This window comes from Bacillus timonensis (assembly GCF_004799755.1).
Lineage (GTDB): Bacteria > Bacillota > Bacilli > Bacillales > Bacillaceae_L > Ferdinandcohnia > Ferdinandcohnia timonensis_A.
Genome location: NZ_SLUB01000030.1, coordinates 1 through 51763, shown reverse-complemented (window position 1 = coordinate 51763; position 51763 = coordinate 1). Strand labels below are relative to the sequence as shown.

General features: G+C 37.0%; 35 protein-coding genes, 4 pseudogenes and 1 riboswitch. Of the genes and pseudogenes, 10 read left to right on the top strand and 29 right to left on the bottom strand.

Features of this window, described 5'->3' with window-relative positions; genetic code table 11:
- From E1I69_RS15460 to E1I69_RS15435, 6 genes and pseudogenes are all read right to left on the bottom strand, one after another.
- Positions 1 to 319: pseudogene (locus E1I69_RS15460) on the bottom strand (glycosyl transferase); the annotation flags it as partial.
- 1 nt (position 320) lies between these two features.
- Positions 321 to 1445 (bottom strand): non-hydrolyzing UDP-N-acetylglucosamine 2-epimerase, encoded by a 1125-nt coding sequence (gene wecB / locus E1I69_RS15455; protein ID WP_136380468.1) that lies wholly within the window; start codon positions 1443 to 1445, stop codon positions 321 to 323.
- A 4-nt stretch (positions 1446 to 1449) separates the two neighbouring features.
- The gene (locus E1I69_RS15450; RefSeq protein WP_136380467.1) at positions 1450 to 2559 is read right to left on the bottom strand and encodes a capsular polysaccharide biosynthesis protein CapF; all 1110 of its coding nucleotides are present in this window, start codon (positions 2557 to 2559) and stop codon (positions 1450 to 1452) included.
- The gene (locus E1I69_RS15445; RefSeq protein ID WP_136380466.1) at positions 2556 to 3578 is read right to left on the bottom strand and encodes a polysaccharide biosynthesis protein; all 1023 of its coding nucleotides are present in this window, start codon (positions 3576 to 3578) and stop codon (positions 2556 to 2558) included. Before E1I69_RS15445 ends, E1I69_RS15450 begins: the two co-directional genes overlap by 4 nt.
- Positions 3578 to 4780, bottom strand: coding sequence for a glycosyltransferase family 4 protein (locus tag E1I69_RS15440; RefSeq protein ID WP_136380465.1), 1203 nt, complete (start codon positions 4778 to 4780; stop codon positions 3578 to 3580). Before E1I69_RS15440 ends, E1I69_RS15445 begins: the two co-directional genes overlap by 1 nt.
- A 228-nt stretch (positions 4781 to 5008) precedes the next feature.
- Entirely contained in the window at positions 5009 to 6148 is a 1140-nt protein-coding gene (locus E1I69_RS15435) for a hypothetical protein (protein ID WP_136380464.1), read from the bottom strand.
- A gap of 435 nt (positions 6149 to 6583) precedes the next feature.
- On the opposite strand from E1I69_RS15435, the gene E1I69_RS25280 reads away from it, so the two are divergent.
- Positions 6584 to 10906: a S8 family serine peptidase gene (locus E1I69_RS25280; RefSeq protein WP_136380463.1), complete on the top strand. Its 4323-nt coding sequence runs from the start codon at positions 6584 to 6586 to the stop codon at positions 10904 to 10906.
- 119 nt (positions 10907 to 11025) lie between these two features.
- Here E1I69_RS25280 and E1I69_RS15425 read toward each other — a convergent pair whose 3' ends face one another.
- From E1I69_RS15425 to E1I69_RS15415, 3 genes are all read right to left on the bottom strand, one after another.
- Entirely contained in the window at positions 11026 to 12153 is a 1128-nt protein-coding gene (locus E1I69_RS15425; protein WP_136380462.1) for a L,D-transpeptidase family protein, read from the bottom strand.
- Positions 12154 to 12293: 140 nt separating this feature from the next.
- On the bottom strand, positions 12294 to 14573 hold the full coding sequence (locus E1I69_RS15420; RefSeq protein ID WP_136380461.1) for an N-acetylmuramoyl-L-alanine amidase: 2280 nt from the start codon (positions 14571 to 14573) through the stop codon (positions 12294 to 12296).
- 414 nt (positions 14574 to 14987) lie between these two features.
- Complete coding sequence (locus E1I69_RS15415) at positions 14988 to 15287, bottom strand: DUF1015 family protein (RefSeq protein ID WP_161974914.1); 300 nt, start codon at positions 15285 to 15287, stop codon at positions 14988 to 14990.
- A 3-nt stretch (positions 15288 to 15290) separates the two neighbouring features.
- On the opposite strand from E1I69_RS15415, the pseudogene E1I69_RS15410 reads away from it, so the two are divergent.
- The 4 genes and pseudogenes from E1I69_RS15410 to E1I69_RS15395 form a co-directional block, all read left to right on the top strand.
- A pseudogene (locus E1I69_RS15410) lies at positions 15291 to 15452 on the top strand (transposase); the annotation flags it as partial.
- A 415-nt stretch (positions 15453 to 15867) separates the two neighbouring features.
- Entirely contained in the window at positions 15868 to 16827 is a 960-nt protein-coding gene (locus E1I69_RS15405; RefSeq protein ID WP_136380459.1) for a glycosyltransferase family 2 protein, read from the top strand.
- Positions 16820 to 17215: a GtrA family protein gene (locus E1I69_RS15400; RefSeq protein WP_136380458.1), complete on the top strand. Its 396-nt coding sequence runs from the start codon at positions 16820 to 16822 to the stop codon at positions 17213 to 17215. The genes E1I69_RS15405 and E1I69_RS15400 overlap by 8 nt, the downstream gene beginning before the upstream one ends.
- 18 nt (positions 17216 to 17233) lie before the next feature.
- Positions 17234 to 18685 (top strand): ArnT family glycosyltransferase, encoded by a 1452-nt coding sequence (locus tag E1I69_RS15395; RefSeq protein ID WP_136380457.1) that lies wholly within the window; start codon positions 17234 to 17236, stop codon positions 18683 to 18685.
- A 203-nt stretch (positions 18686 to 18888) separates the two neighbouring features.
- Here E1I69_RS15395 and E1I69_RS15390 read toward each other — a convergent pair whose 3' ends face one another.
- Both E1I69_RS15390 and E1I69_RS15385 read right to left on the bottom strand, forming a co-directional pair.
- Positions 18889 to 20448 (bottom strand): BCCT family transporter, encoded by a 1560-nt coding sequence (locus tag E1I69_RS15390; RefSeq protein ID WP_136380456.1) that lies wholly within the window; start codon positions 20446 to 20448, stop codon positions 18889 to 18891.
- A complete protein-coding gene (locus E1I69_RS15385) occupies positions 20429 to 22222 on the bottom strand; it encodes a phosphotransferase (protein WP_207308558.1) in 1794 nt (597 codons plus the stop codon). The genes E1I69_RS15390 and E1I69_RS15385 overlap by 20 nt, the downstream gene beginning before the upstream one ends.
- Positions 22223 to 22463: 241 nt before the next feature.
- A riboswitch (cyclic di-GMP riboswitch) is annotated at positions 22464 to 22550 on the top strand.
- A 17-nt stretch (positions 22551 to 22567) separates the two neighbouring features.
- On the opposite strand from E1I69_RS15385, the gene E1I69_RS25275 reads away from it, so the two are divergent.
- From E1I69_RS25275 to E1I69_RS25270, 3 genes and pseudogenes are all read left to right on the top strand, one after another.
- On the top strand, positions 22568 to 22699 hold the full coding sequence (locus E1I69_RS25275; protein WP_278186169.1) for a hypothetical protein: 132 nt from the start codon (positions 22568 to 22570) through the stop codon (positions 22697 to 22699).
- Positions 22700 to 22809: 110 nt separating this feature from the next.
- A pseudogene (locus tag E1I69_RS24830) lies at positions 22810 to 23367 on the top strand (peptidoglycan recognition protein family protein); the annotation flags it as partial.
- 9 nt (positions 23368 to 23376) lie between these two features.
- On the top strand, positions 23377 to 24075 hold the full coding sequence (locus E1I69_RS25270) for an N-acetylmuramoyl-L-alanine amidase family protein (RefSeq protein WP_136380471.1): 699 nt from the start codon (positions 23377 to 23379) through the stop codon (positions 24073 to 24075).
- Positions 24076 to 24115: 40 nt separating this feature from the next.
- Here the strand turns inward: E1I69_RS25270 and E1I69_RS15375 are convergent, their stop codons facing one another.
- Positions 24116 to 26131 carry a penicillin-binding transpeptidase domain-containing protein gene (locus E1I69_RS15375; RefSeq protein WP_136380454.1) on the bottom strand — a complete coding sequence of 672 codons (2016 nt, stop codon included), beginning with the start codon at positions 26129 to 26131 and terminating at the stop codon, positions 24116 to 24118.
- Between the two features lie 124 nt (positions 26132 to 26255).
- Between E1I69_RS15375 and E1I69_RS15370 the strand changes: the two genes are divergently transcribed.
- Positions 26256 to 27191 carry a LytR family transcriptional regulator gene (locus E1I69_RS15370; RefSeq protein ID WP_136380453.1) on the top strand — a complete coding sequence of 312 codons (936 nt, stop codon included), beginning with the start codon at positions 26256 to 26258 and terminating at the stop codon, positions 27189 to 27191.
- Between the two features lie 483 nt (positions 27192 to 27674).
- Here the strand turns inward: E1I69_RS15370 and E1I69_RS15365 are convergent, their stop codons facing one another.
- On the bottom strand, positions 27675 to 29246 hold the full coding sequence (locus E1I69_RS15365; protein WP_136380452.1) for a sulfatase-like hydrolase/transferase: 1572 nt from the start codon (positions 29244 to 29246) through the stop codon (positions 27675 to 27677).
- Positions 29227 to 29550, bottom strand: coding sequence for a hypothetical protein (locus E1I69_RS15360; protein WP_136380451.1), 324 nt, complete (start codon positions 29548 to 29550; stop codon positions 29227 to 29229). The genes E1I69_RS15365 and E1I69_RS15360 overlap by 20 nt, the downstream gene beginning before the upstream one ends.
- A 518-nt stretch (positions 29551 to 30068) precedes the next feature.
- On the opposite strand from E1I69_RS15360, the gene E1I69_RS15355 reads away from it, so the two are divergent.
- Entirely contained in the window at positions 30069 to 32723 is a 2655-nt protein-coding gene (locus tag E1I69_RS15355; RefSeq protein WP_136380450.1) for a tetratricopeptide repeat protein, read from the top strand.
- A gap of 74 nt (positions 32724 to 32797) precedes the next feature.
- On the opposite strand, the pseudogene E1I69_RS15350 reads toward E1I69_RS15355, so the two are convergent.
- The 15 genes and pseudogenes from E1I69_RS15350 to E1I69_RS15280 form a co-directional block, all read right to left on the bottom strand.
- Positions 32798 to 33339, bottom strand: a pseudogene (locus tag E1I69_RS15350) (D-lyxose/D-mannose family sugar isomerase).
- 260 nt (positions 33340 to 33599) lie between these two features.
- On the bottom strand, positions 33600 to 34904 hold the full coding sequence (locus tag E1I69_RS15345) for an extracellular solute-binding protein (RefSeq protein ID WP_136380449.1): 1305 nt from the start codon (positions 34902 to 34904) through the stop codon (positions 33600 to 33602).
- A 60-nt stretch (positions 34905 to 34964) separates the two neighbouring features.
- Positions 34965 to 36440 carry a glycoside hydrolase family 5 protein gene (locus tag E1I69_RS15340; protein ID WP_207308557.1) on the bottom strand — a complete coding sequence of 492 codons (1476 nt, stop codon included), beginning with the start codon at positions 36438 to 36440 and terminating at the stop codon, positions 34965 to 34967.
- A gap of 115 nt (positions 36441 to 36555) precedes the next feature.
- Entirely contained in the window at positions 36556 to 37719 is a 1164-nt protein-coding gene (locus E1I69_RS15335) for a glycerate kinase family protein (RefSeq protein ID WP_136380448.1), read from the bottom strand.
- A gap of 140 nt (positions 37720 to 37859) precedes the next feature.
- Entirely contained in the window at positions 37860 to 38939 is a 1080-nt protein-coding gene (locus E1I69_RS15330) for a CdaR family transcriptional regulator (protein WP_161974913.1), read from the bottom strand.
- Between the two features lie 121 nt (positions 38940 to 39060).
- Positions 39061 to 39960, bottom strand: a complete 900-nt coding sequence (locus tag E1I69_RS15325; RefSeq protein ID WP_136380446.1) for an AEC family transporter — start codon at positions 39958 to 39960, stop codon at positions 39061 to 39063.
- A 511-nt stretch (positions 39961 to 40471) separates the two neighbouring features.
- A complete protein-coding gene (locus E1I69_RS15320; RefSeq protein WP_136380445.1) occupies positions 40472 to 41599 on the bottom strand; it encodes a M15 family metallopeptidase in 1128 nt (375 codons plus the stop codon).
- Positions 41600 to 41609: 10 nt separating this feature from the next.
- Complete coding sequence (locus E1I69_RS15315; protein WP_136380444.1) at positions 41610 to 42350, bottom strand: TraX family protein; 741 nt, start codon at positions 42348 to 42350, stop codon at positions 41610 to 41612.
- Between the two features lie 216 nt (positions 42351 to 42566).
- On the bottom strand, positions 42567 to 43730 hold the full coding sequence (mmsB, locus tag E1I69_RS15310) for a multiple monosaccharide ABC transporter permease (RefSeq protein ID WP_136380443.1): 1164 nt from the start codon (positions 43728 to 43730) through the stop codon (positions 42567 to 42569).
- Positions 43714 to 45264, bottom strand: coding sequence for a multiple monosaccharide ABC transporter ATP-binding protein (mmsA, locus tag E1I69_RS15305; protein ID WP_136380442.1), 1551 nt, complete (start codon positions 45262 to 45264; stop codon positions 43714 to 43716). The genes mmsB and mmsA overlap by 17 nt, the downstream gene beginning before the upstream one ends.
- A 78-nt stretch (positions 45265 to 45342) precedes the next feature.
- Complete coding sequence (gene chvE, locus E1I69_RS15300) at positions 45343 to 46434, bottom strand: multiple monosaccharide ABC transporter substrate-binding protein (protein ID WP_136380441.1); 1092 nt, start codon at positions 46432 to 46434, stop codon at positions 45343 to 45345.
- A 150-nt stretch (positions 46435 to 46584) separates the two neighbouring features.
- Positions 46585 to 47799, bottom strand: coding sequence for a response regulator transcription factor (locus tag E1I69_RS15295; RefSeq protein WP_136380440.1), 1215 nt, complete (start codon positions 47797 to 47799; stop codon positions 46585 to 46587).
- Positions 47792 to 49615 carry a cache domain-containing sensor histidine kinase gene (locus E1I69_RS15290; RefSeq protein ID WP_136380439.1) on the bottom strand — a complete coding sequence of 608 codons (1824 nt, stop codon included), beginning with the start codon at positions 49613 to 49615 and terminating at the stop codon, positions 47792 to 47794. Before E1I69_RS15290 ends, E1I69_RS15295 begins: the two co-directional genes overlap by 8 nt.
- Positions 49616 to 49640: 25 nt before the next feature.
- Positions 49641 to 50636 carry a substrate-binding domain-containing protein gene (locus E1I69_RS15285; protein WP_136380438.1) on the bottom strand — a complete coding sequence of 332 codons (996 nt, stop codon included), beginning with the start codon at positions 50634 to 50636 and terminating at the stop codon, positions 49641 to 49643.
- 194 nt (positions 50637 to 50830) lie between these two features.
- Positions 50831 to 51598 (bottom strand): transposase, encoded by a 768-nt coding sequence (locus E1I69_RS15280; protein ID WP_347561830.1) that lies wholly within the window; start codon positions 51596 to 51598, stop codon positions 50831 to 50833.
- Positions 51599 to 51763: the final 165 nt, after the last annotated feature.

Genomic DNA, 51763 nt, shown 5'->3' with positions numbered 1-51763 from the left:
AGATGTGAATAAGAGACAGGCCATGTATATTGTGAAGATGAAAAATATCAGGATCTAAACTTTCCATTTTATTTATAAAAATTTTGGTGGGTTCCTTGGAACCAAATCCGTGTCTATCAAAAGTCCTGGTTTTAGCAACATGTAAATAATTGTCGGTTTTATTACCAATTTTAATAACATTATCACAATTTTTTGCTACTTCTCTACCGTATGCTACATAGCTTTCGTGACCTAATTTGGTAAGGGTATTATGAATATCTGTAGCAATCCTACCCGTACTTCCAATACCACAAACAGAGTTAATCTGGAGCACTTTCATTTTACTTACCCCAGATTACTTTATTTATGATTTTCACGTAGCTTTGGATTATCTTTACAACCTTAACTGAGACATTCTCATCTCGATAATCATTCGCTAAAATTGTTTCTTCACGATTTTCCCACATTGCCCTACTTAATTCCACAGACTGAACAATGTCTTTTTCAGTAATTCCACCAACAATAACTGTTCCTTTGTCCAATACTTCAGGTCTCTCAGTAGATGTTCGGATAAGAACACCAGGGAAACCTAAAATAGCTGATTCCTCAGAAAGAGTACCGCTATCAGATAAAGTACAAAAAGATTTCAATTGTAACTTGTTATAATCGAAGAATCCAAATGGTTTTAACTGTCTTACTAGAGGATGGAATTTAAAACCTCTTTCTTCAATCTTTTTCCAACTTCTTGGATGTGTTGAATAGATAATAGGTAATTGATAAGTCTCAGCAATATTGTTTAAAGCATTCATTAAAGAATTAAAATTATTTTCATGATCAATGTTTTCTTCACGATGTGCTGATACTAAAATATATTTTCCTTCTTCTAACCCTAATTGATTTAAAACATCACTGTTTTCAATTTTTTCGTGATGTTTCGATATTACCTCAGTCATAGGGGAGCCTGTTACAAAAACATGATCCTTTCTAATCCCCTCAGATAAGAGGTATCTTCTACTATGCTCAGTATATGCTAAGTTTATGTCGGAAGTATGATCAACAATCTTTCGGTTAATTTCCTCAGGAACATTTTGATCAAAACATCGATTTCCTGCTTCCATATGGAAAATAGGTATCTTTAATCGTTTCGCAGCGATGGCGCTTAAACAACTATTCGTGTCCCCTAAAATTAATAGTGCATCTGGCTGCTCTTCCCTTAATATCTTGTAGGATGCAGCAATGATATTCCCCATTGTTTCTCCAAGGTCATTGCCTACGACACCAAGAAAATGGTCAGGCTGTCTTAATCCTAACTCTTCAAAAAATATATCATTAAGGGTGTAATCCCAATTTTGACCAGTATGAACTAATGTATGATTAAAATATCGGTCACAAGCTTTAATTACTTCGGATAAACGTATAATTTCGGGTCTTGTACCAACAATGGTCATAACCTTCATTTTTTCCATTTCTTTAAACCTCCAAATAATAGGTATCTGGCTTCTCGGGGTCAAATATTTCACAAGCCCAAAATAGGGTAATTACTTCATCCTGACCAGTATTAGTAATGGAGTGTGTATACCCAACTGGTATATCAACTACCTCTGGTACTTCCCCATTAACTTTGTATTCTAATACTTCATCGGTACCAATTTTGCGGAATTTAATAACAGCCTCCCCTTGGATCACTAGGAATTTTTCAACCTTTGTGTGATGCCAGTGGTTTCCCCTTGTAATACCAGGCTTTGTCTTCGAAATAAAGATTTGGCCCATACTTTCTGATTTGATGAATTCCGCTAACCAACCACGATTATCTACATTCTTTTTTAAGTTATAGGAAAACTTATCTTCTGGTAAATAAGATAAGAAAGTACCGTAAAGCGCTTTGTCGAATTTACTTTGTAAAGAAGGCATCACTAACGTTTCGCGATTTCTCTTAAATGAATAAATCTTTTCAGCAAGTTCTCCTACTGTTATTTTATAAGATATTGGTACTTTACAAAATTCCCCATCCTTCGTTTCTTCACCTTTTAAAGCACGTATAAATTCAGCTAGAACATCGTCAATATAACTTAGTGTAACTTCGGATTTTGGGTCATTTATTTGAATATCAATTCCTCGAGCAATATTATGGCAAAATGTTGCCACTACACTGTTATAGTTGGGCTTTGACCACTTACCGAATAAATTCGGAAGTCTGTACACCAGTGCCTTTGCACCTGTGGTATTACTGTATTCAAACAGTAGGTCTTCTCCAGCCCTTTTACTATTACCATACGGGTTATCATTTGCTGCTTGTATAGAAGAAGTTAATAATACTGGTGCTTTATTATTATTTTTCTTTAAGAGTTCCAGTAAGGTAGATGTTAAACCGAAGTTACCTTCCATAAACTCATTTTCTTCTTTCGGTCTATTAACACCTGCTAAATGAAAAATAAAATCACACTGTTTTGTATACTCATTTAGCAATGTTTGATCACTATCTCTGTTAAACTCAAGTATATCTTCGTAGCCTTTATTCTTTAATTCAGCAACCAGGTTTCTTCCAACAAATCCCTGGGATCCTGTTACAAGTATCTTCATTTATTGTTCCAATCCCTTAACTCGTTTTGTATGTAGTCCAACTCAAGTAGTTTTCTTTTAATTTCTTCAATATTTAAAATTTGAGTATTATGTGAATTATATTCTTCTTCAGTAGAGAGCTTTAGGTCTCCTGCATCAAAATATTTACCATAGTTTAGATCTCTTTTATCTGCTGGTACCCTAAAATAGTTTTCATAATCCTCTGCAACTGCATATTCTTCTTTAGTCAGCAGTGTTTCATATTTCTTTTCTCCATGTCGTGTTCCAATGATTTTAATTTCATTATCTGCATTGAATAATTCTTTGATAGCTTGTGCTAAGTCTCCGATAGTACTCGCTGGGGATTTTTGAACCATAATATCTCCAGCCTCAGCATTTTTATATGCAAACACAACTAACTCAACTGCCTCCTCAAGACTCATTAAAAATCGAGTCATGTTAGGGTCTGTTATGGTAAGAGGTTGTCCATTCTTAATTTGATCTACAAACAATGGAATAACAGATCCTCGTGATGCCATAACATTTCCATATCTTGTGCCGCAAATAAGTGTTTTATCAGGTGAAACAGTTTTTGCCCTTGCAACAAAAACCTTTTCCATCATCGCTTTGGATATTCCCATTGCATTGATTGGATAGGCTGCTTTATCCGTAGAAAGACAAATTACCTTTTTTACGCCAAATTCAATTGCTGCTGTCAAAACATTATTTGTACCTAAAATATTTGTTTTAACTGCTTCCATGGGAAAGAACTCACAAGATGGTACTTGCTTTAATGCGGCAGCATGAAAAATATAATCTACACCATTCATCGCATTTTTCACACTTCCTAAGTCCCTTACATCACCTAGATAAAACTTTATTTTGTCATTTTTATAATACTTTCGCAGATCATCCTGTTTTTTCTCATCCCGTGAGAATATCCGTATTTCTTTCAAACCAGTATCTAGAAAACGTTTCATTACGGCATTTCCAAAAGAACCGGTACCCCCGGTTATTAATAACGTTTTGTCTGTAAACATTATGCATCCCTACCTGAAATAATTTTTTTAAACAAATGATTTAATCTTTTCATATAATTCACCTTTGAAAAATGTTGATCATAATACTTCCTAGCATTTCGACCATAAGTTTCATGCTTTTCCTTTTCATTCGTGAACTGTTTTATGAGCGTAGCGAACGTTTTATAATCTTCTGCTGAAGCGCAAAGGCCACAATCTGACTCATTTATTACTAATTGTGTCTCACCATCAATGGCTCCAAGAATTGGCTTACCTGCTGCCATATAGGACTGGACTTTATTAGGTAGCGTGTAAGAAATTACTTTATTTTCCTTTAAAGTAATTAGGAAAGCATCTGCCATTTCATAGAATCTAGGCATTTCCGTTAAAGGGTATTGTCCGTGAAAAATAACGTTAGATAACCCTAGATCTTCCGCTAGTTTTTGACATTTTTCTCTGGACGAACCGTCACCAACAATATGGAACTTTATTTGGTCTTCGTTTTTTAGCTCATTCGCTGCGAGAAGGATTGTTTCAACACTTTGCATTTCTCCTATATTTCCCGCAAATACAAGGTTTGTATTCCCATCATCGATACTTTTAGGTTTAATATTTTCAAATAGAGCCTCTGCATAAACAGGAAGGTGGGTTATGTTTTCATAAATACCCAACTTATTGTTAAAGTATTTTTCAAACAGCTTGGAGCTTGTAAAAATCCCGTTAGCACTTTTGTATATCCACTTACTGACCGGTAGTAGTATGCTGTAAATTTTACTATCTGGAGAAATACCTGCAGATGCAATACTTTCCGGCCATAGATCGTGGCAATAAATGATAAGAGGCGTTTTTGTTAGCTTTTTCACAACTATTCCTGGTATCGCCATAGTTACCGGGGAGGTTTGATACACTAAAACAACATCAAAATCTTTTTTCAAAAACAAAGCTTTTATAGAGCCAGTAATTACGAAACTGATATAGTTTAATGCAAGGCGAAGCGTTCCACTTCTCCGTTCTAAAATCCAAGAGCGATGTACCTTAACACCATTGATTATTTCATAACGTTTTTTAAACCATCTATATTCTGGTTCTACAACTCCGCTTGGATAGTTAGGAAGCCCGGTTAATACAGTCACGTCATGACCTTCCTTCGCTAATTCAAAGCATATATCGTTTACCCGAAATTGTTCAGGATAGAAGTGTTGATCTATGACAAGTATCTTCATTCATATTATCCTCTTCATGCATATTTTAATTCTAACAAGATTTGAGATTTATTTTATGTATGTATACACTCAAATATTTTATTGAATCAATTCTACTTAGAAACATAAAAGTCCACCATTAATTATAAACCAACCATTTTACGATTTTCTACCTTTTACGACAAACAATCCCTCATTTTTTTACCCAATCATGTATTATTATGTCGAAACATAAGATTCTTTCAATTTTTAGGTATCAATATTCTCTTCTGATTGTTCTGTCCTGTTATTAATAAGAGCATTCACTAAAAAAACAACTGAAGGAAAAATATATGAAAACAATGGCGAATTAGTTTCAGCAAATTGAAATGTTATAGCAAAATATAATACACCATCGGATACAGTAAAACGTTTAGAACATCTCCTCATACTAAAAAGGAGGAAACATACATAGAGTAAAAGAACTATTATTCCATTATAATTAAAAAGACTAATAAATGTGTTATGTGCTCCTGAGCCCTGAATATGCCAAACGCCTAGATTATTATTTTCAATCTTCCATATTCCGGTACCCCCAATAATTGTACTAAATGAAGAAGTAACATTTTGAATGTAGACATCCCATAAGAGGCTTCTAAATGTTAGTAATTGTATAATAAGTTCACTTTTTATGACTGCAGCTAAATAGACAAATGTAAAACCAACAATTAATAAACCCGTATAGACCAACCTTGGTCTTTTTACTTTATTAAAGATAAACATAAAGATTGGAAGTGTTACAAAAGCAACTAAAGTTGTTTTAGCACCAGAAATATAAATTAACCAAGAACCTACTATTAAAACAATAATCCTAAGTGTAATCTTTTCGTATGTAACAAACAAATAGATAAGAAATGGTGCAAGAAAAAGACCCCATGTATTCTCGTTTAAATATTGGTTCCTTTCAAATACCCCTAAAAAAAAGAAAAGTGTATAGTACAAACCAAATAAAAATGCAATGAAATAATATCGATTCAATGCGGAGCTAATTACCTTCGTACTAACAATTAGTACACCTATTACTGAAATTAACACAATTTGTATGTTTCCAAGATTCTCCGCCAGCATGTAATAATATTTTGGCAAACCAAATTTAAGCATAAAAAGAAAATTAAGAATGACAATACCAAAAATAAAGATACTATGCCAAACCTTCTTAAGCTCTATTTGAACGCTCCCAAAAAACACAACAGCTAACAAAAAGAACAAAATATAACTAACAGGCATGACTATTGTAGCAAAATTATATTCACTCTGTGAGATATATCGAAAGTAACTAGAAAATGTAGAAGTTGCAAGAATTAGCGCCAAGATCCATAACTTTATATTCCCGATTATTTTGCTATTCATTATTGGCTCCTGTAAATAAAATATTTTAAGATTTCAAGTCATTATAGCATAAATTTCCTTATCATTAATATTTTCATCATAGCGTAATAAATAATGACACCAACCCTAAGTAATATATGACTTAGAGCTAAACACTTATTCGTATTATAGTATTTTAGGTAATGGTATTTCAAATCGTTACGTATTTATACTATTTTGACAATATCCAAAAAACATTCGATTTAACTCAAAATAGATAGAGAATATGATATTTTTTTCGTTTCACGCTTTTTCGACAAAACTAGTCAAATAAATCCCAATCTTTAGACTTCTTTTAATGTGTAGAATAGTCTATAATTTAGGTGATTCGCCATATATTGCTAAAAAAGGAGGGTAAAAGTCACGGTTTTCACCTAGAATCGACAGATACATATCATAGGGGGAGTTGAAAACGCGTTGAGAGGATTTAAGAAAACACTTGCTATTTTACTAGCTGTATTCGTAGTTTTAGGAAATGGCAGTTTTGCACTAGCAAACACGAATACTGCTAAAACAGAAGAAACAGATATAGCAAAACTTCAACAACAATTAATTGATGAAATTGGTAAAGACACAAAAAAGCTAGATGATAAAGTTGATGCTGAATTAGCATTTAAGGACGATGACGAGGTAAGGGTTATCGTTGAGGTAAACGGAGAAACACCCGTAGAATCTGCTACTAAAAAAGGGGTTATGTACAAAGAGCTTTCTGATAGCTCCAAGAAATCTCTTGAAAGCGCTGCAATATCAAAACAACGTTCAGTAAAAGATGCCCTTTCTGCAAAAGGCATTCAAATGAAAGTCCATAATACGTTCACCACTTCATTTATCGGTTTTAGTGGTGAAGTAAAATTCAGTGATATTGCAAAAATCGAACAGCTATCTGGTGTTAAAAACGTCTATATCGCAAATAAATATGAAAGACCCACTCCTGATATGGACACTAGCCATGAGTTTATCCAATCCTATCAGACATGGGCAGATGCAAAATTCAAAGGTGAAGGAATGGTCGTTTCTGTTATTGATTCAGGTGTAGACCCTTCTCATAAGGATTTTGTTTTAAGTGAAGGAACAGAAGAAGCACTTACTGAAAAAGTAGTAAATGACATTATTAAAACTGAAGGATTAGTAGGTAAATACTATACGGAAAAAGTTCCATATGGTTATAACTACTATGATAAAGACTATGCAATCGTTGATGATGCTCCGGGAGCATCCATGCATGGTATGCACGTTGCAGGTACGGTTGCTGCAAATGGTGACGTAGAAAATGGCGGCATTAAAGGGGTTGCTCCTGAAGCACAGGTTTTAGGAATGAAGGTTTTCAGTAACGATCCGAACGCTCCATATACGTATTCTGATATTTACTTAAAAGCAATCGACGATTCTATTAAACTAGGTGCAGATGTACTTAACATGAGTTTAGGATCTACTGCTAGTTTCTATCTAGAAGAAAGCCCAGAGGATGTTGCCTTAACGAGAGCGGTTGATAACGGTGTTGTAGCTACTGTCTCAGCTGGTAACTCCAATCACTTAGGTGATGGATGGGATGATCCGTACTACAACAATCCTGACATCGGACTAGTTGGTGCTCCTGGTCTCAATACAGACACGATCCAAGTTGCAGCTTCAGGTAACGTGAATCACTTATATGAACATCAAGGAACTCTCGGGAATGGAAACACATTCAATGGTTATGGTGTTGATGATTGGACACAACTAGAAAACATTGAACTTGTTACATTAGGGGATAAGCTTGGCACCCCTGCAGATTATGCAAGTGTCGACGTTAAAGGAAAAGTAGTTGTTGTACCACGCGGGGATTTAACATTCTTTGACAAAACAGTTAATGCAGCTGCTGCAGGTGCTGCAGGTATTATTGTATGGAACAAAACAAATGGCGCGTTCTTTTATGACCAAGGTGGTTGGGGCATTCCATTTATGAAGGTTTCAAAATCAGCTGGAGAAGCAATTAACGCTGCAATCGCTGCAGGACATACGACGTTAACAGTTGAGCAAATTTCAAAAGAAGCAGACCCGGAAATGGGGAAAATGACAGCTTTTACATCTTGGGGAACAACTCCAAGCTTAGAATTAAAACCTGAAATTACAGCACCAGGCGGAAAAATATGGTCAACTGTGAACAATGATCAGTATACTTCAATGAACGGTACTTCCATGGCTGCCCCTCATGTTGCAGGCGGAGCAGCATTAGTTCAACAATATTTACAACAAACATATCCAGACATGGCAGTTTCTGAACGTACTCGTTTAGCAAAGGTTCTCCTTATGAACACTGCCAAGAAAATTGAAGATTCGACTGGCCAACCATTCTCACCTAGAAGACAAGGTGCCGGTATGATGCAAACATATTCAGCTGTAAGCACTGATGTTTATGTTGTTGAGAAAAATTCTGGGGAAGCAAAAGTTGAACTTAAAGAATTTAAAAACAAAACATTCACAATGTCATTTACTGCTACGAACATTTCTGATGAGAAAAAGGTTTATAGCGTTGATACAGATGTTTTAGCTGATACTTTCTATACCGATAAAGATACAGAAACTGTTTATAATGCCCTTGTGGCAGGTGACCTTGTAGGGGCAAAGGTAAATGCACCTGAAACGGTTACAATCCCAGCTAATGGTTCTGTCGATTTTTCAGTAACAGTAGATATTTCAAATGGGAAAATCTCTGGAACGGATAAAGACGGCAACGCCGTACAAATCGACTTACATGAAGATATGTTCGTAGAAGGATTCGTGACTTTAACAGAGGTTGCCAACCTTGGAGATGTGACCGTTACGGTTGCACCAAATACGTTAAATATCCCATATGTTGGTTTCTATGGTGATTGGAGTAATCCACAAATTGTAGATGGTTTTACTACTTTAGGACAAGAACGTTTCTTTGACCTTAAGTATTTATTTGGAGCTGTGGTTCCTGAAATGCTAGAAAAGAAAGATGGAGGTACGTTCATTGATACGGTAGCTTATGGTGAAGATGGTAAGGTTGTATATCCAGTTTCTCCAAATGCTGACGGATACCTTGATGATATTTTCCCACTTCCATCATTCTTACGTAATGCAACAGATGTTCAGTTCAATATTACGGATGGAGAAGGTAGCTTACTACGTACAATTAACGCAGAAAGATATGTAAGAAAAACATTTTCATCAAACGGAACTATTCCATTCTCCTACAACGAGGCTCGTGCTTGGAACGGTCAATTGAATGGAAAAATGGCAGAAGACGGACTGTACTATTATGAAATTAAGGCGAAAGCAGATGATGGCGCTGATGCCGAATGGCAATCAACCCAAATCCCGGTATACCTAGACACGACTGCTCCTGAAGTTGAGATTTCTTTTGACAGCGAAACGGCTACGCTATCTTGGGAGATTGAGGAGGAAGGCGTAGGAACTGCTGCTATTGGCGTATTTGTTAATGGTACGTTATTAAACGGGAAGCTAATCGATCCTTCTGTTACTTCTATTAATCTAGGAGATTTCGATGTAGATTCTAAGACATTGTTTGAGGTTGCTGCTCTTGATCATGCATTTAATACAGGTTCAGCACATCTAGTAATTAATGATCTTCAAAAGCCAGTTCTATATGTTGACGAAGAAACACCTGAAGCTTTTGGCGTTTATAAGGAAAGAAAAGTACCTGTTAAAGGTTCAATCGCAGAGGATTTTGTTCTTGAATCCTTAACAGTAAATGACAAGGAAACTGAGTTTAAGCTTAACTCTAAAACTAATCTTTTCGATTTTGAAACTGTTGTAACATTTGACAGTGATGGTCAAAAAGATGTAATCGTTAAAGCAACAGACGCCAGCGGAAACTCACATCAGATTAATCGTGTCGTCTTTATTGATACGACTGCACCAGAAATTGATGTTGTTGTACCAGAGGTTAAATATGGTCAAAAAGAGGTTAATGTAACGGTTAACATGAAGGACAATATTAACTCTCTATCTCTTTATCTAGGTGATAATCACCTATTAACCTACGAAGATACAAAAAAATTAACGGGTGAACCTATTGAAAAATCACATGTTGTGAAGTTAGCCCTTGTACAAGGTGAAAACAACTTTACTTTTAAAGCAGTGGATATTGCCGGAAATGAAACAGTGAAGGTTGTTAAAATCACTGTTCCAGAAAAAGAAGAAAAACCTGAAGAGCCTACAAAGCCTGAAGAGCCTACAAAGCCTGAAGAACCTACTAAACCTGAAGAACCAAAAACACCTGTTAAAACAGGTTGGGTTTTAAAGGATGGTAAGTGGTACTTCAACGACTCTAACGGTAAAGCAAAGACTGGTTGGATTCAAGATAAAGGTAAATGGTACTTTATGAATAAAACTGGTGTAATGCAAACTGGTTGGGTTCTCGATGGTGGTAAATGGTACTACTTAAAGAACTCAGGTGCTATGGCTACTGGATGGATCTTCGATGGTGGTAAATGGTACTTCCTAAAAGGCTCAGGTGCTATGGCTACCGGGTGGGTTCACGATGGTGGTAAATGGTACTTCCTAAAAGGCTCAGGTGCTATGGCTACTGGATGGGTAAAAGATAGCGGTAAATGGTATTTCTTAACAAGCAGTGGTACTATGGCTACTGGTTGGGTATATACAGGCGGTTCTTGGTATTACCTTAACAGTGGTGGCGACATGGTAACTGGCACTAAGAAAATTAATGGTAAATGGTATACATTCTCCCCAAGTGGAGTTTGGATTAAGTAAACCATTATAAAACAGGCGGGCAGTTATTTCTAACTGCCTGCTTTTTTATGTATGTAATCTATGATGCTCGTAAACATATAAAAACGTACAACAAATCGTTGTACGTCAATGGATCTAGCTTATTCTATTTTTGACACCTCGTGGATCCAAACTCCATCCTTCCCCATAAAATAGCTACCTACATACATATCAGTTGCCATCTTACCGTTATTTAAAAGATAGTACCACTTTTCATTTTCCTGATGCCAGCCGGTTTTCATTTCTCCAGATGTTTCAAGATAATACCAGTTTCCACCTTGCCTTAACCAGCCTGAGTGCATAGCACCTGACGGTTGTAAATAATACCATTGTTGATTGCTTAGCAGCCAACCTGTCATCATTTCTCCAGAACGATTCAGATAATAGGTTGTGTTTCCATCCGCAAACCACCCTGACTTCATTGCACCTGTTTCATTTAGGAAGTACCAATGTCTACCATCCTTCACCCAGCCTGTTTTCATGACACCATTTTGGGCAAGATAATACCACGAGTTGCCGGACATTATCCAACCGGTTTTCATTTCTCCAGAAGAATCAAGGTAGTACCATACATCATGGTCTGCCAGCCAACCTGTTTTCATGACTCCTCCATCATCAAGGTAATACCAGTTGTTATTGGTGTAGATCCATCCTGTCATCTTTACTCCATTTTTATAATAAAACCAATCCCCATTTTCCTTTGCCCATCCGTGGTTTTCTACAATGTACCCGTTGGATGATGCAATAGAGTTAAAATTATGATCAGTATTCGTAATAATAACTGGAGTGTAAAGCTTTACCCGTTCAAACAGCCATCTAATTTCTTCATTATGCATCCTTACACAACCAGAGGTTATGTATTTCCCAATGGTGTTCGGGTTATTGTTCCCGTGAATGGCATAAGTCGTTCCATATGTCCCTCTCGCATCTAATCCTAACCACCGATCACCAAGTGGATTTCGAGGATCGCCCCCAGGGACTTTGCCTGTATAATATGGGCGATTTTTAATTTTATTCACAATCTTGAAGGTGCCTTCTGGCGTTAATGAAAGGTTTCTACCGGTTCCTACCTTGAACTCCCTGACCAATTTCCCATTTTCATAAAAGGCCATTTCATTGGTTCTTTTGTTAATGATTACCAACTGGGAGTCGGTCGTTGCCTCAACCTGATTCGAATAAAGAAAAAAACCTGCTAAAAAGATAATCATTACCAAAATACTTTTTCTCATAGTAAACCCCTTTATCGTTTTGATAGTCCTATTTTACTATTCTAAAAGTGGCTTTTTTGTCATATTTTGGTTGTCATTTTAAATCTTTTTATCAAAATTAAAAGGAACCAGCCAATAGACTGGTTCCTCATATGGTTAATCTATTTAAAGAATGAATCTAATCCTTTTACAAGACCAGATACTAGCTTGTTCTGGTAATTATCACTTAAAAGATTCGAAAGTTCATTACTGTTTGTTATAAATCCAAGCTCAACTAATACAGCAGGTGCATTATTACCTCTAATTACGGCAAAGTCAGCATCTTTTACATTTCTGTTAACCGCAGCAGTTGTTCCGATTAAAGAGCTTTGTAGATCAGAAGCTAAATCTTTACTTTCTGTAGGTAAAACACCTTGTACCGAATTCCAAAACGTCTCAATTCCTTGCGCCGAGCTTCCAGCTGCATTGGTATGTAGACTAATAAAGACGTGTGGTTTGATTGAATTTGAGATTTGTACTCTTTCTGATAAAGATAGAAATACATCCGTATTCCTTGTCATATACACTGTAGCACCACGGGCTTCAAGAGCATCTCTTAGTTTATGCCCTACTTGTAAAACAATATTTTTTTCATAATAACGCCGCGATACTGATACAGCACCTGAATCATGTCCGCCATGCCCTGGATCTAACACAATTACTTTACCAGCAAGGTCTCCTGCTGAAGGAATCCAGGCTCCACTTGAATTGAAATAGTATTGAACACCATCAATGGTTACCCAACCAACCTGCATAACACCATCTGCATTTAGATAATAACGTTTATTTCGGTCTGTTAACCAGCCAGTTTGAACAACACCATCTGATTTTGCATAATACCATTTACCTGCATCATATACCCAACCCGTTTTATATGTACCGTCTGGGTTTAGGAAGTATTTTTTACTGCCCTCCTCGATGACACCGGTTTGAACAATTCCTTCTTCATTTGCAAAATAACGTTTACCGTTCACAGTATGCCAACCTGTGGAGAGAATTCCTTCATTATTGAACAGATAGTTAACTCCGTCAATCTCCTTTACGCCCACAGCTGGTTGACCATTTGAGTCAAAATAATATTTTTTATTTTGATCTGTTTGCCAGCCAGTTTGGACGATACCTTCACTATTGGCTACATATCGTTTGCCATTTATCGTTTGCCAACCTGTGGATAATATGCCTTCGTTATTGAATAAGTAGTTCACTCCACTAATATTCTTTACACCAACTGCAGGTTGACCATTCGAATCAAAATAATAGTTGTTTCCTCCATCTGTTTGCCAGCCTGTTTGGACAACACCTGCACTATTGGCTACATATCGCTTGCCGTTTACTGTTTGCCAACCTGTGGATAATACGCCATCGTTATTGAATAAGTAATTCACTCCACTAATATTCTTTACACCAACTGTAGGTTGACCATTTGAATCAAAATAATACTTGTTTCCTCCATCTGTTTGCCAGCCGGTTTGGGCAATCCCTGCACTATTCGCTAAATATCGTTTGCCGTTTACAGTTTGCCAGCCTGAAGAAAGCTTGCCTTCACTGTTAAAAAGATAGTTTACTCCATCAACCTTTGAAACACCCGTTGCAGCTTCACCGCTTGGCTTTAAGTAATACTTACTACTTCCTTGGGTAAGCCAACCTGTCTTCATGGCGCCGCCGGGGCCAAAAAAGTAGCGTTTCCCGTTGTCTGTTACCCAATTTGTAGCCATTGATCCACTTGAGTTCATATAATACCAAGTTCCGCCATCTCTTACCCAGCCAGTCGCCATGGCTCCACTGGAATGCAGGTAGTACCATGCATTACCGTCCAAAAACCAACCGTCGGTTCTCATTGCTCCGCTTGGGTTTAAATAGTACCAGGTTTTTCCGTCAAGTGCCCAACCTGTGGCCATGGCTCCACTAGGTTTCATATAGTACCAAGTTCCACCATCTCTTACCCAACCAGTCGCCATGGCTCCGCTGGAGTGTAGATAGTACCAGGCGTTCCCGTTCTTAAACCAACCACCGGTTCTCATTGCCCCACTTGGGTTTAAATAATACCAGGTTTTTCCGTCAAGTGCCCAACCTGTGGCCATCGCACCGCTCGGTTTCATATAGTACCAAGTTCCGCCGTCTCTCACCCAACCGGTAGCCATTGCACCACTGGAATGCAGATAGTACCATGGACCATCCTTTAGCCAACCGGTTTTCATCGCACCATCTGCACGATTCATATAGTACCAATTGCTCCCATCAAATACCCAGCCCTTGGCTAGATTACCATTTTGATAATAATACCAAGTGCTTCCGCTAGATTTCCAACCCGACGCAGCTGCATAGGTTTTCTCGTTCGCAAAACCAAATAACAAGGTGAAAACTATCATAGACAGGGTTAAAAATCTAATGTTCCTAAACAACGACTATTGACCTCCTTTTTGTTAACCTCTTATAGGAAAAGATTATCCTCTTAAAATATCGACAAAATCCGTAATTTTTTTAGTGTTTACTACAATATGTATCGGTAAAATGTTCTATCGTAAGAAGGATAACGGAATTCCAAAAATGAGGGGATTTGATTAACCACTTTATCTGCATAAAAAATAGTAGCTTGTATTATTCTACCAAATGGACATCTCTAAATCTACAAAACTTGACAAAGTACGCATAACAAATCGGAAAAATTTACACATCAAAATTAGGGCAACTCTACTAGGGGGCAATAATCAATAATCAATAAACGTAAAAAAGCACAAATCTTTTTTGAGATCTGTGCTCCTTACATATTTAGATTCTGATTTTGGGACGATGTACCTGTCCCCGTGTCCCATGTGTTATTTGTATTGCTTGAAGATGAGGAAAGTTGGGAATTTTGGTGAGAACCAGGTTGATTTGGGCGGCATAATTGAGTTATGATCGGCGCTTTCAATGAATTCATCTTGACCAATTGGATAGGTTTCGATTATCACATCTTTTTCCTCAGGGGCTTGTCTATATTTTTCTAGTTCTAAAGATGACAAATATTTTAAACTGCCTGTGTCAAAAATGCGAAAGGCTTGTGAGATAATTTGAGAATTTAATCGATAAATATCGTTATTCCAAAATGCAACGGAATTTAAATCAATTAACTTCACTAAAGTACAAATTCATTAGAACGATTGAACCAGGAAGTCCGGCGAAGAGAAAGAGTCATAAGAATTTTTCCTCACACTCAATCTGCCTTTTGCCTAATTGGAGCTGTATTAATGGACTATGAAGAGAAACAATTGAGGAAAAAACTACCTATCAAAAAGAGATAGAGCGCGAAATTTGTATTGGTTGGAGGGGGTACCCCCTTCCAACCAATACAAATCAATCCCTTTACACAAATAAATCTAATATCCTGATAAATATAGTTAGTCATAGAATTAATTTTACAAAAAATTAAGGGCTTGACTCATGAATTTCTCCTTTTTACGCAAAAAACCCATTTTAGTGGTAATCTTCATTTGCTAATAAGGTCGTTAAATCGATTATTGTTTTGCATAAGCCAGTCCTGGGAAACCAGTCTTCGTGTCCGTTAAAGTATATTTCTACAGTGTGAAGACAATCTTATTTATTATAAAACAAATTGCACAAGGAAAATAATTATGTAAAATAGATTAAGTATCCAACTTGAATTGCTCGTGAAATTTCTAACAACAAAATGTTTATGATTTAAAGGGGATTGAAAGAATGAAGCAAATAACGATACTTATTCCTGCCTATAACGAGGAAGAGGTTCTTCACCAATTATATCAGAGGTTAAACACAGTAGCTGATAATGTTAAAAAGTATTCATTTGAATTTTTATTTGTTAATGATGGGAGTAAAGACAATACTTTAAATATTTTAAAAGAACTTCGTAAACATGACCGAAGAATTTCATATGTGGATTTATCTAGAAATTTTGGAAAAGAAATTGCCATGATTGCTGGATTTGATTATGCAACAGGTGACGCCGTTGTAATTATTGATGCGGATTTACAAGACCCTCCTGAATTAATTCCCGAGATGATTTATTATTGGGAGCAAGGTTATGATGATATCTACGCAAAAAGACGCAATCGTGCCGGAGAAACCTGGTTGAAAAAATGGACAGCAAACAAATTTTATGGGATTCTACAAAAAACAACAAAAATTGAAATACAGGAAAACACCGGAGATTTCCGGCTATTAGATCGAAGATGTGTGAATGCTTTAAGGGAAATGAGGGAGTCCCAGCGGTATACAAAAGGAATGTTTAGTTGGATTGGCTTTAATAAAAAGGAAATTTTATTTGATAGAGATCCTCGAGCAGCAGGTGAATCAAAATGGAATTATTTCAAGCTTTTTGACTTAGCGATTGAAGGGCTTACTTCCTTTACTACAGCCCCATTACGTATTTCTGCCTTTTTTGGATTCACCATTTCTTTTGCCGCCTTCATCTATATGATGTGGATAATTATTAAAACATTAATGTGGGATGAACCGGTTTCAGGTTATCCTTCCCTTATGACCGTTATTTTATTTTTAGGTGGAATCCAACTACTATCACTAGGAGTGATTGGAGAATACCTTGGCCGCATATTTAATGAAACCAAGAACCGCCCTTTATATTATGTAAATGTATATAATGATGAGAAGGTAAGAAGCTGGGTTGAAACAAATGTTTAATAAAACAATTGTAAACTATGTTATTTTCGGGATACTAACAACGGTTGTTAATATTTCAGTATTCTCATTGTTTGTGAAGATATTTAATATAGATTATATGTTCTCTAGTACACTCGCATGGATTATATCTGTACTTTTTGCTTTTATAACAAATAAGGTATATGTGTTCAACAGTCAAACAGTAGCATATGTTGATATTTTAAAGGAACTAATCAATTTTAGTTTTTTTAGGATTCTTTCTTTAGGTGTAGATTTAGTTATTATGTATTTATTGATTGATATATTTAATACAGATGAAATTTTTGCGAAAGTCATTGCAAATGTAGTAGTTGTTATAATGAACTATGTTTCCAGTAAATATTTTACCTTCCGGAATAGAAGGAGTTAAGAAATTAGGAGCTTGAATATGGAGATTAAATATCAGTGGCTAGGATGGTTTTCAACTAAGTTAATTCAAATCCTGTGTATTCTATTTTTTGCAGGTGCATTACTCTTTTCATTTAAGAATGGAATGGATATCTACCTCTCGAAAAGAGATATCCAATTATTTGTAGGCCCCCTTCTTATCGGAATCATTGCTTTGGGGTTATATATATTATTCGTCAATCGGTATATATCCAATAAGGTTTTTCTTTTGTTACTTATTGTTTTTTCCTTTTTACTTAGACTCGGCTGGGTTCTGTTGATAAAAACACCACCTGAATCTGATTTTTTAATTCTTTATCGTGCTGCTATTGATGCAGCTAAGGGTGATTTTAGTTTTTCTGAAACATTATACTTTAGTAGCTGGGTCTACCAAATTGGTTTTACTATGTTTCAAGCACTTATTATAAGTTTATTTGGCAAAAGTTTATTTATCCTAAAATTTTTAAATATCCTTTTTACCGTAGGAATAGTTGTAGTAATTTATTTAATCGCTAGAAAATTAGTTAACGAAACAGCAGGAAGGATTGCCGGCTTACTATATGCTGTGTACCCTTCTAGCATTGCAATGACTTCTGTTTTAACTAACGATCATTTGTCTACATTATTATTTTACCTAGGCTTCTATTTAATTATCACAATAAAAAGGAATACGTTAAAAGCTGGTTTACTTATCGGACTGTTAATCGGGTTAGGAAATATTATTAGACCTCTTGGCAGTCTAATCCTACTTGCTATTTTGCTATATTTTTTAGTCTATAAAATAATTTTAGCTAATAAAGATCAAAGAATGCCCGCAATTCGTTCAATTATAGGGATATTTGCTTCCTACTTCATAATTATGAATGTTGTGAGTTATGCATTTATTGCGGGTGGAGTAACGGATTATCCTTTGTCCAATCGTGCGCCATATTGGAAATTTCTTGTCGGGTTTAACCATGAAACCAAGGGTAACTATTCGGCTGAGGATTCAGCCTATATGTCTAAATTTGCACTTGGGGCAGAACGAGATAGCATTGAAAAAGACCTTGTTTTAGAAAGATTATCTGATAAAAAACAAGTTTTAATGCTATTCTACGACAAATTTCAAATTATGTGGGGATATAGAGATTCCTCAATCATTTGGAGCATGAGTAAAGTAGACATGCCTTTCTATTTTCACAGAGTCAAAATTTTTGAACATAGTATATACCTTTTTATGCTCTTTTTATCTCTTATCTCTATGCTGAAATTAAAACCAAAAAATGGTTTATTGTTGTTTATGATTCTAACTTTAGGATATGTTTCCGTTCACTTTTTAATTGAAATCCAAACTAGATATCGGTATTTTATCATCCCTACTTTTGCTATGCTAGCAGGTGGTGGATTTACTTATATCCTTGGCAAATTTAATATTGCTAAGAATAAGAAGATTACTGGAGAGAATAAAGTTTAACATTACTTAGAAATAAAGTAGTTCATTATTGGGGACAAAGAAATTGGCAAAGACTCCAAAATGGACTACTTTATTAATTTTACTTAATTTCATTACTATTTTATGTGCTTTATCCAAGAATTCTAGTTTTTATTAAAAACCCCTTTTAGATGTTACTTTCATTACCTAAAAGGGGTTCGTTTAATCGATGATTCACTTGAATTCTAGTCCTGGGACGAGGAACCTGTCCCCGTGTCCCTGCTTATATCTTTAAGGAAGCTGTAGATAACGATGCCCATGATGATGGCTAATGGGAATGCCGCGACGATCGATATCGTTTGAAGCATGGTTAGTGTTGTTTCGTTAAAGATTAGGGCTATTGGCAGGATGATAAAGATCAATGCCCAGAATACTCGAATATATTTTGGTGGTTCTTGACCTGCTTCTAATTTTTTCAATGAGTATTCGGAAACGACTAGGGTTAATGCATCAAATGTACTTGCATAAAAAGCTATCATAGCTAATGCTAATAAGCCAAGTGCAACTCCACTAATTGGAAGTTGATTAAAAATCTGAATGATAACTTCAGATGGTGAAGCACCAGAGGCTAACATACCAGATGCATCTACCTTTCCATGTGTTTGCTGATAAAGCCCAAAGTTACCAAATACAATAAATGAAGTGAACGTTCCTAATAAACCTGCTGTAAATCCACCAACAATCGTTTGTTTAATCGTACGTCCTTCTGAAATTTTACCGATAAAGAACGGAGTCGCCACAAACCACGCAATCCAATAAGCCCAGTAGAAAACAGTCCAGTCTTGTGGGAAACCTGAACCACCCTCACCAGAAACTCGAAGTGGATCCATCCAAGTAGACATGCTGAAAAAGTCATTTATTAATTTACCAATTCCAGTTACACCACTTTCGATGATGAACTTCGTTGGTCCAAAAATTAAGAAGACAGCAATTAATGTAATGAATATCCCAACACAGATTTTTGCTAGTTGTGAAATCCCCTTAAGACCTACTGTTACAGCAACCGTATATACCAAAGCTATGATAACCAAAATAATAATGGTTAAAACGTTACTTTGCGGGATACCAAGGGTTGAAGACACCGTTAATGAAAGCAAAGGTGTTGCTAGTGAGAAAGTCGTTGCTGTTCCAGCTAAAAGACCTACAATTGAAAAAATATCAATTGCTTTTCCTAACACTCCATCTGCCCGAGAACCGATTGTAGAACGACAAGCCTCTGATAAGGTTTGTCGTTTTCGATTCTTTACAAAAATCATATATCCATAGGCAACTGCAGGCAGTAGATAAAAGCTCCATGGGATAGGTCCCCAGTGGAATAACGGGTAGGAAGAAGCAAAATCTTGTTTTTGTGCAAGACTTGGATTTTCAATACCGAATGGATTTGCCCCAAAATAATAAGCCCATTCAATTAAAGACCAATATAAAATATCCGCTGCCATTGTTGAGGTGAAAATCATAGCACCCCAACTAAATGTATTAAATCGTGGCTTTTCAAGATTACCCAATTTCACATTCCCAAAGCGAGAAAATGCAAGCCAAATGGATACTAAAAATACACCTAGTCCAAAAATCATATAAAAGGAACCAAATTCCCCAACAAAAATACTTCTTAAAAACTCAATAGCATGCCCACTTTGATTTGGAAACAAAAACAAGACCGTAGAAATAACAATAATTAATAGTAATGGACCTATCGTGAGTACCCAATCAATTTCTTGTCCTTTTTTATTTTTTTGCAAACCCATAATTCATTTCCCCCATTAGATCCATACTTTTTTTATAATATTTTTTTGAATATCGATACATATTGAGCGTGTAGTCCCCAAACTTAACACCAAGTGATTGTTTGTATAGAGCCCACAACGACCATAAAAGTCCACCTAATGCTACATAGATATAGATCCGGAGGCGTTCTTCCTGTGTTGGTCCACCCTCACCAAAATAATAACTCAAGATTTTTTCTAGCTGATTCTCATCATACTGTCCGTATATATAAATCATCGCAAGATCAATAAGCGGATCAGCCATACCCGCATATTCCCAATCCACCAATTTCATATCTCCATTTGGCAAAACAAGAAAATTATCGACATGTGCATCGATATGACAAAACGCTTTTGGTTTGTCCATATTCTTAACGATCGAAAGGAGTTCTCCCATTCTAGCACGCACAAGCGAATAATCTTCAAATAAGATGGCATCCTTTTCTTTACAGATTTCTTCATAGAAGAGAATCAGTTTCTCCAGGCTAAAGTTATGAGGAACAGCAATATTACTTTCGTGAAGCTGTTTTAAAATACCTATCCACTTCTTTGCTTCTTCCTCATTATGAATATCTACATTTCGAGCATCTGATTCAAACTCGGATATTTTTATCCCACTTTTTGGATCTATATAAATAATATTTTCCGTAATATTTAATTCCATCGCAGCCTGTATACTTTGATATTCTTCGGCACGGTTAATCAATTTTTCAGTGCCTTCTCCCGGAATTCGACAAATATACTTTTTCGTATCAATCTCAAATAAAAAAGAACGATTGGTCATGCCGATTTTAATAGGTTTAATATTTTTTATCTGATCTTCTCTCACCTTAAAAATGAATGAAAGTAAGGACATCACTTCATTTTTCGATTGTTCTCGATAAGTTGAATCGAAATCCCGAAGTTCTTCAAGACTTTCAAACTCATACACAACGCCTGGTTCTTGACGATTGATTGTCATTTTGAGTTCAGTGAGGTTGTCTTTTAAAATGTGCTCCCAATAAAAATCTTCCGTTCCAGGCTGAAAGTAGGCTTGTTCCAAAAGTGGCACTAACTTGTCCGAAAATTCCTTATTAAAAAAGGCAGGACCATACATATGCCATGCATTTGTGCCACCAATCTCAATGTTTGTGATACGATCCTTTTTATCGGTAAATAAACACCATTCGCCTGTTTCTCCTTCAGATTTTACAGCACTATACCAGCTTTCGAATTCATACGTATTGTATAAATTCTTCGTCATAAAATTATCACTTGATAAAATATAGGTGTTTTTTAATAAATGGCGAACATGATAAAGTGTGGCTAAATTGTTTTTCGTATCATATTCTTCATTGTATATAAGCTTCACCCCATACTTATCAACCAGATATTCAAACTTTTCCTTTAAATATCCCACAACAATTGTTATGTCTGTTATAGAAGCCTCTAATAATTGCTTAATTTGACGTTCGATCATTCTTTCACCAAAGACCTCTAGTAACCCCTTTGGAGTTTCATAGGTTAGCGGTACAAACCGAGAACCAAAGCCAGCAGCCATTACAATCGCATTATCAACCCGATATTCCTCTAGAAGCTTATGCGCATTTTTTGTCAATACATAGCCATTATTCTCTTTTATTAAAAGACCTTCTTCTAATAATGATTGAAATAATTTATTCGTTTTCCCTAAAGAAATATTACATAGTCTTGATATATCTCTTTGGGTGACATTTTCTGTTCGATTGCATTCTCTTAGTATTTTAAATTTTTCCACGTTCATTTCGACACCTTTTTCATATGTTTTATTTAAACTTACATTAACAATTGTTCATTTTCAATACTTTTTTTATGGAAATGAACAAAATATTGAAATCTATAGGTATTTTTACTTAATTATGTTTCCCTAACATAGAAATGAGATTAATTTTTGTTTTTCACAAAAACAAACTGGGTCTTTCTACCCATTCACAACTCGTCGATTTATGTCGATAATAATAGAGAATTTGGGTTTTTTCGTTGGAAAATAGCAATATCACTGAAAAGTGGTGCACGCAAAACTAAAGGGGCTAACGTCCTATTGACTAAGCCAGCCAGTTGCCAAAAAACGAGGAGGATAAAAATGACTACATGGGTTACACCTGAAGAGATGGAAAAGAAACGAAAAAGAAATAAGGTTCTCTTATATATTTCAGTTCCAATTCTAGCCATCATCATTAGTGCAGCTACGACATTACTCGCAAATAACTTTTAATACTATGTAAAAGGTCCAATAAGTGGTTGACTATCACTTATTGGACCTTTTCTTTTCATAAAACCTTTCGATTGTTGTAACATTCTTTACATTTTGATTACTTAGGGGCGATGTCTATACACACTTTAGATTATTTTCATATAGTAATCAAAAAGGAGGATTTTCGGGTGAGTTACCATATAACCAGGGATTATATCCGATTGGGAAATTCCCGGTCGGGTCAAAAACTAAGTGGTGTTAAGTTTATTGTAAGTCACGATACAGGAAATCCCGGCTCGACAGCTTATCAAAATATGAATTATTTTAATAGACAACAACCATCTGCTTCGGCACATACTTTTGTCGATGATCAATATATATTAGAAATTATCCCGGTTGATGAAAAAGCTTGGCATGTCCGTTACAATATCACAAAAGACAATCAATTGTACGGTGCTAATGCGAATGATGCAGCAATTGGAGTTGAATTTTGTTTTGGAGGTTCGATTAATTTCCAACAGTCATATAACCGTTATGTTTGGTACCACGCATATTTATGCCAAAAATTTAATTTAGATCCACAAAAGCATATAGTTGCTCACAGCTATTTAGACCCCTCAAGAAGATCAGATCCCCAAAGCGCATTTAGCCGAAACGGTGTTACTTGGGACCAATTTATTAAGGATGTGAGGAATGCGATGAATACGAATGGGGGAAGTAGCAGCGGGGGAACTAGTAGTGCTTCGAGTACCAATGGATGGCGAAAAATAGACAGCAAATGGTATTTCTATAAAAACGGTGTGAAACAAACAGGTTGGCTTTTGGATAAAAGCAAATGGTATTTTCTTGATTCAAATGGTGTGATGCAAACAGGATGGATAAAAGATGATGGCAAATGGTACTTCTTGGATTCTGACGGTGTAATGGCTACCGGATGGAAAAAGGTAAACGGAAAATGGTACTTCTTAGACTCAAAAGGCGTCATGCAAACAGGTTGGCTTAAAGATGATGAAAAGTGGTACTACTTGGATTCTGACGGGGCAATGGCGACCGGATGGAAAAAGGTAAACGGGAAATGGTACTTTCTTGACTCAGACGGCGTCATGCAGACTGGATGGCTAAAGGATGACGAAAAATGGTACTACTTGGATTCTGATGGGGCAATGGCGACTGGTTGGAAAAAAGTAAACGGGAAATGGTACTTTCTTGACTCAGACGGCGTCATGCAGACTGGATGGCTAAAAGATAATACCAAGTGGTACTATTTAAACTCAAGTGGTGAAATGGCAACAGGTATTATCCAAACTGATGGCAACTATTACGCATTAAAAGATAATGGAGAAATGCTTGCGAACACATCAATTCCAGTTGAATCAAACGGAGCGTTAAAGATATAAAAAATGGAGTATAGCTTCACACTATCCTCCATTTTTATTACTATTTTAATACGGTTTCAAATACTGCTTTCACTTTCGGTGTCACGTCATGACTTCCGTTCTTCACATCTTCAATGAGCATGGCTACTAGAAGGCTTGGATTTTCAGTGTTAACAGCAACAAATAATCCATTTTCTTTGCCATCTTCATCCTTCGTTGCTTTAAGTTCAGCAGTTCCTGTTTTACCGGCAATTTTAACCCCATCAATTCTTGCATCCTGGGCAGTACCATTTGAATCTTCTACCACTTGCACCAAATCGTCAAGAATGACTTGAGCAGTTTCAGGAGTTATGACATTTTCCTTCCAAACCTCAGCTTCCGCTCCATCTAGGAGGAGCCGAGGTTTTATTAAGTTTCCTGAATTTAATAGTGGCGTGTAGGAAATTGCCAAATGTACCGGGTTCATTTCGAGTTGACCTTGGCCATAACCCGTATCTGCAGTCAGTATTTCTGTTTTTAATCCTTCGTTTGAAATTTTCGATTCATATAATGGGTATTCGAATGGAAAAGATTCTCCAAATCCATATTTTTTTAATTCCGTTTCAAATCGTTCCCCGCCAATTCCAAGTGCGGCTTGCGCGAAATAAATGTTGTCAGAATATACGAATGCGTCTCTCAAGTTAACTGGCTTTCCTGGGTCTGCCACTCTTGTAATCGAATAGCCTCCCCAGGAACTATCTTTTTGCCACTGCTTCCCTGTTATATTTATAGATGTTTCTGGTGTTATCACTTGATTCTCTAGTGCGATTCCTGCTGTGATTGGTTTAAACGTTGAACCAGGTGCATAAGTTGCACCGAAACGATTAATTAATGGTTTTAGTGGGTCTTCATTTAATTGATTCCATTCTTCAGTTGATATTCCAAGTACGAACGAGTTTGAGTCAAAGGACGGGCTACTCACTAGGGCAAGTGCCTCTCCTGTTAAGGGGTGAATGGCAGCTGCTGCGCCGGCATTCCCTCGAATCTGATCATATGCAACAAGTTGAACATCAATATCAATGGCTAAAGTAATCGTTTCTCCATCTTTAGCCGTTTTTTCCGCGAGAGTGACTTCCCCTTTGTCATTTGCCTTTTTAATGTATACCTTCGCTCCTTTTTCTCCTCGTAAACGGTCCTCTAATACCATCTCCAGGCCTTTTTTACCGACAACATCATTTGCTGTATACCCCTTTTCCTCAAGGGATTTTAAATCTTCCGCTGTTACATTTCCAATATAACCGATTAAATGTGCAGTCGCTTCTTTAAATGGATATACCCGGGAATCAACCTTTTTCGATAGTACTCCATTAAGTTGGGTTACTTGTGTTGCTAATTCCTGTTCTTGCAAGGAGAGCCTTTTTATTGGCACAAAATAATCCGGTTTGACCCAAGAAGCATTTAATGCTTTTTCGACTGACTCAGGTGTCAGTTTTAATTTTTCCGCAACAGTAGCAATCGTAGAATCCTTATTTTCACCAAGATCCTGTGGAACTAAGCCAATTTCATACACAAGGCCATTTTCAGCTAAAGCGACGCCATTTCTGTCCACTATTTCCCCACGCGTCGGTGAAGTAATGGAAATCCCTATCTCATCCCCCTCCTCCATGTCAGGAAGGAACATTGCTGGCTTCCATTTGATAGCCCATTTCTTTTCATCGTCTTTTTCTTCGAGAACCAATGTGGCTTTTTCCGTAAAGTTAATTGGACCAGCAATCGTTTCCATCGAAAGATCATATGAGAAAGTCACTTCACCGTTATCGTTAGGTTTTACTTCCTCTTCTGGTTTTTTAAACTTTACCTTTAAATCATGGACGTCTATGTCTTTGTATATCTTCGTAAACCTATCTACAAATTCATCTTTCTTAACTGTTTCTTTTACATCCGTTGAAAATTGGTCATAAACATTACTAAAATCCTGCTTTTCCCAATCCTTAATAAATCCCTCAAAGCGATCTTCCGGAATTGGATCCTTATTACATCCGGTTAACAAAATGATGCTAAATGTAAGACTCATTACTAACCATATGTATCGTTTCATTACTTTTCCCACCCTTCTCATATTTACCCTTTCTTTCGGGGAATCTAACCATATTATACATTTTATGGCGTTATAATGGACAATGCCATATTTTATTAATTTTAAATAAAATGAGGGGATATAAATGGGAAGACATAACAAAAAAATGAACAAAAAGAAAAAGTGGCTAGTATGGATTTTAAGTATTCTAGGTGTCCTGATTATTGGGATTGGAGGCTATGCCTTTTATTTGTACCAATCCGTTGAAAAGGCAGTTTCATCTATGCATACACCGATTGAGAGAGAAAAATCAGAAAAAAGAACGGAACAAATTGATTTTGGGAAAAAACATCCTTTTTCCGTCCTGTTACTTGGGGTAGATGAACGAGAAGGTGATAGAGGTCGTTCGGATACCCTTATCGTGCTTACAATAAATCCACATGTCAATTCCATAAAAATGTTAAGTATCCCACGTGATACAAGAACCGAGATAATCGGAAAGGGCACGCAGGATAAAATCAATCATGCCTATGCTTTTGGCGGTGTAGAAATGACAATAAATACCGTTGAAAACTTTCTAGATATACCCATCGACTATTTTGTAGAGGTCAATATGGAAAGCTTCAAAGATATTGTCAATGCAGTAGGTGGAGTTACCGTAAATAATCCATTTGCTTTTACGTTTGAAGGGCATACGTTTAAGAAAGGTACAATAAAACTAAACGGCGAAGAGGCATTAGCCTACTCACGTATGAGAAAGGAAGACCCACGTGGTGACTTTGGCAGACAGGACCGCCAACGCCAAATTATTCAAGCCGTGATTAAACAAGGCGCCAGCCTTTCAACCATCACGAAAGTAGATGACATTCTAGGAGTATTAGGAAACAATGTTCAAACAAACCTAACCTTTAACCAAATGCTCGAGATACAGAAAAACTATAAATCTACAGCTGGCAACCTTGAACAACTGCAACTCACAGGAAGCGGAACAAAAATAGGCGGAATATACTACTTCTTTGTCCCAAAAGAAGAACTCACCAAACTGTCATCTCAACTAAAACAACATCTTAGTGGATCATAGGGACAGTCAAAATGCAGCAAATCTATAAATGAGAATATTTAGTCAAATAAAAAAATAGCTTTTATTGTAGATATGTTAGATGTTGGCTCAACGATAAAACAAAATTTAAAGAGCTTTCTATGAGCAATAATCATCACCTTTTAAAAAAGAATAAAAAATTGAAAAGGAGTTCGTAGCAATTTTGAAATTACTTCCAACTCCTTTCCGAATATAAACGTTATAAGTTGGAGCTATATCAATTTTCTTAATAAAGCCCCTCTAGTTTACGAGTAAGGAATCACAAGAACAGAATGGTTATGGATGAGGTTGGAAAAAACATTTATGGCTTTAGAGAAAAGGTTCCGGATTATTTCGGTTTTTAAACATTGACCAATTACTGTATTCTTAATTAGAATCTATGGTTTTAATTAGCCTATTGTAAAACTACCCACAATGGCCGGAAACGGAACATATAATGAACAGGCAAAAATCACCATAATAAATCTATTGATTTTCTTGCGCCTTTGCCTTCCTCATTAAATCAAAATAATCATCCTGTAAAATTTTGTGGTTGTAAAATTCAGAGTTTTTACCTAACTCTTTATTTACATAATTTAATCCTAGTTCCTCTACCAATGTTTTACGGTCGGAAAAAAGATTCGTTCCTAAGCCCAAACGGTCCCCTTCGATTTCCACTCCCATACTTGCTAGGATAGTTGGAAACATGTCTAATGAGGTGAAAATTCTATTTTTTGAACTAACAGGATCCACTGCTGAATTTATAAATGTATTATAAATTGTTCGACTATAGCCACCATATGTGCGCTGTGTATAATAATCATCAGGTTGCATACTGTGATGATCTCCTATTACGACAAGTGTTGTGTTACTATAAAAGTTTTGTTGTTGCAACCATTTCACAAAATCATCTACTTGTTTTGAAGAGTACGCAAATACATTTTCATACTGGGTGTCATAAATCTTCTCAGCTCCGCTTTCTAAATAACCATCTGTAAAATGAGTATTAGCTGTTAAAAGTGAAATACTGAAAGGTTTATCTGAGTTTGCCAGGGAAGTTATTTCTTCTTTTGCCCATTCAAACAAATGAGAGTCATCAAATCCCCACCATACCTTTTCACTTTCCTTCATTTTACCTTCTTTAATAGCTGTATTTAAATCAAAAATATCATAATTTCCATGTCTTTTATAAAAATTTGTGCGTCCACCAAAATTTGCATTTGAACCAAACATAGCCTTAAGATTATATCCCTCTTTATTCAAAATATCTCCCAGTGTATAAGCACCTGATAAAAAGTTAGTAGATGATGTATATTCATTCCCGTTTACTGGTATTTTCAATGGCAAGCCAGATGTTGTTCCTACCAGTCCCCCTACTGTCCAGGTAGTACCTGTAATAGGGAGTGCTCCCCCTATTTTATCTGAATTAGAAAAATTTACATTCTCCTTGGCTAATTTCTCTAATTCAGGAATCACCGTATAATTCCAGCCACCCCCATTTTCATTAGCAATCATGGAATTTTCCATCGACTCCAAATATAAAAGAACTAAGTTCCTTTTTTCTTTTGGAAAAGTCATTGATATATCATTACCATTAATGTAGTTATCCTCGATAAAGGTGGAGTATTCAGTTAAACTCTTTATATAATTATTAACCCCCAACATTTGATAACAGGTTATTAGTGATATAAATAAAATAAAAAATGCATATAGTAATCTAAACTTATAAATAAAATTATTTGGAAGTATATTGAAGAAAAACTCTTTATTTTTAATTTTTACTTCAATTATATTTTTCCTTTTTTTTATTTTCATAATTGGCATGAATATAATGCAAAAAATGATTAAAAACGGAAGTAGACTTGTAAAAACAGCAGAAATAAATACATCATTTGAAGCACCTTCCGTACCGCTTACAAGATAAAATAACATTTCTTCAATGCCTTGGTCGGCAAATTTAATGCTTATATAAGCAGAAAGTGAAATAATTACTGCACTAATCACTAAAATAGATATTGCTAATATGCTCAAAATAGATTTATTCGTCTTCTTTTTCATTTACTGTTTCAACCTTAAAATTAATTTTTATATTTAACTCAATAAAACGATATACAATTACTATTACAGTTGCAATACAGATAGCCAGCAAGCAATATTTCACTGTAAATTGTATAGTAAATATTACTTGTTCGACTTTTAATAAAAGCAAGATTACATAACATATGCAATTAGTTGTCACCATAAAGAAGGCTAAATAAGAAATATTTTGAAATACTTTGAAACTATTATTAGTTAACTTTGAGTAAAAAAGTACAGCTATAAAAGAAGGCATAATTAATGCCATCACTTCATTAAAAGTCATAATTTTCCTCCATGTTTTTTGACTTGATTATGATTAGAGCTTAAGTTAATTTCCTTCCGCATTTTTGGAAAGGGTTATAAATAACTTTCGACAAATCCGACATTGAAAATTATAGCACTCTTCTTAATAACCTTAAAGGCATTCAAACTAATAGGTTACACAAAAAACCATATATTTACATGGTTTAATACTAACATTTCTGCATGAGACAAGATTTATGAACGATTTCTTTTGGATAACTTGTATTAAATTGGAAGTCTTATATTAAATTAAACGGTCCTTACGTTAGCCAGTAGTTTTTTATAAAATATTTTTAGATTTTTTGTTTGTTGGGGATTAAAGAAAACTTGAGAAACACCTTTTTATTTACATTTTTGAATAAGTGATAAAGACCAATTTCACTTGTGTAATATAGTAATACACACTACTACTAACCGACATAAATAAAGTCTCTGTAACGTATCAATTTATAATTGGTTATTTTATTCCAGAACCACTGTATCAATGGAGGTTTACACATGACAACAGAACATGAATTTATTACAAAAACGCATTATAAAACTATAATTACTGAAAACGATAAAAGACATCCTGTTGATATTCTTGGCGAGGCATACATGGTTGAGCAGGAAAAGGAAGTGTATGACCTGACGAATATCCGATTTGCCCAAGGGGAAATTTACTTTCATTCTAAGGATTATGAAGCAGCTATTTATAAATGGGAGAATATCACCAATGATCTCCAACCATGGGCAAAAAAGAATATTGCAGATGCGTATTACGAGCTTGGGTTACTCTCAAATGCTGAAAAAATATATGGCTCAATCATCTCAAAAAATCAGGTGTTAACAAGTGAGGTTTCATTATGCCTGTTCTCCCTTTATCTTGAGGACAACAAGATTGATGCCGCTTATCGCGTATTGCAGGAAGCGATTGAAGGAAATCCCGATTATCCTGAACTAACATCCATTGCCAAACGCTTTTATGAAGAACAGGAAGATTGGAAAAATGCGGTTGAACTAGCGATTAATGAGGCTAATCGTACTCAAGATTTGTATTGGTTTGACGGATTAATTTCCTACTGTGAAGCTGGTCATGGTCTTACATTTACACCTGATACGTTCGTTTCCTTATTACGAACACTATATGAACTGGATCAAGCTAGATTTAAACAACTCTTAGCGGCGATTTGGCAACACTACAAAAATACGGACCATTACCTAGATTGGTTACATTCAGTTATTCAGATAATGAAAGATTTAGAGATTGATCCGTACGATTCCTGGCATACGATTTCAAGTTTATTTGAGGAGACATATCTTCAATTAACAAAAGGGGATTATTTATTGCGTGACATCGGAAAGTTGATGCCAAAACTGCTGATTAATTGGTTGAATACGACTACAGCAACGAATGGTTTGAACGCGGCAGCAGCAATCTTAGCGTGGGATGATATTTTTCCTTCTGCGTTCAAGACTGTGATTGTAAAAGAAGCTGAAATCGTTCTAGAAAATGCACATGGTCGCAAGATATCCATGGATGAGTGTCATCACTTCATGAAGACCATTATCGATTGGGCTCAAAAAAATAATATTGAAACAAGCAAGCGCCTAGTATGGGGCTTCGAGCAACTTTTTGATAAGGATACTACCTACTTGCTTGTTCTTGGTAAAGGGAAAGGTTCTTTCATTAACTCAATCTTAGAAGAAGAAATTCTGACTCCATCGCTTTCTTCTTTTGCCTGCATTCAATATGGAGAAAAGAAGGAAATTACTGAGGTGTCCGATACAGGCCGGAGTCTGCTGACTGCTTATGAAGAAGCTACGAATCCAGACTCGATTATCGAAACAAGCCTACCTTCCACTCGATTACAACAGTCAGCGATAAGGCTAAACACCACTGGTTACAACGAGTACTTTATGGAGAAACGGAAAACCTTTGGCTATTTACCTGTCGTAGATGGCGTTTTATTTGTGCATGAAGCCGAGGTACTCACAGAATTGGACTTAGATTATCTTGCCCAAATCAAGCATTCCGCCAAGGATACTCCTGTACATTTTGTACTTCGTAACATGTTTGACGAGGGGAAAATCAAGGAGTACTTCCCAGATGCGGTTGTTCATTCTTTCAGCAACGTCAACGTCCTACGTGACATTAAGGCCAGCTACCGTACGACCAATCGCGTTGGAAAAATTTTATTTTTACTTAGAAAAACGATTTCCAACCTGCTTAAAAAGCGTGTTGACTCAGAAAACAAACTGATTGAGTTAATCGCACATAATGAAGAATTCATCACCAGACTAACTGGATTTAACAACAGTCTGAACGATAAGGAAATGAGCCAAAGTAAAGAAATTGTTGATTCGTTTACAGACGTAATTTCAGAGGTTAAACGTAACATCACTGAAAAAGTACCGAAAATCCTTGCCGATTGCTCGAAATATATAACGGAAGAAAGTAATTTAAACCAACTTCACATTGAGTTAAATGAAAAAATGAATGAAGAGATTCGAGGATTATTTGATCAAGAGATTGTACCAGATCTTACTGAGAATCTTCAGCAATGGATAGAAGGTACAAATCAAAAATTAGTGGCTACCCAGGATTACTTAGATGGTATGACCGAGTCACTCGCAGAAGGTTATCCTGAAAAAGAACTCAAGCTTCAATGTGATTTCAAGGTGGTTGAGGACTGGCGTAGAGACATCGGTCGCATGACCTATCAAATTCAAATTGAAAAGGAAAACATCATGCTTCGTCACAACCCAGCTCAGGTGTTGTTAAAGAGTGCAGGAAAAGTGTTAGGCTTACTGCCACAAAAACAGCAATCGTATATACTTAACCAGTATAAACGCTATGTAGAAAATGAATCGTACACGGAAGTTGTCGAATCGATCCAGAGAAAATTTTGGCAGCAATTTGACTTTTTCAATAAATCGTTGCAGCAGGATGTCGGCTTATTTTATAAGGAATCTTTAGAGGAACTATCAAGAGTAATTGACGACACGAAGAATCGGGTTGAACAAGACAAAGAAATTCTAGCAAAAATGAAATCAAACCCAGAAATCTACTATGATCCGTTGAAGCTATTTGAAACAAGGCTTGTTCAAAATGAACGTATTGCGAAACGGGACACGGGGACAGGTTCCTTGTCCCACACTCACACTCTTTAAAAACAACACAGACACAACGAATTGGTTTTTAACCAGCGTTGTGCCTGTGTTTTTATTTTATCGAGGGATTGATTTTATTCAATCTCCGGAATCCTTTTTATTTCTTGATCAGTAAAAACGTCATATTCGTCCGTACTCATCGTAGAAAACTCGGATACTACTGCCCCTTCTTCGCCCGCTTGAAACCAATGCAAGGTATTTGGTTCTAACGTATACTGTTCACCCGGTTTTAAGACGATCTCATTCCACACAGTAAACGTATCCTTTTTATCTTCCGGAACTTTAGCTTTTGGTTGGTCGACTGCTGGTCCCGGAACATATAAATAAACGGTTCCATAACGACATCTAAACGTCTCCTCCTTACCTGGAGATTCTCCTACAGGTGATGTAGATGTTCAGGACAAGTCTGGTTTGGAAGAAGTACTAAATCCTTCGCGCAGCAGCGGTCCGTATTGATGTATACCATCAACTGTAAACCAAGCTCTCTCACTCTATTTAACCCAAAATCTGCAATCTCAAGTCTATCAATTTCTTCTTCTGTCAAAACAATCTTGCATTTCTTGAAGTATTCCAATGTTTCCTGTTTAATAAGCTCAAACTCTTTACGGGATACCATCGTGTGCCTCCTTGTCATATGTACTCTAATTAGAGTACATATGACATATTTTTTTAGAACTAGAAAGCAACCTTGTTTCTGTATTAAAGATTGGGGAACCGTCAGAAATGCCATCCGATGGGTTTTTTCCAGATTAACCCTACTTAGGAAATTCTAGTTATAAAATTAGACCCAGTATCATTTGCACCTGTCAACTATCTGCAGAGACCAAAATCCCCCTGTGACCACTCCCTTAAATCACGAACTCTCTCACAGAATCTTTATTTTAGTATTTCCTTAGCTTTGTTCTCCATGGCTTTTGCTGCTTCTTCCGGGGTCTTGCTCAATCCAAACAACTCATAAGTTGTATCTTTGTGAAGTTCCGCCAATTCTGGTGGTAATGTTTGATCATAAGGGAATTGAATGGAATTTGCCTCATTAATCCACTCAGTAAAAGTCTTTACGTACCCATCTTCTACCTCTACCCCTTTTATAGCAACCACATTTCCAGAACGGTTCACATAATCCTGAGCCGTTTCTAAACTAGTCAATTCATTAAGTAAAGCCACTGCTAACTCTGGATGTTTTGTATCCTTCTTTACTGACCAAGTCGGGGATATACCAGCACTCATATTGGAAGGATCGCCTTTTCCACCCTCAACAGCAGGGAATTGGAACACGCCCATTTTTTCTTCAAATTCTGGGTACTCTTCACGTACATGGTTAACAAACGCAGACGTTTGAAGCAACATCGCTGCTTGTCCAGAATACATCAATTGACGAGCTTGACCTGAGTCATACGGAATTCCGTTGAATCCAGGGTTAAACGCCTCCATCTCTACTAACTCTTGTATATACTTACCAGCTTGAATATACGCATCATCATCAAATCCTGTTCCTGTTCGACGGTAAGCTTGTTGGAAGACTTCTTCCCCTCCAATGCGATCAGCTAAATACATGAGAAAGAACGCTCCTGGCCATTTTGGTTGATTGGCTAAAGCAATTGGATACACATCTGCCTTTTTCAGCTTATCAATAGCTGCTAGTAATTCACTATATGTTTCCGGAACCTCTAAACCATTTTGTTCAAATATCTCTTTGTTATAATAGAAGGAATAAACAGAGATGCCTAAAGGCAAACCATAAATTTTATCATCGAACTTTGAATTATTTAATGCAACGTCAACAAAACGTTCGAAATCGATTTCCTTTTCTGTTAGATTCAACACTTTATCCGATTTTACAAATTCTTCTAACCAGCCACCACCCCAGCTAGCAAACACGTCTGGAGCTTCACCACTTGCCATAGCAACAACAACACGTTGTTTATAATCATCATTAGGAGCTTGAACAATGTTCACTTTTACGTTCGGATTTTTTTCTTCAAAACGTTTAACTGCGGCTTCATATATCTCTTTTCTAGTCCCAGTATCAAAATGCCAAAAATCAAGTTCGATTTGATCTCCGGATCCGGTTTTAGAATCGGAACCAGAGGCTTTTTCGTTTGATTCTTCCTTGCCTCCACATGCGGCTAATGCAAGTAAACAAAATAATGCTACTAAAATGAATAAATAAATCTTCTTCATAATTGACCACCTTTCCTTTTCTTTTGAAATATACAAGATTCATAGTTTAGAGACTTTCTTTTAACTACCGATGGTCTGATTCGTATGTTTCATCAAAATGTCTAGTAAACCATCATTAATTTTACAATTTTTAAAAGCAAATGATTGCATGACATCATCGATTTTTTCTTCTGATAATCCTTTAAAAATTTTCGCATAAACTGGCTGAATCAAAGCACCTGTATAAACGGTTAAAACAGCCTGAGAAAGTGCTGCAACGTTAAAGTGATGATTAATACCGGAATCTCCAATGACGGTTTCAAGCGTGTTTGCTAGATTTGCAATTTGATCCCTTGCCTCACGTCCAGGGAGCCAAATCATCCAATCATCGGTATTGAGTTTATGCTTAAAATCAATAATGGAGGATATCCGCTGCATGTACTCGGATTCTGGATCTAACATGGCAAGTCCCATTACCCCTACATCTTTATAGGTCCATGTTGTCCAATGCGCTCCAAACTGTTCAAAAATACTTAGCTGATCATCCATCGCCGCGAGTCGGTATGGAATTTCTTCTGTTGGCCCATTGTACACCGAACCAAACTCTCCTACCCAAAGTGGAACATCATACTTCTGAGTAAAGACGGTTCCTTGATGGCCTTTAAATACCTGGATTTGTTTTTCTTTATCCCAATAAACGCCACTTTCAATCCTTGCTGTCTTTGCATCCGCAATTCCAGGGTATTGGCCCGGTCCAAAGCCTGCTGCTGTATAATTATGGCTACTGTAAACTAAATTCTCAGCAAATGGAGCATCTAACCCTTCAAAAAACTTCGAATAATTATCTCCCTCAAGGAAAATGATGTGGTCTGGATCAATTTTTCGAATGGCATCAACAGTTCTCTTATAGATACGATTCATTCTTTCCCAATCCGGCTTATAATTTCCAAAGAAGTTATGAGGATAATCTCCGTGTGGTGTATTCACACATGGTTCGTTCATGATGTTGTAACCAGCAATTACACTTCTCCCCTGATAGCGGCGAGCAAACTCTTCCCACAAGGCAATGAATCGATCTTGATATGTTTTATCATGCCAGAAGAAACTATGCCTAATATCATTATCTGAATGCCAATGCGTGTTTTGATACCCTTGAACAGCGTGAAGGTCCAAAATGACATACAACCCATGCTTTTCACAAAGGTTAATAATTTCGTTTAATCGTTGAAAGCCCTTTTCTTTATAGGAGAAAGGCGCCTCATCATCCTCAAAATGGCGATAATTCAAAGGAAGACGAACTGTATTTGCACCCCAACTTTTAATAAATGTAATATCCTCTTCTCCAAAGAAATGGTGTTGCATTCGATCAAACAGAAATTCTGCCTTCCCTTTTCCTATTTCCTCCGCTACCGCGTGGCGTAGGCTATGTTCTGAACCCGTATAGCCGTTGATAAAATCTTCCATGTTCATCCATCCGCCAATGCAAGTTCCTCTTAATTGAATCGGATTTCCTTTTGTATCGGTAATCTTGTTCTTTACAACTTTCAGCATTTCCATTTGCGAAAACCACCCTTTTCAACAAGTTACTATTTTTAATTCATCGAGAAAACTATGCCCACAGGATTTTAAAATATCAGACCATTCCCTAGGTGTAATTCTTCCCATCACCACCTTAATGTTGTATTTTCTTGCCCATTTGGCTACGAGCTAGAAACAAGCGTAGTATTTGTTCACTCTTTGAACTTAAAAGTTTGCTAGTATGTAACATTGCCTCATCTAAATCCATAGGACCATTTGTTATACTAAACGCTGCTGTAAGACCAAGCCGGTCGATCATGGTCCCATCCGCATCAACCTGACCACATACCGCAATAACGGGGATACCTCTTGGATTACACAATCTTGTTATCCCTGCAACTACTTTGCCAAACTCTGTCTGCATGTCGAGCCTGCCTTCCCCAGTTATGACAAGATCAAATTCATGAGAATCTATTAACTTTGGTAAAGATAAAACCTCCATTACTAAATCAACGCCGGGCTTTAATTTTGCATTTAAAAACGGTAACAAGCCACCTGCTACTCCACCAGCTGCCCCCGCCCCTTTATAATCATGAATTTGCCAACCAGTTTGTTGATAGACCACGTCGGCAAAAACGGTCAGGGCTTGCTCTAATTCCTCTATAGCTTCGGGTGTTGCTCCTTTTTGTGGTCCGAATACACGTGTCGCTCCGTTTTTACCTATTAAAGGATTCCGGACATCGCATGCCATTTGAAACTTCGCATTTTTTGTGGAAGCGCTGACATTTTTATCATCAATACAAGCTAATTTCTTTAAACTCAGTACCCCTTCTGGTAATTCCTGTCCCTCTTTATCGAAAAAACGAAATCCTAATGCCTTAAGTATTCCAGTGCCCCCATCGTTGGTAGCACTTCCACCCAGACAAATAATAAAAGAGTCTATTCCATTATCTAATGCGTGTTTGATTAATTGTCCCGTACCATAGGTAGAGGTTTCAGTCGGCTTAAGTTCAGACTTTTTTAGTAAAGGGAGACCTGAAGCGACAGCCAATTCAATTACAGCAGTTCTGTTGTCACCCATGATTCCATAATGGCCATTTATTTCTCTTCCAAGCGGATCTAGTACATCTACATAAACGATTTTCCCATTTGTTGCGGTAATTAAGGAATGTAATGTACCCTCACCCCCATCCGCCATAGGAAGCACCATTGTTTCCAAATTACCATCTACTTTTTTCAAACCAGTTTCTATTGAAGTTGCAACATCCATTGCGGATAAGCTTCCTTTAAAAGAATCTGGTGTTATCAGGACCTTCATCCCTAACCCTCCAGGAACAATTTAAATTAGTTTTTAACCTATATGTAAATTATAAAATTATGAAAATTATAATAATATGGATAATTTACACAAAAAAACCTACATAAATCCCATGATTTTTTGTAGGTTTTGTACATATTCTATAACCAATCAGATATTTTTAAAATCATCGAATCATAGAAGTTTCTAGGGTTATAGCCTGTTATCTCATAAATTTTGTTTAAACGGTACAACAAAGTATTTCGATGAATAAACATGGCCGACGCTGTTGCATTTACATTAAGATTATGACTAAAAAACATATTAAGTGTTTGTAGTTGCTCAGGTGTCAACTGTTTCTGGATTCGGTTTTTTACTACCTTGCGTTTATCCTCATCCACTTCATTTAGTAACAGTTGAATCTCATAATCTCTAATGTTAATTTTGTTCTCTTTTGTTTGATTTAAAACTAATCTTAATTGCTTCATGACATCCCGGACCTGTTCGAGATGTTCTAAGACATATCCTCTTGCCATACGAACGTTACCAAATTGAGTTAACATATACCTTTCAACGGTGCTTTCAATTCTAGCAATTTCATTAATCGACTTTGAATAAATTAAAAGTAAAAATGTAGTCGCATCTACGTATGCATAAATGCACGAGAACGGTTTCAAAATCGCTTCAAGATCTTTGTACAAATAGGATAATAAAGGAGTATCATCTTGATCTTCATTCATAACGGAGAAAGCCATTGGATAAAAGGGTGCAGATAGATTTACATGTAATACAGATAGTTTTTGCGAAATTTTGCTATGGTTTAAATGATCGGACATCAACTCATCCAAGATAGCTTCACTTGTCCTAAACTTCCACTCTACTTCATTTGAAAGGAGTTGTTGCCTAATCAATAACTCTGTCATTAAAACAACTAAGGCTCCAAAATCCTTAATTTTTTCTGGTTCTCCAGAGATGCCAACAACACCAATTAATTGATTTTGATCATATATTGGGAAATTAATCCCAGGCTTTGCGCCACGATATTCAATGACATTACTATCTGTTATATAGAGAGGCTTTCCAGAACTTACAACTTGAAGTGCCCCTTCGTGAAACGTATCTTCTCTGCTTTTATCACCAGAACTTAATACAATCCCGTTATGGTCAAAAATATTGATATTATATCCCAATCTTTTTATTGTTTCCTTCACAACGATATCTGCAATTTCTTTTGTAAGCATGCACAATGCCCCCGTTCTAAATTGATTTATTATTTTAAACCCAAAATTCGCCTTCAAAGTCAACATATAAGGTAATAGTGGTAAGAAAATGTGGGACAGTGAACCTGTCCCTCTGACCCACCTAGAGCAAATAGAGTAAAAGTGGAATTGAAATCAGGCTAAGTAAGGTCGTTACAAGGGTTGTGAATGAGAGCAGGTCAGGTTTGCAGTCAAATTGCACGGCTAGTATAGTTGTGTTGGCAGCAACTGGCATCGCGGATAGGAGCAAAAAGACATGTTTAATTAACTCGCTAACTGGCATAATCGTAACTAGTGCCAAGGCAAGAAGGGGTGATACGACCATTCGGAGTATTGTTATACTGCTAACATATTTTAATTTGAATTTTTGCAGCTTAATTTCAGCCAATTGCATACCCAGTATTAGCATGACCACGGGAATGGATGCACTCCCTACCATACTAATTCCATCTATAATGGTAGAAGGTAATGGAATGTTCAGAATCTGGAAGATCATCCCTAATATAGCCCCATACATGACGGGCATACGAATTAACCGATTAAATGCCCCCTTTATACCATTCGAGCTCGCCCCTCCAAGGGATGCAAGAAAAATACCTATTGAATTAATTAGAAATGCATGAATGACCATAATAATGATGGCGTATTCAAAAGCCATTCCACCAAATGCAAATAATGCAACGGGTGCTCCGTAATTGCCGCTATTCGGAAAAATACTTCCAATTTGCATGGCGGACATATGTGACCTGTCTGCTTTTAATAGCTTTCCAGTTAAGTAAGTAACACCGACTAACAGAATGGTAAGAAACACCGTAAAAACAAAGATATAAAAATAATCCGCATTTAATTGATTCGTATAAAACGTATCAAATGTTAAAAAGGGTACTAACAAATATAAAGATAACTTTGAAATAGACTTTATATCAAAGGTGAGGACCCTTTGACCAATGAATCCGGCAGTGAAAATAAGAAATGCAGGTAAGACGATCAATAGTAACTCCATCGGAATTTCCCTTCTATGTTTCTACTTATTTGTCATTCTATCACAAGTATACTCATTTAAATTAGCAACCCATCTCATAGATAAGTTGTTAGCTTTATTAAAGGATATCATTATCCTTGCCAAACATTCTACCCGCAGTTTTGATTTTCCGAGGAGTCATCGACAATGTAGGTATAGTGGGACGCAGGGACAGGTCCCATCTTTCCACCAACACCGCAAAAGGGCCCAGCGTTCGGATTGATCTAAACCGAACGCTGAACCTTTTTAATATGATTTCAATATACTATTATTTTGATAACATACACTATTACAGCCCATTTTCTAGGGCCATCAATCCATCCAAACAAACGATTGATTGAAATTTATACTTCCAGCTGCCATTAAGGTAGACTATTAATCAAGCGCTTGTTTGAAATAATAATTCCTGAATAGTACAGTTTTTAACAAAGTGAAATTTCACTATACCGGAATAGGGACGAGGGACCTGTCCCTCTGTCCCACCTCTGTCCCACTATGGAGTTACACTCAAGCATTCTGTTAATGTATAGCCCCCAACACTTGGATGCTGTTTGACGGCATTCAATGCATCTAGGTCATTGAAGTGCCACCATTCTGAAGCTAAGGGTGTAAGACCCGCATTTGTTAGATATTTTTGTAGTGTAATGGCTGATTCATTCATTGAATCTGCTAATTTAGCATTTTTCCACGCTGTTGGAGATGTAGATGGAACTGGTTTGGTAAATGTAATAGATGCCAAACTTAGTTCATGCATTGGCGTTGGCATTGTGTATTCCGTGTATCCAGTGATATCAGTTACTAAATATTCCCCTACTGCTACTTCTTCTTTTGAATCAATTTTAGCCAGTGTTACATCAATCGCATAACCCATCTGATGGTTTGAAACACTTGTAGCGATAAACCAATTTGTGCTCCAAGGTGCTGTGTTTATCCCAGCCATCACGCTTTTATCTACTTTTGCTAGGTTCGTCAATGCTGCTACGACTGCTTTTTGAGTGGAATAGGGTCGATACCCTTCATAGATGACTAACGTATTTCCATTAGCTAGCGCTTCTTGTTGGGCAAGAACTATTTTTTTGGACATGGAATACAAGACAGGAACGATAAATTCCTCTTTTCCAAGTCTCTTGTTAAATGTTTTTCCTTCGTACAAGGCTTGTCCTGTTATTCCAGGAATCGCAGCTCCGGAAGAAACAAATTCGGAAGAGTAGGTATTGGTACTATCATATATAATAGAAGGAATCACGTCCGGAAGGTTAATGAAACAGTACGTACTATCTACCCAGCCTTCGGAAGTCGCATTTTTGATGTACCACCAATTTCCTTCCTCTTTTTCGATTGTAAAGGCTGTACCAGCTTTCAACGTTTCAACTGTTTCAGATTCTATCGTTGGAGATGACATTACGTTTAAATCGATAGATGTGTAACCTGTTGCCCCATTAATCGGTAATTCCAAATCTCCTTCGTATTTTACAGGAGTTGGGATTGGCTCTAATTCTTCTAGTGGATCTGTTTCCTGAAGAGGCGCGATCGTCTCTTCAACAATTGGTTCTTCCACAACTGCAGATGAACAAGCTGTCAATACGAATACGAACGATATTAGTGCAATTAATTTTTTCATATTACCTCCACTAGGTAAAAACAATGTATTTTAACATATATAAAATGATTAAATGTAATGGATAAAAGACATAAAAGCCCCATTTTAACAGGTTTGATTTTTTACCGCGTCTGCCTTTATACATAATCAACAATGGAATGGCCAAGAAAATCCCAAATTGATAGGCATGGTGCCAGCCCAAATTGCTGATTTCAGGTATGATGTGCAAAAAAAGCCCTATGAAAATAAAGCTAATGATTTGTTTATTTAATTGTCCGCGAAAAATGCCAAAAAACATGATCCATAAAACCGCAATATAATTCCAATCGGCTGGATATGCAAGCATACAACAAACAAACACCAAGGCTAGCTTCAAGTAAAGCGGCAGTCTTTCACTTTTTACAATGGTCAAAGCGATTAACCCCAACGCTAACCCCCACATGACACTTGTTGCTTTCCACCATGGTAATTTAAAGTATAATACATACGGAAAATGAGAGATAGCTGCAAAAATAACCAATCTCTTGATGTACTTGTTAATATTGGATGTGTAAAAATATCCCATCGCGATAAAATAACAAAAAATCGGAGCAACAACCCTTCCCGGTATACGCGAAACAAACCCTAATAACGTTTCCTGAGGGATAAAACCGGCAAAAAGATGATCAAAAAACATGGCAATGAGTGCGATATATTTTAATGCATTTGAAGATAAATCCCTTTGAAACGTAGTAGAGTCTGTCAGGTCTTTTTGGTAAGTAGTGTATTGCATGGAATCCCCCGCTTTTGCGTTAAGTGAATTACAACCTTAGTATTAGAAAAAATCCCATTTTTTATTTTCGAATGTAGGTTATACTATCAAGACAAATGCAAAAAAAGCACAACTAACAGCTTTTATCTGCTAGTTGTGCTTACTCAAACAGTATTTCGATATTGAATTCCTTTTAGACTTCGACTTTTTGCTGAAACAACTGATCCACAGCATCCGCTATTTTCCAGCTCGGTTTTTGTTGTAGATGTCGAAGCCTACAGCGAGTAGGAGTACGAGTCCTTTGATCGCTTGTTGCCAGTCGATTCCGACACCAATCAGTGACATGCCATTGTTCATGATTCCCATAACGAGTCCACCGACAATGGCGCCGATGACAGTTCCTACGCCACCAGCCATGGAAGCCCCACCAATAAATACTGCAGCAATGGCATCAAGCTCGAGCATGTTACCCGCTGCTGGTGTTGCAGAGTTAAGGCGCGAGGCAAACATTAATCCAGCTAGGGCTGCGATTACTCCGTTATTCACAAATACCCAAAATACGACACGCTTAGTTTTAATACCAGACAAATCAGCCGCTTTCTGGTTACCGCCTGTTGCGTATACATGACGACCCATAACTGTATTTTTCATCACGAAGGTGTAAATCACAATGAGAATAATAACAATGATTAACACCGTTGGAATTCCTTTATTCAACGCCAATTGATACGCAAACCAGTTAATCACAGCGATTAGCAATGCCATTTTTGTAACAGATAGCCATAACGGACTCACTTCAAGGCTATATACCAATTGCTTTTTACGGTTTCTGAACTCCATATAAATTAAAACGATTGATAGAATGACAGATAAAAGAATAGTGAGTAAGTGCAAATCTCCTGAACCAATTGCAGGTAAAAAGCCCCCGCTCAGCATTCCAAATGACTCTGGAAATGGCGCAAGTGATTTCCCATCTAAAAGATACAGGGTTAGTCCTCGGAAAATTAACATACTTGCTAAGGTTACGATAAAGGACGGTATGCCGACATACGCAATCCAAAAACCTTGCCAAATTCCAATTATTGCACCGACAACGAGTGATAGAATAATAGCTAACCATACCGGCACATTATGATTAATCATTAGAACTCCGGCAATTGCGCCGACGATCGCAACAACGGAACCGACAGATAAATCAATATTCCCCGTAATAATGACTAAAACCATCCCAATTGCTAGTACGAGGATGAACCCGTTTTGCAAAATTAAATTGGTCAAGTTTAATGAACTAAAGGATATTCCATCCGTTAAAATCCAAAATAGGCCAGCAATGAACACAAGTGCAATGATCATTCCATATTCCCGGATATTGTTGCGAAATAAGTTACTTAGTGTTTGCACGATTCGTCCCTCCTGTTCCGGTCATATAACGCATGACACTCTCCTGGTTCGCCTCTTCACGACCAAGCTCTCCCGTTATACGACCATCATTCATCACATAAATACGGTCTGACAGCCCTAATACCTCTGGTAACTCTGATGAGATGACAAGGACACCCATTCCTTCAGCCGCTAATTCATTTATGAGTGAATAAATTTCAAATTTCGCCCCTACATCAATTCCACGGGTCGGTTCATCCAAAATTAAGATATCCGGCTCGGTAAAAATCCACTTACTTAAGACAATTTTTTGTTGATTTCCGCCACTTAAATTTCCCGCAAGCTGAGCCAATGATGGGGTTTTAATATTTAATCTTTCCCTTAAAACTTGGGCCTCCTGTACTTCCTTGGTTTCATCAATCACCGTATTCGCTGAAATACGTTTGAGATTTGATAGGGTTATATTCCGTTTGATATCGTCAATTAAGTTTAATCCGTATGTTTTCCGGTCCTCCGATACATAAGCTATTCCATGCTTAATCGCTTCGCTAACTGTATTTACTTGTATTTCCTCACCGTTCTTGTATAATAAGCCGGTAATTTTTTTGCCATATGTTTTGCCGAAAATACTCATCGCAAGTTCGGTTCTGCCGGCTCCCATTAAACCTGCTAAGCCCACAATTTCTCCACGACGAATGTGAAGATTCACATTATCAATCACTTTTCGATCACGTTGCAGCGGATGATAGACATTCCAATTTTCCACTTCAAAAATGATGTCACCTATGTTTGGTACTCGGTCTGGATAACGGCTGGTCAACTCTCGCCCTACCATCCCTTTAATAATTCGATCCTCTGACGCCTTTCCATCCTTAGCTTCAAACGTCTCAATTGTTTGTCCATCGCGTAAAATCGTAATTTGATCTGAAATACTAGACACTTCGTTTAATTTATGAGAAATCAGAATGGAGGTAATTCCTTGTTTTTTTAGTTCAAGTAAAAGCTTTAAGAGGTTTTCGCTGTCTGTTTCATTCAGGGCTGCTGTTGGTTCATCTAAGATTAAGAGTTTCACATTTTTAGATAGCGCTTTTGCAATTTCAACAAGCTGTTGTTTCCCGACCCCAATATCCATGACAGCCGTGTTCGGTGATTCTATTAACCCTACCCGTTCTAATAGCTTTTTTGCCTCTAAGAATGTTTCCTGCCAGTTTATAATCTTATTGGATTGTCTTTCGTTCCCTAAAAATATATTTTCTGCAATTGATAAAAATGGACTTAATGCCAACTCTTGATGGATAATAACAATCCCAATATGTTCACTTTGTTTAATATCTTTAAAATGGCATTCTTCGCCTTCAAAGTAGATGCTACCTTCATAGGTACCACTTGGGTAAACACCACTTAATACTTTCATCAATGTTGATTTTCCGGCACCATTCTCACCCACTAGTGCATGAATTTCACCCTTTTTCACCTTTAAATTCACGTTGTCTAGTGCTTTCACTCCTGGAAATGTTTTTGTGATGTTACGCATTTCTAAAATATACTCGGACATATCCTCACCACCTCGTTAAAAATCACGGAATGAAGTAATTTAGTGGTGACTGAATATCACCACTAAATTCGGGGTTACTTATTTTACTTCGTCTTCTGTGTAATATCCGCTATCAATTAACACTTCTTTGTAGTTGTCAATATCGACTGAAACAGGATCAACTAAATAAGAAGGAACGACTTTTTGACCATTGTCATATGTTTCTGTATCATTTACCTCAGCCTCTTCACCTGATTCAATCGCTTTAATCATTTTCACGACGACAGAAGCAAGGTCACGTGTATCTTTAAACACGGTTTGTGTTTGTTCACCAGCAATAATCGATTTTACAGAAGCAGACTCTGCATCTTGTCCAGTTACAATTGGAAGAGGAAGATCAGCAGAACCATAACCTACACCTTTTAATGCTTGAATGACTCCACGGCTAATTCCATCATAAGGTGATAAAACAGCGTCTACCTTTTCCCCGCCTGAGTATGCTTTACTTAAAATATTTTCCATACGTGATTTCGCGGTGTTTCCATCCCAGCGCATCGTTGCTCCTTGTTCAAATTCTGTTTGACCACTTTGAACAACCAATTTCCCGTTATCAATATATGGTTTTAGAATAGACATCGCACCATCCCAAAAGAAGTAGGCATTGTTGTCATCTGGTGAGCCACCAAACAACTCAATATTAAATGGTCCGGCTTCTCCCTTAAGGTTTAGCGCTTCCTCAATATAGGATGCCTGTAAAACACCTACTTGGAAATTATCAAATGTTGCGTAATAACTTACATTTGGTGTTTCCATAATTAATCGGTCATACGCAATGACTTCAATGTCTTGATCGGCAGCTTTTTGTAATACATTCGTTAAGGCAGTGCCATCAATTGATGCAACAACTAAGATTTTTGCACCTTTTACAATCATGTTTTCTATTTGTTCAATTTGCTTATCCACATCATCTTCTGCATATTGCAAATCTGTTTTATAACCGAGTTCTTCTAATTGCTTCACCATATTATTTCCATCATCAACCCAACGCTGTGAGGACTTCGTTGGCATTGCGACCCCAATTAACGTATCTTTTGAATCGCCTCCAGAACCCGATGATTTGTCGTTTCCACTGCAGGCCACTAAAGAAAAAATCAAACTAACAATTAGTGCTAAAAACCCTATTTTCTTCATAGATTGAAACCCCTCTCTTTTTTTGTTATCTACCTGTTTATAAAATAGCATCTTCATAGATGTAAGGGCTTTACATATTTTTAATCTATTTTTATAAAAATTTAAACAATTTGTAATGTTCTTCTTTCGCACAAAAAAAAGCACCTTCTACTAAAGGTGCACGTTTTCTTCATCATTCTTAAACTGCATCGGTGATATTCCGACTACTTTTTTAAAAGTAGTGCTAAAGTAATGTTGTGTATCATAACCAACGGTTTCTGCTATATCTCGTACCGATAAATCGGTCGTTTTCAATAAATCCACGGCTTTATTGATTCGCATTTGGGTTAGAAGACCAACGTAGGAAATACCAAGCTCATGCTTAATCATCCGACTTAAATAAACACTCGTAATATGTAATTCTTCAGCTACCCTTTCTAACGTGAGCGAAGAATCCTGATAATGCTCTTGAATATAAGCTAGAGCTTGTTTCACAATTGGTGATATTTTAATTTGCTGATCCACCTGCCTTTTGCATTGATCATAGACTTTATATAAATGAACGAAGTCCTGAATGAAGATGTCTTCCACATGGTAATAGATTGTGATATTAAAATAGTTTTGTACGACCTCTTCAATTTTTGTCAGGGATTCCCTGTTGATCGGCTCCCATAAACAAACATTTAGCAAATGAGATTGGTCCCAAAAGATAACCGCCTTTTCTGCACCCATCATTTCCTTGACGATATTTTCAATTGCAAATAAATACAATTGCCGGTCATTTTCTTGCATAAATGTTTGATTCAAATGATAATCTGGCCATTTAATCACGAGATATTGCTTCGGAAGTGCAACTGGCAGGTGTAAAAACTGTAATTGTTCGGAAATCTCTTCATTCGCTAACTGTCCTGCAATCCAATCCTGAAAAAAACGTTCTTTGAGCTGGGTATGATTTCTTTTTATTTGGACGGCGGCTTGTTGAATATATTTCTTCTGGTTAACTTCCAAATCCAGCTTTTGTTTAAGGTCCTGGATTAACGCTTCGAGTTTTCCGGGATTTATCGGTTTCAATAAGTAATCTTCCACCTTTAACCGAAGGGCTTCTTGTGCATAACGGAAATCATCATACCCCGAGATGACAACCATTTTACAATTTGGCAACTGGTTCTTAATCTCTTTCATGGCCTCAAGCCCATCTATAATCGGCATATTTAAATCAATAAGCAATAGATCAATCTGGTTGTAAATGGCTAATTCAATGGCTTCTTCTCCATCCTCTGCTTCTCCAATGACCTCCATGTTAAACTTCTCCCAGTCAACAGAAGAATGGATTCCATCCCGAATTATGTATTCGTCATCTGCAATTAAAAGCTTCCATTTACGCATGTTTCTTCCGCTCCTCTTCCCATCCAATATCTTCTTCTAAAATAGGTAACACCAGCTCGAGCGTTGTCCCAACCTTTTCTTTACTCTCAATCGTAATCCCATAACGATCCCCAAATGCAAGTACGATTCGAGCTTGAACGTTTAAAATTCCATATCCCTTTTTATCCTTCACTTCACCTTGATTTTCTGTTCTTCTAACAGCATCTCTAAGCGCTGCACGAATTTCGTGAAGCCGTGATTCCGGCATTCCTGCACCGTTGTCTTGTATCGTTAGGCGTAAGATTTTGTTATTTTGTTGTGCAGAAACGATGATTTGACCTGGACCTCGACGCTCTTTTATCCCATGGTAGATGGCATTTTCGACAAGGGGCTGCAAAATAAATTTGAGAACATATAACGAAGAGACACTTTCGTCCACCTCAATTTGATACTGAAGCTTTTCACGATATCTTGTTTGTTGAATCTTTAAGTAGCTTTCGATATGCTCTATTTCCTTATCAAGCGGTATCATGTCTCTTCCCTTACTCAACCCGATCCGGAACAATTTTGCTAACGATTCAACGACTTCCGCTATATCAATCGCCTTTTGTTTTCGCGCCATCCATTGAATCGTATCAAGCGTATTGTAGAGAAAATGAGGGTTGATATTGGCTTGTAAACTTCTAAATTCTGCTTCTCGCTTCTGTCTTTCGTGCCTCTCCGTTAAGCGCAGCAATTCATTGATTTGTTTTATCATTTTATTAAAACTTCGTCCAAGCATTCCGATTTCATCATCACGCTTTTCTGTATAACGAACCCCGAGCTCTCCACCTTCGGCCTTACGCATAAATTTCATCAACTGTCCGATTGGTTTAGAAATGGAATTGGATAAAAAGTATGAGACTGGAATTCCAAATAAGAGAATGATAAAAACAAAAATGACCAAATAAAACTGTATTTCTCTTATTTCAAAAATAGATTCCTCTGTGGGAAACACACCGACGGTTGTCCAGTTAGAATACGGTGACTTTTGGTAAATAAATTGCAATTGCTGCGATTGAACTTCTTTTGAAAATGTACCTGACCTTTTTCCTTCCAGCCACTCATTCGGGATGGTATCGACTAAAGGATCATTAGGTTGATAAATAGGTCTGCTATGTTCATCAATCACAGTCAAGTAACCTGTTTTCCCTAGCCGCACATCTACCAATGTTTCTGCAACTGTTCTAACCTTTAAATCTATCAAAATGACCCCTAGTACTTCCTGTGAAATCGGGTCAATCACGGCACGAACACCAGACACCACTTCATCATTTTTGTAACTTACCAATGATGCGAGATGGCGATCCTTCGGCTGACCAATCATTTTAAAGATTCCCTTATTTTCTACCGCCTCTTTATACCAAGACTCCTCCGTTAAATCCTCTATCCCTGGGGCATACAGTTCGTTACTCACATATTCCCCCGAGCTATTCACCACTAGAACCCCCGCTACTTCCGGCAATAGTGTTGTAAAGTTACGAAGATAGCGCTGTATCTCAAATTCATTTGTTTCAATTTGACCTTGCCCGTCTTGATTGAAAAATTCTTGAATCCTATCATTAAAGGAAATAAAGTAGGTAACTCTCTGCATGTTGTTCAAATAAAACTCAAATGTTTCGTTCACTTTACTGATGAGCTGTAAGGTATTTTGATTAACTTGCTCTTCCACTACACGCTTAACTGTCCAATTAATTAAAAGCCCTAAACATATAATCGGGATAATACTAATAATTAAGAAATGAGTTATGAGCTTATATCGAATTGGTAAGTTATTTATTTGTATGAAATTTCTCAATACAACCAATCCATTTCCGCGAAGTTTATTGTGGATAGTAGGAATCCACATTTTCCTTTGTTACAATCGTTACACCTGTATCAACGTTGCGTGGTAAAGGTGCATTTTTACGATCTTGATCATATATGCCATGTTGTAAGTGGAATAAAAACTGTAAAGACCAGTACCCCATTTCCCACGTTCCCTGTGCAATTGTGGCAGAAATGACATCGTCTTTAATCATATCAAGGGTGCCTTTGTCTGTATCAAAACTTATAATTTTAATAGAGTCTTTGAGATTATTTGAGACGATGGCTTGTCCAACTCCTACTCCGCCATTTGCTTCTGTAACGAAGATACCAACTAAATTCGGATTCGCGGCAATCATCGCCTCAGCCTCCTCTTTTGAGATTACTTGGTCGCCTCTTCCATCGTTGATGGAGACGACCTTCATTTCAGGGTATTCCTTGGAAATGGTATCCTGAAAACCTTTTGTGCGTTCCTGGTGATTTAACTGATGAGGAAGTGTAATGACGCCTACCTCCCCTGATTTATTTACTAAGTCCGCCATCTTGTGGGCCGCCTCTACCCCCGCTTTATAATTATCTGTTCCTAGAAAAGAATATGCCTTACTTTCTGGCGCATCTGCGTCAAACATTACAACAGGAATTCCAGCCTCTACTGCTTTGTCAATCACTGGATTTAAGGCTTCTGGGTCCATCGTGGAGATTGCGATTCCCGCAGGATTTTTCGCAATAACCTGCTCCAGTACAGTCATTTCTTCGTGAACATCATATTGCGTCGAGCCCCGGTACTCGACCGATACATTTAACGATTCTGCTGCATCCTCAAAACCCTTTAGCGCTCGTTTCCAGTAATCAATCCCCACCAAGAACGTCACCATTACGTATGTCTCATCCATATTTCCGACCAGTTCATTCTCATTCCATGCACGCTTTGTCGAACTCTCCATTTGGTAGTTATATATATAAATCACAAACAATCCGATGAGTAACAGATAAACGAATAGCAGCTTTTTCACTATGAAACCCCTTTCACAAAAACAGTGGTTACTAGAATCCATTTCAATATATGCCTATTATAGCGTAACTCTGCCAAAAATTCTCAATATTTTGATGGGACACGGGGACAGGTACCTCGTCCCACTTCGTGCCCGCATCTGGGACAGGGGGACAGGTCCCTCGTCCCAGCTCGCCCCCGTCCTAACTCTTTCCATTACACTCGCTGTATCACACTTTTGGATATCCCCGTTACCCTCGATATCTGCCTTAAACTAACACCTGTAGTCTCCTTCAACTGCAGTAGCACGGCGTCTCTTTTTTTTCTCTCCATCCGCTGTAAAGCGCTTTTATTTGGAATCCCCATCTCCTGCAGATACTCCCTCACTTCACTATCCGACAACCTGACACGCTCCAAATATTCCATACATTCATCAGTATTAGGAGAACTCATATAATCAACAAACCTCTGCAACGCCGTTTTCTCTTCTCCACCAGAAAACAAACTCACCCCAAACTCAGTATCTACTAAACCTGCACCACCAAAATATTCATTCAAACTCGTCCAACTTGCCTCAAACACATTCGCGGCCAGACCCGCTTTCACTGGATTCTGATGAATATACCGCAGAACCGTTAAGAAGTAGCGCTTGGATTCAACTTTCTCACTCCGAAATCGTTCCTGAAACAAATGCCCGCATCGCTCATATTTCATGTTATACCAATAAACATAACTGGAACTTATTCGCTTTATCGAATGACCAATCGGCTCGTCCATCTCCCTTATCAACAAATGAATATGGTTGTCCATCAAACTATAGGCATAGAACTTATAACGAGAAATCTCCTTATACCTTTGTAAAACATTCAGAAACCGCGTCCTATCCTCATCATCCTCGAAGATCGTCTGCTTGTTAACGCCCCTTAAAATGACATGATAAATGCCGCTTCTGCTCTTAATCCTTGCAACTCTTGGCAATAGCATCACCTCTATTAATTGAATATGGGTCAGTGGACCTGTCCCACTAGCTTTGCATAATTGCATTTATTTTGATAAAAAGTAATATATTTACAGTTAGTTTTTTTGCTTGGGAGCTAAAACAACAATCATGAATAAAATTGTTGTTTGTTCCCATTTTTTGGTATTTTC

Excerpts from the sequence above, each read along its gene's own strand:
- E1I69_RS15335 (WP_136380448.1), bottom strand. The coding sequence starts at position 37,719 with ATGAAGGTCCTGATAACACCAGATTCTTTTAAAGGAAGCTTATCCGCA.
- E1I69_RS15450 (WP_136380467.1), bottom strand. The coding sequence starts at position 2,559 with ATGAAGATACTTGTAACAGGATCCCAGGGATTTGTTGGAAGAAACCTG.
- E1I69_RS15440 (WP_136380465.1), bottom strand. The coding sequence starts at position 4,780 with ATGAAGATACTTGTCATAGATCAACACTTCTATCCTGAACAATTTCGG.
- E1I69_RS15360 (WP_136380451.1), bottom strand. The coding sequence starts at position 29,550 with ATGACTTTTAATGAAGTGATGGCATTAATTATGCCTTCTTTTATAGCT.
- E1I69_RS15355 (WP_136380450.1), top strand. The coding sequence starts at position 30,069 with ATGACAACAGAACATGAATTTATTACAAAAACGCATTATAAAACTATA.
- E1I69_RS15345 (WP_136380449.1), bottom strand. The coding sequence starts at position 34,904 with ATGAAGAAGATTTATTTATTCATTTTAGTAGCATTATTTTGTTTACTT.
- E1I69_RS15375 (WP_136380454.1), bottom strand. The coding sequence starts at position 26,131 with ATGAAACGATACATATGGTTAGTAATGAGTCTTACATTTAGCATCATT.
- E1I69_RS15425 (WP_136380462.1), bottom strand. The coding sequence starts at position 12,153 with ATGAGAAAAAGTATTTTGGTAATGATTATCTTTTTAGCAGGTTTTTTT.
- E1I69_RS15330 (WP_161974913.1), bottom strand. The coding sequence starts at position 38,939 with ATGCTTACAAAAGAAATTGCAGATATCGTTGTGAAGGAAACAATAAAA.
- wecB (WP_136380468.1), bottom strand. The coding sequence starts at position 1,445 with ATGGAAAAAATGAAGGTTATGACCATTGTTGGTACAAGACCCGAAATT.
- E1I69_RS15395 (WP_136380457.1), top strand. The coding sequence starts at position 17,234 with ATGGAGATTAAATATCAGTGGCTAGGATGGTTTTCAACTAAGTTAATT.
- chvE (WP_136380441.1), bottom strand. The coding sequence starts at position 46,434 with ATGAAGAAAATAGGGTTTTTAGCACTAATTGTTAGTTTGATTTTTTCT.
- E1I69_RS15295 (WP_136380440.1), bottom strand. The coding sequence starts at position 47,799 with ATGCGTAAATGGAAGCTTTTAATTGCAGATGACGAATACATAATTCGG.
- E1I69_RS15325 (WP_136380446.1), bottom strand. The coding sequence starts at position 39,960 with ATGGAGTTACTATTGATCGTCTTACCTGCATTTCTTATTTTCACTGCC.
- E1I69_RS15365 (WP_136380452.1), bottom strand. The coding sequence starts at position 29,246 with ATGAAAAAGAAGACGAATAAATCTATTTTGAGCATATTAGCAATATCT.
- E1I69_RS15405 (WP_136380459.1), top strand. The coding sequence starts at position 15,868 with ATGAAGCAAATAACGATACTTATTCCTGCCTATAACGAGGAAGAGGTT.
- E1I69_RS15315 (WP_136380444.1), bottom strand. The coding sequence starts at position 42,350 with ATGCAATACACTACTTACCAAAAAGACCTGACAGACTCTACTACGTTT.
- E1I69_RS15280 (WP_347561830.1), bottom strand. The coding sequence starts at position 51,598 with ATGCTATTGCCAAGAGTTGCAAGGATTAAGAGCAGAAGCGGCATTTAT.
- E1I69_RS15340 (WP_207308557.1), bottom strand. The coding sequence starts at position 36,440 with ATGGAAATGCTGAAAGTTGTAAAGAACAAGATTACCGATACAAAAGGA.
- E1I69_RS25270 (WP_136380471.1), top strand. The coding sequence starts at position 23,377 with ATGAATACGAATGGGGGAAGTAGCAGCGGGGGAACTAGTAGTGCTTCG.
- E1I69_RS15370 (WP_136380453.1), top strand. The coding sequence starts at position 26,256 with ATGGGAAGACATAACAAAAAAATGAACAAAAAGAAAAAGTGGCTAGTA.
- E1I69_RS15435 (WP_136380464.1), bottom strand. The coding sequence starts at position 6,148 with ATGAATAGCAAAATAATCGGGAATATAAAGTTATGGATCTTGGCGCTA.
- E1I69_RS25275 (WP_278186169.1), top strand. The coding sequence starts at position 22,568 with ATGACTACATGGGTTACACCTGAAGAGATGGAAAAGAAACGAAAAAGA.
- E1I69_RS15320 (WP_136380445.1), bottom strand. The coding sequence starts at position 41,599 with ATGAAAAAATTAATTGCACTAATATCGTTCGTATTCGTATTGACAGCT.
- E1I69_RS15400 (WP_136380458.1), top strand. The coding sequence starts at position 16,820 with ATGTTTAATAAAACAATTGTAAACTATGTTATTTTCGGGATACTAACA.
- E1I69_RS15390 (WP_136380456.1), bottom strand. The coding sequence starts at position 20,448 with ATGGGTTTGCAAAAAAATAAAAAAGGACAAGAAATTGATTGGGTACTC.
- mmsA (WP_136380442.1), bottom strand. The coding sequence starts at position 45,264 with ATGTCCGAGTATATTTTAGAAATGCGTAACATCACAAAAACATTTCCA.
- E1I69_RS15445 (WP_136380466.1), bottom strand. The coding sequence starts at position 3,578 with ATGTTTACAGACAAAACGTTATTAATAACCGGGGGTACCGGTTCTTTT.